The 56135-nt window shown below is 73.2% G+C and carries 57 protein-coding genes and 1 pseudogene (1 of these 58 running past the window's edge); 30 read left to right on the plus strand and 28 right to left on the minus strand.

Annotation, left to right across the window (positions count from 1 at the left end):
- Positions 1-63: 63 nt before the first annotated feature.
- The 4 genes from BGP03_RS27835 to BGP03_RS27850 all read right to left on the minus strand — a co-directional run bounded on the left by BGP03_RS27835 (position 64) and on the right by BGP03_RS27850 (position 3619).
- Positions 64-1248 (minus strand): acyl-CoA dehydrogenase family protein, encoded by a 1185-nt coding sequence (locus tag BGP03_RS27835; RefSeq protein ID WP_299738101.1) that lies wholly within the window; start codon positions 1246-1248, stop codon positions 64-66.
- Complete coding sequence (locus BGP03_RS27840) at positions 1245-1940, minus strand: enoyl-CoA hydratase-related protein (RefSeq protein WP_299738104.1); 696 nt, start codon at positions 1938-1940, stop codon at positions 1245-1247. The genes BGP03_RS27835 and BGP03_RS27840 overlap by 4 nt, the downstream gene beginning before the upstream one ends.
- Entirely contained in the window at positions 1837-2766 is a 930-nt protein-coding gene (locus BGP03_RS27845; protein WP_299738107.1) for a nuclear transport factor 2 family protein, read from the minus strand. Before BGP03_RS27845 ends, BGP03_RS27840 begins: the two co-directional genes overlap by 104 nt.
- Positions 2767-2827: 61 nt before the next feature.
- Positions 2828-3619 carry an SDR family NAD(P)-dependent oxidoreductase gene (locus BGP03_RS27850; RefSeq protein WP_296367996.1) on the minus strand — a complete coding sequence of 264 codons (792 nt, stop codon included), beginning with the start codon at positions 3617-3619 and terminating at the stop codon, positions 2828-2830.
- Between the two features lie 34 nt (positions 3620-3653).
- Between BGP03_RS27850 and BGP03_RS27855 the strand changes: the two genes are divergently transcribed.
- From BGP03_RS27855 to BGP03_RS27900, 10 genes are read left to right on the plus strand one after another with little or no spacing between them, the layout of a single operon-like run.
- Positions 3654-4889 (plus strand): aromatic ring-hydroxylating dioxygenase subunit alpha, encoded by a 1236-nt coding sequence (locus BGP03_RS27855; RefSeq protein WP_296367998.1) that lies wholly within the window; start codon positions 3654-3656, stop codon positions 4887-4889.
- Complete coding sequence (locus BGP03_RS27860) at positions 4886-5368, plus strand: aromatic-ring-hydroxylating dioxygenase subunit beta (RefSeq protein WP_296368000.1); 483 nt, start codon at positions 4886-4888, stop codon at positions 5366-5368. Before BGP03_RS27855 ends, BGP03_RS27860 begins: the two co-directional genes overlap by 4 nt.
- On the plus strand, positions 5368-5583 hold the full coding sequence (locus BGP03_RS27865) for a hypothetical protein (protein WP_296368002.1): 216 nt from the start codon (positions 5368-5370) through the stop codon (positions 5581-5583). Before BGP03_RS27860 ends, BGP03_RS27865 begins: the two co-directional genes overlap by 1 nt.
- On the plus strand, positions 5580-6338 hold the full coding sequence (locus BGP03_RS27870; protein ID WP_299738112.1) for an enoyl-CoA hydratase/isomerase family protein: 759 nt from the start codon (positions 5580-5582) through the stop codon (positions 6336-6338). The genes BGP03_RS27865 and BGP03_RS27870 overlap by 4 nt, the downstream gene beginning before the upstream one ends.
- Entirely contained in the window at positions 6335-7138 is an 804-nt protein-coding gene (locus BGP03_RS27875) for an enoyl-CoA hydratase-related protein (RefSeq protein WP_296368005.1), read from the plus strand. The genes BGP03_RS27870 and BGP03_RS27875 overlap by 4 nt, the downstream gene beginning before the upstream one ends.
- A gap of 7 nt (positions 7139-7145) precedes the next feature.
- Positions 7146-7376, plus strand: a complete 231-nt coding sequence (locus BGP03_RS27880; RefSeq protein WP_296368007.1) for a hypothetical protein — start codon at positions 7146-7148, stop codon at positions 7374-7376.
- On the plus strand, positions 7373-7726 hold the full coding sequence (locus BGP03_RS27885) for an SDR family NAD(P)-dependent oxidoreductase (protein WP_296368008.1): 354 nt from the start codon (positions 7373-7375) through the stop codon (positions 7724-7726). Before BGP03_RS27880 ends, BGP03_RS27885 begins: the two co-directional genes overlap by 4 nt.
- On the plus strand, positions 7723-7848 hold the full coding sequence (locus BGP03_RS27890) for a hypothetical protein (RefSeq protein WP_296368009.1): 126 nt from the start codon (positions 7723-7725) through the stop codon (positions 7846-7848). Before BGP03_RS27885 ends, BGP03_RS27890 begins: the two co-directional genes overlap by 4 nt.
- A gap of 5 nt (positions 7849-7853) precedes the next feature.
- Entirely contained in the window at positions 7854-9065 is a 1212-nt protein-coding gene (locus BGP03_RS27895; protein ID WP_298798995.1) for a CoA transferase, read from the plus strand.
- A complete protein-coding gene (locus tag BGP03_RS27900) occupies positions 9062-10006 on the plus strand; it encodes a zinc-binding dehydrogenase (RefSeq protein WP_296368013.1) in 945 nt (314 codons plus the stop codon). The genes BGP03_RS27895 and BGP03_RS27900 overlap by 4 nt, the downstream gene beginning before the upstream one ends.
- A 6-nt stretch (positions 10007-10012) precedes the next feature.
- Here the strand turns inward: BGP03_RS27900 and BGP03_RS27905 are convergent, their stop codons facing one another.
- From BGP03_RS27905 to BGP03_RS27940, 8 genes are all read right to left on the minus strand, one after another.
- Positions 10013-11176: an acyl-CoA dehydrogenase family protein gene (locus tag BGP03_RS27905; RefSeq protein WP_298798996.1), complete on the minus strand. Its 1164-nt coding sequence runs from the start codon at positions 11174-11176 to the stop codon at positions 10013-10015.
- A 39-nt stretch (positions 11177-11215) separates the two neighbouring features.
- Complete coding sequence (locus tag BGP03_RS27910) at positions 11216-12532, minus strand: NAD(P)/FAD-dependent oxidoreductase (protein ID WP_296368017.1); 1317 nt, start codon at positions 12530-12532, stop codon at positions 11216-11218.
- Positions 12533-12603: 71 nt separating this feature from the next.
- Positions 12604-13278, minus strand: a complete 675-nt coding sequence (locus tag BGP03_RS27915) for a PASTA domain-containing protein (RefSeq protein WP_296368019.1) — start codon at positions 13276-13278, stop codon at positions 12604-12606.
- Positions 13279-13287: 9 nt separating this feature from the next.
- Positions 13288-14034 carry an IclR family transcriptional regulator gene (locus tag BGP03_RS27920; protein ID WP_296368021.1) on the minus strand — a complete coding sequence of 249 codons (747 nt, stop codon included), beginning with the start codon at positions 14032-14034 and terminating at the stop codon, positions 13288-13290.
- Positions 14035-14052: 18 nt separating this feature from the next.
- The gene (locus BGP03_RS27925; RefSeq protein WP_298799001.1) at positions 14053-14979 is read right to left on the minus strand and encodes a PDR/VanB family oxidoreductase; all 927 of its coding nucleotides are present in this window, start codon (positions 14977-14979) and stop codon (positions 14053-14055) included.
- Positions 14976-15140, minus strand: a complete 165-nt coding sequence (locus tag BGP03_RS27930) for a hypothetical protein (RefSeq protein WP_296368024.1) — start codon at positions 15138-15140, stop codon at positions 14976-14978. The genes BGP03_RS27925 and BGP03_RS27930 overlap by 4 nt, the downstream gene beginning before the upstream one ends.
- 10 nt (positions 15141-15150) lie before the next feature.
- The gene (locus tag BGP03_RS27935; protein WP_296368026.1) at positions 15151-16197 is read right to left on the minus strand and encodes an aromatic ring-hydroxylating dioxygenase subunit alpha; all 1047 of its coding nucleotides are present in this window, start codon (positions 16195-16197) and stop codon (positions 15151-15153) included.
- A gap of 108 nt (positions 16198-16305) precedes the next feature.
- On the minus strand, positions 16306-17181 hold the full coding sequence (locus BGP03_RS27940) for a LysR family transcriptional regulator (RefSeq protein WP_296368028.1): 876 nt from the start codon (positions 17179-17181) through the stop codon (positions 16306-16308).
- A gap of 84 nt (positions 17182-17265) precedes the next feature.
- Between BGP03_RS27940 and BGP03_RS27945 the strand changes: the two genes are divergently transcribed.
- The 7 genes from BGP03_RS27945 to BGP03_RS27975 all read left to right on the plus strand — a co-directional run bounded on the left by BGP03_RS27945 (position 17266) and on the right by BGP03_RS27975 (position 25716).
- Positions 17266-19029 (plus strand): gamma-glutamyltransferase, encoded by a 1764-nt coding sequence (locus BGP03_RS27945; RefSeq protein WP_298799005.1) that lies wholly within the window; start codon positions 17266-17268, stop codon positions 19027-19029.
- Positions 19030-19288: 259 nt separating this feature from the next.
- Positions 19289-20323 (plus strand): LacI family DNA-binding transcriptional regulator, encoded by a 1035-nt coding sequence (locus BGP03_RS27950; RefSeq protein ID WP_298799007.1) that lies wholly within the window; start codon positions 19289-19291, stop codon positions 20321-20323.
- A gap of 331 nt (positions 20324-20654) precedes the next feature.
- On the plus strand, positions 20655-21950 hold the full coding sequence (locus BGP03_RS27955) for an extracellular solute-binding protein (protein WP_296368034.1): 1296 nt from the start codon (positions 20655-20657) through the stop codon (positions 21948-21950).
- 4 nt (positions 21951-21954) lie between these two features.
- Positions 21955-22920: a sugar ABC transporter permease gene (locus BGP03_RS27960; RefSeq protein WP_296368036.1), complete on the plus strand. Its 966-nt coding sequence runs from the start codon at positions 21955-21957 to the stop codon at positions 22918-22920.
- A complete protein-coding gene (locus BGP03_RS27965) occupies positions 22917-23777 on the plus strand; it encodes a carbohydrate ABC transporter permease (RefSeq protein WP_296368038.1) in 861 nt (286 codons plus the stop codon). The genes BGP03_RS27960 and BGP03_RS27965 overlap by 4 nt, the downstream gene beginning before the upstream one ends.
- Before the next feature lie 8 nt (positions 23778-23785).
- Positions 23786-25249 (plus strand): GH1 family beta-glucosidase, encoded by a 1464-nt coding sequence (locus BGP03_RS27970; RefSeq protein ID WP_296368041.1) that lies wholly within the window; start codon positions 23786-23788, stop codon positions 25247-25249.
- A complete protein-coding gene (locus BGP03_RS27975; protein ID WP_296368042.1) occupies positions 25246-25716 on the plus strand; it encodes an SRPBCC family protein in 471 nt (156 codons plus the stop codon). The genes BGP03_RS27970 and BGP03_RS27975 overlap by 4 nt, the downstream gene beginning before the upstream one ends.
- On the opposite strand, the gene BGP03_RS27980 is transcribed toward BGP03_RS27975, so the two are convergent.
- Entirely contained in the window at positions 25713-25901 is a 189-nt protein-coding gene (locus BGP03_RS27980) for a hypothetical protein (protein WP_296368044.1), read from the minus strand. The genes BGP03_RS27975 and BGP03_RS27980 overlap by 4 nt on opposite strands.
- 221 nt (positions 25902-26122) lie before the next feature.
- Here BGP03_RS27980 and BGP03_RS27985 point away from each other — a divergent pair, with 221 nt between their 5' ends.
- The gene (locus tag BGP03_RS27985) at positions 26123-26365 is read left to right on the plus strand and encodes a DUF397 domain-containing protein (RefSeq protein ID WP_296368046.1); all 243 of its coding nucleotides are present in this window, start codon (positions 26123-26125) and stop codon (positions 26363-26365) included.
- Positions 26366-26397: 32 nt separating this feature from the next.
- Positions 26398-27303, plus strand: a complete 906-nt coding sequence (locus BGP03_RS27990; protein WP_298799011.1) for a helix-turn-helix transcriptional regulator — start codon at positions 26398-26400, stop codon at positions 27301-27303.
- Between the two features lie 21 nt (positions 27304-27324).
- On the opposite strand, the gene BGP03_RS27995 is transcribed toward BGP03_RS27990, so the two are convergent.
- Positions 27325-28161 carry an SAM-dependent methyltransferase gene (locus BGP03_RS27995; RefSeq protein WP_296368050.1) on the minus strand — a complete coding sequence of 279 codons (837 nt, stop codon included), beginning with the start codon at positions 28159-28161 and terminating at the stop codon, positions 27325-27327.
- A 226-nt stretch (positions 28162-28387) separates the two neighbouring features.
- Between BGP03_RS27995 and BGP03_RS28000 the strand changes: the two genes are divergently transcribed.
- The 4 genes from BGP03_RS28000 to BGP03_RS28015 all read left to right on the plus strand — a co-directional run bounded on the left by BGP03_RS28000 (position 28388) and on the right by BGP03_RS28015 (position 35259).
- Positions 28388-29845 carry a hypothetical protein gene (locus BGP03_RS28000; RefSeq protein WP_298799013.1) on the plus strand — a complete coding sequence of 486 codons (1458 nt, stop codon included), beginning with the start codon at positions 28388-28390 and terminating at the stop codon, positions 29843-29845.
- Positions 29842-30540 carry a hypothetical protein gene (locus BGP03_RS28005; RefSeq protein WP_296368054.1) on the plus strand — a complete coding sequence of 233 codons (699 nt, stop codon included), beginning with the start codon at positions 29842-29844 and terminating at the stop codon, positions 30538-30540. Before BGP03_RS28000 ends, BGP03_RS28005 begins: the two co-directional genes overlap by 4 nt.
- Positions 30537-34907 carry a hypothetical protein gene (locus BGP03_RS28010; protein ID WP_298799015.1) on the plus strand — a complete coding sequence of 1457 codons (4371 nt, stop codon included), beginning with the start codon at positions 30537-30539 and terminating at the stop codon, positions 34905-34907. The genes BGP03_RS28005 and BGP03_RS28010 overlap by 4 nt, the downstream gene beginning before the upstream one ends.
- A 175-nt stretch (positions 34908-35082) precedes the next feature.
- On the plus strand, positions 35083-35259 hold the full coding sequence (locus BGP03_RS28015; protein ID WP_296368057.1) for a hypothetical protein: 177 nt from the start codon (positions 35083-35085) through the stop codon (positions 35257-35259).
- Between the two features lie 57 nt (positions 35260-35316).
- On the opposite strand, the gene BGP03_RS28020 is transcribed toward BGP03_RS28015, so the two are convergent.
- From BGP03_RS28020 to BGP03_RS28040, 5 genes are read right to left on the minus strand one after another with little or no spacing between them, the layout of a single operon-like run.
- The gene (locus BGP03_RS28020) at positions 35317-36561 is read right to left on the minus strand and encodes a PP2C family protein-serine/threonine phosphatase (protein ID WP_298799016.1); all 1245 of its coding nucleotides are present in this window, start codon (positions 36559-36561) and stop codon (positions 35317-35319) included.
- A 28-nt stretch (positions 36562-36589) separates the two neighbouring features.
- Complete coding sequence (locus tag BGP03_RS28025; RefSeq protein ID WP_296368061.1) at positions 36590-37687, minus strand: ABC transporter ATP-binding protein; 1098 nt, start codon at positions 37685-37687, stop codon at positions 36590-36592.
- A complete protein-coding gene (locus BGP03_RS28030) occupies positions 37684-38505 on the minus strand; it encodes an ABC transporter permease subunit (protein WP_298799017.1) in 822 nt (273 codons plus the stop codon). The genes BGP03_RS28025 and BGP03_RS28030 overlap by 4 nt, the downstream gene beginning before the upstream one ends.
- Entirely contained in the window at positions 38493-39350 is an 858-nt protein-coding gene (locus BGP03_RS28035; RefSeq protein WP_296368063.1) for an ABC transporter permease subunit, read from the minus strand. The genes BGP03_RS28030 and BGP03_RS28035 overlap by 13 nt, the downstream gene beginning before the upstream one ends.
- A gap of 2 nt (positions 39351-39352) precedes the next feature.
- The gene (locus BGP03_RS28040; RefSeq protein ID WP_298799018.1) at positions 39353-40486 is read right to left on the minus strand and encodes an ABC transporter substrate-binding protein; all 1134 of its coding nucleotides are present in this window, start codon (positions 40484-40486) and stop codon (positions 39353-39355) included.
- A 302-nt stretch (positions 40487-40788) separates the two neighbouring features.
- On the opposite strand from BGP03_RS28040, the gene BGP03_RS28045 reads away from it, so the two are divergent.
- A complete protein-coding gene (locus tag BGP03_RS28045) occupies positions 40789-41031 on the plus strand; it encodes a hypothetical protein (protein WP_296368067.1) in 243 nt (80 codons plus the stop codon).
- A 199-nt stretch (positions 41032-41230) separates the two neighbouring features.
- Here BGP03_RS28045 and treS read toward each other — a convergent pair whose 3' ends face one another.
- Both treS and BGP03_RS28055 read right to left on the minus strand, forming a co-directional pair.
- Positions 41231-43486: a maltose alpha-D-glucosyltransferase gene (gene treS / locus BGP03_RS28050; protein ID WP_298799019.1), complete on the minus strand. Its 2256-nt coding sequence runs from the start codon at positions 43484-43486 to the stop codon at positions 41231-41233.
- Positions 43487-43581: 95 nt separating this feature from the next.
- Entirely contained in the window at positions 43582-44289 is a 708-nt protein-coding gene (locus BGP03_RS28055; RefSeq protein ID WP_298799020.1) for a type 1 glutamine amidotransferase, read from the minus strand.
- Between the two features lie 54 nt (positions 44290-44343).
- On the opposite strand from BGP03_RS28055, the gene BGP03_RS28060 reads away from it, so the two are divergent.
- The gene (locus BGP03_RS28060; protein ID WP_296368074.1) at positions 44344-44553 is read left to right on the plus strand and encodes a dodecin; all 210 of its coding nucleotides are present in this window, start codon (positions 44344-44346) and stop codon (positions 44551-44553) included.
- A 71-nt stretch (positions 44554-44624) separates the two neighbouring features.
- Complete coding sequence (locus BGP03_RS28065; protein ID WP_296368076.1) at positions 44625-45032, plus strand: PaaI family thioesterase; 408 nt, start codon at positions 44625-44627, stop codon at positions 45030-45032.
- On the opposite strand, the gene BGP03_RS28070 is transcribed toward BGP03_RS28065, so the two are convergent.
- Entirely contained in the window at positions 45004-46218 is a 1215-nt protein-coding gene (locus tag BGP03_RS28070; RefSeq protein ID WP_298799021.1) for an MFS transporter, read from the minus strand. The two genes, BGP03_RS28065 and BGP03_RS28070, sit on opposite strands and share 29 nt — an antisense overlap.
- Before the next feature lie 96 nt (positions 46219-46314).
- Between BGP03_RS28070 and BGP03_RS28075 the strand changes: the two genes are divergently transcribed.
- The 4 genes and pseudogenes from BGP03_RS28075 (at position 46315) to BGP03_RS28090 (ending at position 49198) form a co-directional block, all read left to right on the plus strand.
- Entirely contained in the window at positions 46315-47139 is an 825-nt protein-coding gene (locus BGP03_RS28075; RefSeq protein WP_296368080.1) for an SDR family oxidoreductase, read from the plus strand.
- 14 nt (positions 47140-47153) lie between these two features.
- Positions 47154-47594 carry a universal stress protein gene (locus tag BGP03_RS28080; RefSeq protein WP_296368083.1) on the plus strand — a complete coding sequence of 147 codons (441 nt, stop codon included), beginning with the start codon at positions 47154-47156 and terminating at the stop codon, positions 47592-47594.
- A gap of 52 nt (positions 47595-47646) precedes the next feature.
- Positions 47647-48192: pseudogene (locus tag BGP03_RS28085) on the plus strand (cation:proton antiporter); the annotation flags it as partial.
- 82 nt (positions 48193-48274) lie between these two features.
- Entirely contained in the window at positions 48275-49198 is a 924-nt protein-coding gene (locus BGP03_RS28090) for a cation:proton antiporter (protein WP_298799022.1), read from the plus strand.
- 83 nt (positions 49199-49281) lie between these two features.
- Here the strand turns inward: BGP03_RS28090 and BGP03_RS28095 are convergent, their stop codons facing one another.
- The 6 genes from BGP03_RS28095 to BGP03_RS28120 form a co-directional block, all read right to left on the minus strand.
- Positions 49282-50859 carry a molybdopterin-dependent oxidoreductase gene (locus tag BGP03_RS28095; protein ID WP_296368087.1) on the minus strand — a complete coding sequence of 526 codons (1578 nt, stop codon included), beginning with the start codon at positions 50857-50859 and terminating at the stop codon, positions 49282-49284.
- 45 nt (positions 50860-50904) lie between these two features.
- Entirely contained in the window at positions 50905-51729 is an 825-nt protein-coding gene (locus BGP03_RS28100) for an LLM class F420-dependent oxidoreductase (protein WP_296368089.1), read from the minus strand.
- 14 nt (positions 51730-51743) lie between these two features.
- Positions 51744-53390, minus strand: a complete 1647-nt coding sequence (locus BGP03_RS28105) for an acetolactate synthase large subunit (protein ID WP_296368091.1) — start codon at positions 53388-53390, stop codon at positions 51744-51746.
- Between the two features lie 10 nt (positions 53391-53400).
- Positions 53401-53763: a hypothetical protein gene (locus BGP03_RS28110; RefSeq protein WP_298799023.1), complete on the minus strand. Its 363-nt coding sequence runs from the start codon at positions 53761-53763 to the stop codon at positions 53401-53403.
- 20 nt (positions 53764-53783) lie between these two features.
- Positions 53784-54929, minus strand: coding sequence for an imidazolonepropionase (hutI, locus tag BGP03_RS28115; protein WP_296368095.1), 1146 nt, complete (start codon positions 54927-54929; stop codon positions 53784-53786).
- A gap of 88 nt (positions 54930-55017) precedes the next feature.
- On the minus strand, positions 55018-56135 hold the 3' portion of the coding sequence (locus BGP03_RS28120) for a formimidoylglutamate deiminase (protein WP_296368097.1). 259 nt of this gene lie beyond the right edge of the window; the window shows 1118 of its 1377 coding nt (coding positions 260-1377); its start codon lies beyond the right edge, outside the window; it ends in the stop codon at positions 55018-55020.

The raw sequence follows: 56135 nt of genomic DNA on the forward strand, positions 1-56135 counted from the left end.
CAGACGGCCTTGAGGGACCCTGACCGTCCCCAAGACTGCATACAGCGCTAATTCAGGAGCCTCCTAGTACGAGCGCGGCAGGCCCAGGCTGGTCTGTGCCACGAAGTTGAGCACCATCTCACGGCTGACGGGAGCCGTTTTGAGCATCCGGGCCACGAACCACAGGTCGGCCAGCCCGTACTCCAGGGCGAGTCCGTTGCCGCCGTGGGTCTGCATGGCCTGGTCCAGGGCCTTCAACGACGCATCGGCGGCCGCGAACTTCGCGATGTTGGACGCCTCGGCCGCATCGGCGCCCGCGTCGAACAGCTCCGCGGCGCGGAAGGCCATCAGGCGGGAGAGCTGCACCCCGATGTAGGCCTCGGCGAGCGGGTGCGCCACGCCCTGGTGGGCGCCGATCGGGGTCTTCCAGACCTGCCGCTCGTTCGCGTAGCGGGTGGCCTTGTCCAGCGCGTAGCGGGCGATGCCGTTGCTGATGCAGGCCGCCGTGATGCGCTCGGGGTTGAGACCGGAGAACACCTGGCGCAGCCCCTTGCCCTCGTCACCGATGAGCGCCTCGGGGCCGACGGGCACGTCGTCGAAGAACACCGTGAACTGGTGCTCGGGCTGCTGCAGCGCCGCCTCGATGTGGGTGAACGACAGGCCCGGCGCGTCGGTGGGCACGACGAACAGCGAGAGCGGGTGGCGACGGTTCGGCTGGGCCGTGTCATCGCCCCGCCCACCCTGGCGGGTGACGACCAGGACCGCGTCGGCCTCGTCGATCCCGGACGTCCAGTACTTGGTGCCGCTGATCCGCCATCCCCCCTCGCCGTCCGGCCGGGCCGTCGTGGTGATCTCGTGGCTGTTGGAGCCCGCGTCGGGCTCGGTGATCGCGAAGGCCATCTTCAGCGAGCCGTCGGCGATGCCGGGCAGCCAGCGCTGCTTGAGCTCGTGGCTGCCGTGGAGGTCGATGATGGTGCCGCAGATGGCGGGGGAGATCACCATCATCAGCAGCGGGCAGCCCTGGGCCGAGACCTCCTCGACCACGACGGCCATGTCGGTCATGGTGCCGCCGCCCCCACCGTAGGACTCGGACAGGTGCACGCCCAGGAACCCGGCCGCGCCGAGGTCCTTCCAGAGCTCGGTGGGCTCCTCGTGGGCCTTGGCCTTGCGCATGAAGTAGTCGTGGCCGTAGCGGCCGACGAGCTTGGCGACGGACGCCCGCAGCGCGGCGCGCTCCTCGGTGTCGGCGACGATGAGCGAGGTGTTCACTTCTCTCCTCGGAAGCTGGGGCGGCGCTTCGCGGCGAACGCCGCGATGCCTTCGCGTGCGTCGGGTGTGGTGGACGCTGTGACGATCAGGTGCTTCTCGTCGGCGAGCTGGTCGCGCAGGCCGGACTCGAAGCTCTGCCGCAGCAGGGTGCGCATCCCGCCGAACGCCCGGGTGGGGCCGTTCGCGAGCCGTTCCGCGACGACGCGGGCCTCGGCGTCGACGTCCGCGCTCGGCACGGTGCGGTTGACCAGTCCCCAGTCCAGCGCCTCCGCCGCGGTGAGGCGGCGGTTCAGCAGGAACATCTCCTGTGTCCGCCGCATCCCGATCAGGCGCGGCAGGAACCAGGTGTTGCCGCCGTCGGCGGTGAGCCCGAGCGCCGCGTAGCCGACGGTGAAGACGGCGTCGTCCGCGGCGACGACGTAGTCCGCGGCGCCGACCAGGCCGAGGCCGCCGCCGGCCGCGGCCCCGCGCACCCCGACGACGAGCGGGGCGTCGAGCTCGGTCAGGCGTTCCAGCGCGAGGTGGTAGTCGTCGATCATGCGGCGCAGCACGTCCGGGAGCTGCTGCGCGCCGGCGAGCATCGGGACGTCACCGCCCGCGGTGAGCATCGGCCCGTTGCCGAGCAGCAGCACCACCCGCACCGACGGGTCCTCGGCCAGCCGGGTGGCCAGTTCGGACAGGTCGCGGGCCATCGCGACGTCGATGGCGTTGTGCTGGTCGGGACGGTCGAGGCGGACGGTGGCGATGCCGTCGGCGACGTCGAGGGTGAGGGTGGTGAAGGGCGCCGCGGAGTCGCTTGCGGGCTCGCGTATCGGTGCCGCGGAGTCGCTTGCGGGCTCGCGTATCGGCGCCGCGGAGTCGCTTGCGGGCTCGCGTATCGGCGCCGCGGAGTCGGACGTCACCGCCCGCGGTGAGCATCGGCCCGTTGCCGAGCAGCAGCACCACCCGCACCGACGGGTCCTCGGCCAGCCGGGTGGCCAGTTCGGACAGGTCGCGGGCCATCGCGACGTCGATGGCGTTGTGCTGGTCGGGACGGTCGAGGCGGACGGTGGCGATGCCGTCGGCGACGTCGAGGGTGAGGGTGGTGAAGGGCGCCGCGGAGTCGCTTGCGGACTCCGGTGTTGGCGCCGCGGCGTCGGTCCACCGCGCCGTGTCCGTGTACTGCTCGAGCGCGCGGATCCGCCCGTCCGTGACCGTGATCAGGTGGGCGAAGCCGGCGTCCAGCGGTGTGCCGCCGTGGCGCCCCGTCCCGGTGTAGCGGCCGGTGACCAGCAGCCTGCCGTCCGCCAGGGGGAGGAACCGCTCCGGCTCGGCGTGGGCGGCGAAGTGGCGGCCGATGGCGCCCCACCCGTTGCGGCGCATGGCATCGGGGCCGTCATGCTCCCCGCCGATCCCGAACGGCATGCCGTCGGCCAGCACGCCGCGGAAGTCGGGAGCCAGCAGCGCGTCGAGGGCGGGGCCGTCGCCGGTGGCGAGCGCCGTGTAGAGGTGCTGCGCGAGAACCGCGGCGGAGTCCATGCGGGGCCTGCCCTTCTTTTCTAACCAAGAATAGACAGATCTCCACCGGGGTCGCAACGGGTCAGGGCATCGCCGATCCGCCGCCGACCGCCACCACCTGTCCGGTGACCTGCCGCGCCGCCGTCTCCGAGGAGATCCACAGGACGGCGTGGGCCACGTCGTCGGGGGTGGTGGGGCGACGCAGGGGCTGGGTGCGCACGATCGCGTCGAGCTGCTCGGGGGTGAAGAGGTCCTCGCGGGCCCAGACGCTGCCCGCGCCGACCTCCTCTCCTCCGGGCGGGACGACGAGCCCGGGAGCCACCACGTTGGCGCGGATGCCGTGCCGCCCGTGCTCGCGCGCCACGGTGCGGGCCAGCGCGATGAGTCCGGCCTTCGTCGTGCCGTAGACGCCCTGGCGGACCGCGCCGAACGCGGCGTCGCTGGAGAGGAACACGACCGAGCCCCGCCCGGCGTCCCGCATCGGGCCCAGCACGGCCTGGGTGCAGTCGATGGCCGCGAAGAGGTTGACGTCGATCGTCTTCTGCCACAGCGAGCGGTCGGTCTGTTCGGCGAACCAGCCCGGCTCGCTCCAGCCGGCGTTGTTGACCAGCACGTCGATCCCGCCCCAGGCCTCCACGGCCGCGGCCGCCACGCGGGCGCCCGCGCCGTCGGCGGTGAGGTCGAGGACCAGCTCCCGCGCGTCCTGCGCGCCGGCGGCGAGCAGTTCGCGTCGCACCGCCTCCGCCTGCTCGCCGTCACGGTCGACGACGAGGACCCGGGCCCCCTCCCGGGCGAAGCCGCGCGCGATGCCGCGGCCGATGTTGGCCGCGCCGCCGGTGACGACGACGCGGGCGCCTGCGTGTCCCAGATCCATGCCACTCCCCGTTTTTTATGTCATATTAGACAACGTGTCCCCGAGCTACGACGAGCTGATCCGGTCCGACCGCGTGCACGGATCGCTCTACACCTCACCGGAGATCTTCGCCGACGAGCTGGCGAGGATCTGGTACTCGAGCTGGGTGTACGTCGGCCACGTCAGCGAGATCGCGAACCCCGGCGACTACGTGCGCAAGAACATCGGGCCGCAGGACGTGATCATGAGCCGCAGCGCCGACGGCGAGGTGCACCTGCTGCTCAACCGCTGCGCCCACCGCGGCAACCTCGTGTGCGAGGCCGACGCGGGCAACTCCAGCTCGTTCCGCTGCCCGTACCACGGCTGGACCTACCGCAACTCCGGCGAGCTGCTCGGCTACCCGTTCCCCGAGGGCTACGGCGGCCGCGGGAAGCTCGACCTCGGCCTGGGCCGGGTGCCGCGCATGGCCGTCCACCAGGGCTTCGTCTTCGGCAGCTTCGCCCCCGACGGCATCTCGCTGGCCGAACACCTCGGTGACGCCGCCGGGGAGATCGACCGGCTGGTGCACCTGTCGCCCGAGGGCGAGATCGAGATCAGTGCCGGCTGGCTCAAGCACCGCGCCCGGGCCAACTGGAAGCTCCTGGCCGAGAACGAGACCGACGGCTACCACCCCCAGTTCGTGCACGCGTCGATCTTCAGCGTGGCCGAGAGCGGCATCGGGGCGCTCTACAGCGAGAAGTCCGAGGCCGTGACTAGGGCGTTCGGCCACGGGCACAGCGAGAACGACCTGCGCCCGGAGTTCCGTCGGCTCGGGACACCGCTCGGCTGGTTCGGCACCACCGAGGAGCGGATGCCCGACTACGTGGCCGCCATGCGTGGCGCCTACGGGGAGGCGGCGCAGGAGATCCTCGTCGAGGGCGCCCCGCACGTGATGATCTTCCCGAACCTGTTCATCGCCGAGATCCAGATGTTCACGATCCAGCCGCTGGCCCACGACCTCACCGTCCAGCACGTCACGGCGGTGCAGCTCAAGGGCGCCCCGGAGATGAACCGGCGGATGCTGCAACAGTGCGTCGGGTCGGTCGGGCCCGCCGGGCTGCTGCTGGCCGACGACACCGAGATGTACGAGCGCAACCAGGTCGGCGTCGCCGAGCTGCGGCCCGAGTGGCTCGACGTCCGGCGCGGCGCGCACCGCGAGTACGTCGACGAGCGCGGGCTGACGGTGGGCGGGGCCACCGACGAGACGGCGATGCGCGGATTCTGGTCGCACTACCGGGACGTGATGGCGTGACCGCTCTGGAACTCGACATCCGCCAGATCGAACAGTTCCTCTACCGCGAGGCGCGCCTCGCCGACGAGCACCGCTACGACGACTGGGAGGCGCTCTGGACCGACGACGCCCTCTACTGGGTGCCCGCCGGCTCCGACGACGCCGACCCCATGACGCGCATGTCGGTCGTGCACGACAACCGCAACCGCATCGCCACCCGCGTCAAGCAGTTCAACACCGGCCGGCGCCACTCCCAGACGCCGACGTCGCGCCTGCGGCGGGTGGTGTCCAACGTCGAGATCATCGACGACGCAGGTGACGACCTCACCGTCGAGGCCAACTTCGTGCTCGTCGAGTCCCGGGAGCGGGGCAAGGAGATCTGGGCGGGGCGCTACACCTACCGTCTCCGTATGGTCGACGGAGATCTGAAGATGTCCTACAAGAAGGTCGCGCTGGTGGACAACGCGCGCGTCCTGCCCACGATGTCGTTCCTCATCTGATGCTGCCCAGAATCGGCATCGTCAGCAACGAGTTCGCGGCGGTCGCCGTCGACGTCGACGCCGCGGCCAACAGCCCGCGGCTGCGGCTGGAGGACCGGCGGACCGGTCGCGTCCGCTACCTCGACGCGCTGGAGCTGGAGACGCTGGTCTGGTTGCCCGAGGGCAACCTGAGGCAGCTGCTCGACCCCTCAGCGGACCGTTGGAGGGATGGATGATGTCGGAGGTGCTCACGCGCGTCGAGGGCAACGTCGCCCACGTGACGCTCAACCGGCCGCAGGCCCGCAACGCGATCACCGTCGGGCTGGCCTCGGCGCTGCGCAACGCGCTGTCCGACGCCGCCGTCTACGCCGACGTGATCGTCCTCCGGGGCGCGGGCGGACACTTCAGCGCCGGCGGCGACTTCCACGAGGTCGCCCGGCTCCGCGCCCAGGGGCCGGAGGCGTTGCGGCCGCTGTTCGAGACGTTCATCGGCGCGTGCGAGCTCATCGCGGAGCTGCCGATCCCCGTGGTGGCCGCGGTCGAGGGCGTCGCGATGGCGGGCGGGTTCGAGCTGATCCAGTCCGTCGACATCGCCATCGTCCGTGACGACGCCGTGCTCGCCGACAACCACGCGAACTTCGGGATGATCCCGGGCGGCGGCGGGTCGCAGCGGCTGCCTCGCATCGTCGGCCCGCAACGGGCGCTGGGCCACCTGCTCACCGGTGACCGGATCTCCGGCGCGGAGGCCGCGGCGTGGGGGCTCGTCTACCGCTCGGTGCCGCCGCCGGCGTTCGAGCAGGCCGTCGCGGCGCTGGTGGCGAACCTCGCGGGCAAGGACCGCGCCGCGCTGGGCCGCATCAAGCACCTCGTCCGCACGGGCCTGCGCGGCTCGCTGCGCGACGGGCTGGCGATGGAGACCGCGTCCACGCTGGAGCACCTCGCCGGTCATCGGGCCGGTGCCGGCATCGCACGATTTCGGGAGCGACCGTGAAGCTCATCGACGCAGGTCAGGTACTGCTCGACCTCGACGACGACGGGGTGGGCCACCTGCGCCTCAACCGCCCCGAGGCGTCCAACGGCATGGACGTGCCGTTCCTGCGCGCCCTCTACGACGCGATCATGCGGGCGCACGGCGAGCCGGACCTGCGCGTCCTGCTGCTCTCGGGCGAGGGCCGGCACTTCTGCGCGGGTGGCGACGTCACCACGTTCGCGAGCAAGGGCGACGGCCTGCCGGACTACCTGCGCGAGGCCACCTCCTGGCTGCAGATCTCGGTGCAGGGGCTGCTCGGGCTCCAGGCCCCGGTGATCGCGGCGGTGCACGGCTTCGCCGCTGGCGGGGGCGGGTTCGGGCTGGTCTGCGCGTCGGACATCGTGATCGCGGCCGAGTCGGCGAAGTTCATGTCCGGGGCCGTCCGGGTGGGCATGGCTCCGGACGCCGGCTCGTCGGTGACGCTCCCGCAGCTCGTCGGGGTGCGGAAGGCGATGGAGATCTTCCTGACCAACCCGACGCTCACCGCCGCCGACGCCCTCGACATCGGGCTGATCACGCGCGTGGTGCCCGACGACGTGCTGCACGACGAGGCCATGGCGCTGGCCCGCACGCTCGCGGCGGGTGCGCCGAAGGCGCTGGGCGCCACCAAGCGGCTGGTCTGGTCGGGGCTCGGCAGCCGCGTCGAGGCCCAGCTGCCGGAGGAGGCGCGCACGGTGGCGGAGCTGTCGGGCACCGCGGACTCCCTGGAGGGCCTCGCCGCCGTCATCGAGCGGCGGGCGCCGCACTTCACGGGAAAGTAGGGATCGCATGGCCGGGGTCGAGGGTCGCAGCATCGTCGTCACGGGGTCCGGCAACGGCCTGGGCCGCGAGTACGCGCTGGTGCTGGCGGCGGCGGGCGCGAAGGTCGTCGTCAACGACCTCGGCGGGGCGCGCGACGGCACCGTCGGGGAGGCCGTGGCCGGCTACGACAGCGTGGCTTCCGAGGAGGGCGGGCTCGCCATCGTCGCCACGGCGACCTCTACGGCGGCTACCACGTGATCCACGCGGCCTGGCCGCACTTCCGCGAGCAGGGCCACGGCCGCGTCGTGGTCGCCACGTCCACGTCGGGGATCTACGGCAACTTCGGCCAGGCCAACGACGGAGCGGCCGAGGGCGGGCTCATCGGCCTGATCAACACCCTCGCCACCGAGGGCCGGAAGTACGACATCCTGGCCAACGCGATCGCCCCGATGGCGGCCACGCGCATGACCGAGGACATCGCGCCGCCGGAGGTGCTGGCCGCGCTCCCGCCCGCCCACGTCGCGCCCGTGGTGGGCTACCTGCTCACCGACGAGTGCACCGAGACCGGCAGCATGCTCGTGCCGGCGGCGGCCAGGTGCACCGGGTGAAGCAGTTCCAGACCAGGGGCGTGGCGTTCACGTCCGTGCCCGGCATCGAGCAGGTCGGTGACCGGTGGAGCGAGATCGTCGACCTCGAGGGCGCCGTACCGGGGGCCGATCCGGCAGGGTGAGCGCTGTGACAACACCCCATGGGAGACCACTCGAAGGGCTGCACGTCGTCGAGTGCGCGAGCTTCGTCGCCGGACCCACCGGCGGCATGACGCTCGCGCAGCTCGGCGCCGACGTGATCCGGATCGACCCGGTCGGCGGCGGCAGCGACCACCTGCGCTGGCCGGTCGCGGCCGACGGCGAGAGCTTCTACTGGGCCTCGCTCAACAAGGGCAAGCGCTCGGTGGCCGTCGACATGCGCAGCGACGAGGGCAAGGAGCTGGTCACGGCCTTGATCACCGCGCCCGGCCCGGACCGCGGCGTGCTGATCGACAACGTCGTCGGGCGCCGCTGGATGGCCCACGACACCCTCGCCGCGCGGCGGGCGGACCTGATCCACGTGCGCGTCCAGGGCTACCCCGACGGGCGGCCCGCGGTGGACTACACCGTCAACGCCGAGGTCGGGCTGCCCGGCATCACGGGCACCGAGGAGGGCGGGGCGCCGGTCAACCACGTCCTGCCGGCGTGGGACCTCGTCACCGGGCTCAGCGTCTCCACGGCGGTCCTGGCCGCGCTGCGCGACCGGGACCGGAGCGGCGGCGGCGCGTTCGTCGAGATCGCGCTGTCGGACATCGCGCTGGCCGGGGTGGCCAACCTCGGCTGGCTGTCGGAGGCCGCCGAGCGCGGCGTCGAGCGGCCCCGGCACGGCAACCACGTCTACGGCAGCTTCGGCGTCGACTTCGCCTGCCGCGACGGCCACCGCGTCATGGTCGTGGCGCTCACCGAGGGCCAGTGGGCCGCGCTCTGCTCGGTGACCGGCACCGGCAAGGTGTTCGAGGCGCTGGAGGCGGCCATGGACGCCGACCTCACCCGCGAGGCCGACCGCTACCGCCTCCGCGAGACGATCGCCGCGATCCTGCGGCCGTGGTTCGCCGCCCGCGACCGGGCGCAGGTCTCCACCGAGCTCGACGGCGCGCGCGTGCTGTGGGGTTGCTACCAGGGCATGACCGACGTGGTGGCCGCGCACCGCGACGGCGCCCACCCGGTCCTGGCCGACCTGACGCTGCCGGGTTCGGCGGCGGCGATCACGGCCCGTTCGCCGCTGCGCTGGAACGGCGAGCACGGGGACGCCGGGGCGGCGCCGTCGCTGGGGCGGGACACCGGGGCGGTGCTGGCCGAGGTACTGGGACTGTCCGACGCGGAGATCGGCCGGCTGGCCGGGGCGGGAGTGGTGGGATGAGACGTGTGGTGTGCGCCGAGTTCGGTGGCCCGCTGTCGGTGGTGGAGGAGCCCACGCCGGAGCCCGGGCCCGGCGAGGTGCTGGTCGAGGTCGAGGCGGCGGGCGTCAGCTTCGTCGACGGCCTGATCGCCGCGGGCCGCTACCAGGTGCGCCCGCCGCTGCCGTTCACGCCGGGGTCGGCGGTGGCGGGCCGCGTGGTGGCCGGCCCGTCGACCGGTACCGCGGTGGTCGGGCTGATGATGGGCTTCGGCGGCTACGCGTCGCACGTCGTGCTGCCCGCGGCGTCCGTGGCGCCCCTGCCCGGCGGTGTCTCCCCGCAGATCGCGGTGGCGGCGGTCGAGAGCTACTCGACGCTCGTGTTCGCGGTGACGCAGCGCGTGACGATCGGGGTGGGGGAGTGGGTGGTGGTGCTCGGCGCCGGTGGCGGCATCGGCCTGGCCGCCGTGGACGTCGCCCGCAGCCTGGGCGGACGCGTGCTGGCCGTCGCGTCGTCGCGGGAGAAGCGCGACGCGGCGCTCGCGGCCGGTGCCGAGACCGCCATCGACTACACGGACCTCAAGGACGGCATCCGCGCGGCCACCGGCGGCGGCGCCGACGTCGTGATCGACCCGGTGGGTGGCCCCGCGGCCGAGTCGTCGCTGCGTGCGCTGAACGCGGGCGGCCGGTTCTGCGTGCTCGGGTTCGCCTCGGGGGAGATCCCGCGGCTGCCGGCCAACATCGTGCTGCTGCGCAACCGCGCGGTGGTCGGCGTCGACTGGGGCGACTGGGCCCGCGCCGACGCCGATGCCGCGGTCGCCCTGCTGGCCGACGTGCTGGGCCGGATCGGCTGCGGCGAGCTCCACCCCGCACAGCCCCGGACGTTCCCGCTGGCCGACGCGGAGAAGGTGCTGCAGCTCTTCGCGGACCGGGCGGTGACCGGCAAGATCGCGCTGCTCCCGTAGGACCGGTCAGCCGCGGGAGCGTTGGGCGATGTCGCGGCCGATCAGTTCCTTCATGATCTCCGTCGTGCCGCCGTAGATCGTCTGGATGCGGCCGTCCACGAACGCGCGCGCCACCGGGTACTCCATCATGTAGCCGTAGCCGCCGTGCAGCTGCACGCACTGGTCGGTGATGCGTTTCTGCAGCTCCGAGAGGTACCACTTGCCCTTGGCCGCGTCGGTCGCCGAGAGCTCGCCGGCGTTGAACGCCAGCACCTGGCGGTCGACGTAGGCCTCGGCGACGTCGAGCTCGGTCTCCATCTCCGCGAGCACGAAGCGGGAGTGCTGGAAGTCGCCGATCGGCTGGCCGAACGCCGTGCGCTCGAAGCAGTAGCGGGCCGTCAGCTCGTACACCGCCCGCGCCCCGCAGTAGGCCGAGGCCACGATGCCCAGGCGCTCCTGCGGCAGGTGGCTCATGAGGTGCTGCATCCCGCGGCCCTCGACGCCGATCAGGTTCTCGGCGGGGATGCGCGCGTTGTCGAAGTACAGCTCGCCGGTGTCCTGGGCGTGCAGGCCGACCTTGTCGAGCTTGCGGCCGCGGGTGAAGCCCGGCGTGTCCGCCTCGACGACGAGCAGGCTGAACCCGCGCGAGCCCGCGTCGGGATCGGTGCGCACGGCCACGATCACGACGTCGGCCGTGGTGGCGCTGCTGATGAACGTCTTGGCGCCGTTGAGGATCCAGTCACCTGCCTCGTCGCGGTGGGCGTTGGTGCGGATGCCCTGCAGATCGCTGCCGGTGCCGGGCTCGGTCATCGCGAGCGCGCCCAGCAGCTCGCCGCGCGTGAACGGCTCCAGCCAGCGCTTCTTCTGCTCGTCGGTGGTGAGGTCGAGCAGGTAGGACAGCACGAGGTCGTCCTGCAGGCCGAGCGTCATGGTGAACGAGGTGGCGCCGATGCGCGCGCACTCCTCGTTGACGACCATGCGGTAGCGGTAGTCGGTCTCGCCGGCGCCGCCGTACTCCTCGGGCACCGCGAGCGCGTAGACACCCTGCGCGGCGGCCGTGCGGAACACCCCCTTGTCGATGACGCGCTCCTGCTCCCACCGCAGGTAGTGCGGCTCCACCTCGCGGGCGAGGAACGCCCGGACGGTGTCGCGGTACCGCTCGTTGTCGTCGGTGTAGAGCGTGCGTCGCATGGCGTCAGACTCCCGCGCCGATGGGGTGGTGCACAGTGCTCATTTCGCCTCCGCCGGAACGCGTGCGTCGGCGAGGATCTGCTCGACCACGAGCTTCGCGGTCTCCGCGCACGCCGTCGTGCCGCCGTTGGCGTACTCCTTGACGCCGTCGCCGACGTTCCAGAGGTTCGGGATCGGCGTGGTGTGCGGCAGGTCGTGACCCGCGACGGCGCGCTGGGGCGGCCAGCCGTCGCGCATCACGGCCACCGAGAGCTCGCGCGCGCCGTCGAAACCGGGGATGTGCGCGCGCAGGTCAGCGCGCAGCAGCGCGATCTCGGCGGCCTCGTCGAAGTCCCCGACGGCGGGCTTCGGGACGGACGCGGCCACGTAGAGGTTCCAGCCCGGCGGGGCCATCTCGGGGCAGGTGTCGGTGAAGTTCGCGACGTAGCAGAGCCGCTCCGTGACCGAGAACAGCAGCATGCCCGGCACGTCGACGAGACGCTCCCGGCTGGCGAAGTTCAGGGCGAGCATCGAGCAGGGCCGGTCCTTGATCCGCACCTGCTCGCGGTAGTCCTCGGGCAGGTGCTCCGCGCCGACGAGCCCGACGGTGGCGGCGGGCCCGACGTCGGACACGGCCACGTCGCAGGTGACCCCGACGGTCTCGCCGTCGCGGGTGACGGTGGCCTCGGTGACCCGGCCGTCGGTGACGTGCAGGGCCTCCACCTGCGACGACAGCCAGATCTCGCCACCCCGCGCGGTGACGGTGGCCGCGAGGCTCTCCCAGACGCCGATGGTGCCGTCGGGGCAGAAGCCGAAGCGCTTGAACGCCGACTTGCGCGTGAAGTAGGTCAGGAACACCCGCGCGGGCAGCTCCTCGGAGCCCACCGCGAACACCGACGCGCACATGTTGCGGAACACGCCCTGCACCGCGGCGCTCCTCGAGTACCTCCCCACCCAGTCGGCCGTGGAGAGCTCCTCGCCGGGCAGCGCGTCGTCGTCCTTGCGGGCGGCGCCGATGCCGCTGACGAGCTTCGCGCCCTGGCGGGTGAGGGTCGAGAGGAGCATGCCCCAGCCGCCGCGGGTGACGTCGAGGTTCTTGTTCCCGACGCGGTAGAGCACCGGCACCGCGGGCGTGCGCACGTCGAACTGCGCACCGACCTCGGCGAACGTCTCCTCGGTGATGCCGCCGACCTCGATGACGATGGCGCCGTCGTTGACGCGGAAGCCGTCGATCTCGGTGGTGGAGGCGCGGCCGCCGACCTTGTCGAGGCGTTCGACGACGAGCGTGCGGTAGCCGGCGTGGGCGAGGCGGGCGGCGGTGAACAGGCCACCGGCGCCCGCCCCCACCACCAGGGCGTCGAACTGGGTTCCGGGCACCGTCGCTCCTCCGCCGTCCACCATTTATTGAAGGTAGATTAAACCGATGGGGTGGCGGCGCGCCAGTCCCGTCAGCCGACGGCCTCGGTGGGCTCGGGCAGCGGCTCGTGCTCGGTCAACGGGGTCGGGCGGGGGCGGCGCGGCTCGCGCACACCGGCCGAACCCCCGCCCCGGCCGATCCAGAGAGTCAGGACCGTTCCCGGCTCCACCATCGCTCCGGACTCCGGGCTCTGGTCGGTCACGAGATCGTTCGGATGCTCGTCCGCCGACACAGGTATCCCGTCGGGACCCACGCCCTCGGCGAAGAGTCCCTTCTCGTGCAGCACCGCGCGGGCCGTGGTCCACGACATCCCGACCACGTTCGGAACAGCGACCGTCTGCTGCCGGCGCGCGTGCCCGGCGGCCCGCCGGGTGAGCGCGCTCGCCGCGAGATCGAGCTCCGGGCCGAGGACGTCCCCGGCGGCCGGCTGCTCCCCGGCATGCTGCTGGGCCTCGTCCAGATCGCGCCACCGCTCCCACGCCGACTGCCGGGTCACGCCGAGACGCGTCGCGATCTCGGCCCACGACTTCTTCTGCGCACGGGCGGCCTTCACCGCTCCGAGCTCCGCCTGGTCGAGCAGGCGCCGGACCGTGCCGATGTCGTCCAGCGCGCGCAGGGCCTCCACGCCACTGCGCGCGGGGGAGCCGTCTCCCCAGCCGTCGAGCCGCTCCCAGGCCCGGCGACCGTCCTTCCACGTGTCACCCATAGCGTCAGGCTACCCTGACGGCCCGGCCAGAGCTCGCGAAATCGCGCGGGCACTCGTGCGCACCAGCGGCGCCAGGGCGTGGGGTGACGTGCTGCCGTGGCGCACCACCAGCGACACGGCGGCCACGACGATCCCGCGGGCGTCGTGCACCGGGGCGGCCACCGACAGCGAGTCGGCGGTCACCTGGCGGTCGCTGATGGAGAAGCCGCTGGTCCGGACGTCGGCGAGCATGCCGCGCAGTACCTTCGGGTCGGTGACGGTGTGGTCGGTGAACCGCTCGACGGGCGCGGCCAGCACGTCCTCCTGCAGGTCGGGCGGGGCGTGGGCGAGCAGCACGAGCCCGACGCCGGTGGCGGTGAGCGCGAACCGGCCGCCCACCCGCGTCAGCACGGGAACGGCGCCGCTGCCCGCGATCCGCTCGACGAACACCACCTCGGTGCCCTCGCGCACGGCGAGCTGGACGTTCTCCCGCGTCACCTGCGAGAGATCCTCCAGGAACGGCAGTGCGCGCTCGCGCAGGGCCATCCCGCGCGGGGCGAGCGACGCGATCTCCCACAGCCGCAGCCCGATGCGGTAGCAACCGTCGTCGTCGCGTTCGAGCGCGCCCCAGGCCACGAGCTCGCCCACCATCCGGTGCACGGTGGAGACGGGCATCCCGGCGCGGCGGGCGAGATCCGAGAGCGTCAGCGCCGGGTGCGCCGGGGAGAACGCGCCGAGGACGCGCAGGGCGCGGCCGATGACCGGCCCGGTCTCCACCACGGCACCTCCCGCCCGTTACAGCTCCAGCACCAGTCTCGGGCACGCCGCCCGCGACACGCAGACGAACATCGTGTCGTGCGCGGCGCGCTCGACGTCGGTCAGGAGGGCGTCGCGGTGGTCGATCTCGCCGGCGAGCACCCCCGTCTCGCAGGTGCCGCACGTGCCCTCCCGGCACGAGGACAGGATGTCGACGCCCGCCTGCTCCAGCACGTCGAGCACCGAGCGGTCCGCCGGCACGGTCAGGGTGCGGCCGGACTGCGCCAGCTCCACCTCGAACGACGCCGTCGGCCCGTCCTGCTCGCGGGCGGTGAACCGCTCCACCCGCAGCCGCTCGGCCGGGCAGCGGGCCAGTGCGGCGTCGATCAGCGGGCCGGGGCCGCAGCAGTAGACGAGCGCGCCGTCGGTGTCGGCCAGCACGGCGTCGAGGTCGAGCAGGCCGTGCTCGTCCTGCGGGCGCAGCTCCACCTGGCCGGCGGGGAGCTCGCCGGTGAAGGCCATCGACGCCGCGGTGCGGCCGCCGTAGACGAGCCGCCAGTCGGCCCCGGCCTGGTCGGCGGCGCGGAGCATCGGGAGGATCGGTGTGATCCCGATGCCCCCCGCGACGAAGACGTAGCGCGCGGCGGGCTCCAGCGCGAAGTGGTTGCGCGGGCCCCGGACCTGCACGGATGCGCCCATCTCGTCGTGGACGAACGCTGAGCCGCCGCGGCCGTCGGGCTCGCGCAGGACGGCGACGCGCCAGGTCGCCCGGTCGGCCGGGTCGCCGCAGAGCGAGTACTGGCGAACGAGATCCGGGCGCAGCAGGAGGTCGATGTGGGCTCCGGGTTCCCACGGAGGCAGCTCCCCGCCCGACGGGTCACGCAGCTCCAGCGCCACCACACCGTCGGCGACCTCGTGCCGTGCGGCCACGGTGAGAACGAGGTCGGTGTCCACGGGCGGCGTCATCGCGCACCCACCAGCTCGGGCGTCTGCGGGTGGTCGGCGGTCCCGTGCCCGACCGGGTGCGCGAGCAGCCACTCCCACACCTCGACCGGTTCCTCGGCCACGTGCTCGGCACCGCAGTGGCAGCGGCCCAGCAGCTGGTCACTGCCCGGCAGCCACACCACGCGCAGCACCTCAGCTCACCGCCGGCACGGGCTGGGTCAGGCGCGTGAGCATCCGGCGCGCGGCGAGCCCGCCGGTGTCGATGTTGATCGACAGCTCCTGGTAGCCGGGCGGCTCGATGGCGATCACGCGCTCCAGCACGTCGAGCGCCTCGACGTCCTGCAGGACGACGGTGCGGTTCTGCTCGGCGAGGAAGTCCGAGACGCTCTCGTCGTCGCGGGCGAAGTCGCGGGCCACGGCCCAGAAGTCGTGCGTCGAGGTGTCGGTCTCGGGGGTGATCGCGTAGACGACCTCGACGTGGAAGGCGTCCGGATCCGTCCCGTCGGGGTCGGGCACGCTGCCGACCGGCGCGATCCGGCTGTGCAGCAGGTAGAGACACGGCGGGGTGTACTCGATGTCCTGCCACCGGCTGATGCGCCCGGTCAGGCCCGTCGACCGTGAGTAGAACGGCGGGCACTCGGCGTCGGCCATGTGGCGCGCGACGCGCACGACGCCGGCCTCGTCGTCGACCTCGGTGGTGATCGGGGTGCCGGCCACCTCGGGGGTGCCGATGTAGCCGCCGTGCAGGTAGGTCTCGTGGGAGAGGTCGAGCAGGTTGTCCACGAGCAGGCCGAAGCGGGCCGCGAGCGGCTCCATCCCGGAGACCGTCGTCCAGTCCCGGGAGTCGAGCCACGGCGCGCGGGGGACCGGCGTCGCGTCGGCGCGGTCGGGGTCGCCGATGAAGACCCAGACGAACGAGTCCTGCTCGACGACGGGGTAGCTGCGCAGCCGGGCGGTGCGGGGCACGCGGGTCTGGCCCGGCACCGCGACGCACGCGCCGTCGGCGCCGTAGGTGAAGCCGTGGTACCCGCAGACCACCTGGTCGTCGACGAGCCGCGTCGGGGCCTGGGAGAGCGGGAAGCGCCGGTGCACGCAGCGGTCGGACATGGCGGTGACCTGTCCGGATGCGGTGCGCCAGAACAGGATCGACTCGTTGCAGATGGTGCGGGAGAACAGCTCCCGGCCGATCTCGCGGCCGTATGCCGCCACGTACCACTGGTCCTGGGGGATGGTCGACATCGAGCGCTCCCTTGCGTCGTCGGTGTTGCCATCGTGTGGGGGCACCCCCGGGTGGACGAAGGTGACTTCCGGATGCCGGAAACCAACCGCGCGACTCGCGGGCGGTGGTCAGTGGCCCAGCGTCGTGTCGATGAAGGCCCGTGCGGCCTCGGTGAGCCTCCCGCCGCGGTGGACCAGCCACTGGGGGAGCAGCTCGGGCGGGTCGAAGCCGTGGACGTCGGCGCCGGCCCGCCCGGCCAGGTCGGCCCAGCCGTCGGGCATCAGGCCGGCCCCGATGCCGCGCAGCACCATCGGCAGCACCATGCTCCGGTCGCCCACCTCGGCCACCACCGTCATGTCGCCGACCGTGCCGGCGAGCCGGTCGAACAGCGCCCGCACGGCCGTGGTCCGGGCGGGCACCACGAACCGCATGCCCCGCAGCTCGTCGCGGCGCACGGTGCGGCCCTTCCCGCCGAGCGCACCGGGCGGGACGACGAGCAGCAGTTCCTCGTCGCGCAGGTGGTGGGCCACCAGTCCCGGCGCCGCCGGGCGCTCGGCACTGCCGCACACCCCCGCCTCGCACCGGCCCTGGGCCACCATCGCGACGACCTCGGCCGCGGACAGCGCCGACGTCGTGCTGACGGTGACGCCCGGGTGTCGCTCGCGCAGCTCGGCGACGACGCGCGTGACCGGCTCCAGTCCCGACGACGACGTCGCCGCCACCTCCACCCGCCCGACCGCGCCCTCGCCGATCGCGTGGGCCGCGGAGCGCAGGGCGTCGAAGTCGCGCAGCACCAGCCGTGCGTGCCCGGCCAGGGCCTCGCCCGCGGCGCTGAGCAGCGCCGACCGTCCCACCCGGTGGAACAGCTCGACCCCCAGCTCGCGCTCCAGGTTGGCGACGGAGCGCGAGAGCGACGGCTGCGCCACGTGCAGCGCACGGGCGGCCGCGGTGAAGCCGCCGCGCTCCACGACGGCCACGAAGTACTCCAGCTGGCGGCGCTCCATGGCCGCTATTCATAGCCCACAACTATGACGCTGGTGTGCGACATGTCTTGGACGCCGCGGGCGATTCCGTGTGGACTTCCACCGATGTCCACGACGCGGCCGACCCTCCAGGGCACCTTCGGCATGGCCTCGTCCACGCACTGGCTCGCGTCGGGCTCCGCGATGGCGGTCCTGGAGGACGGCGGCAACGCCTTCGACGCCGCGGTGGCCGCCGGGTTCGTGCTGCAGGTCGTCGAGCCGCACCTCAACGGGCCGGGCGGTGACCTGCCGCTGATCCTGGCGCCGGCGGGCGGCCGGGTGCAGGTGCTGTGCGGGCAGGGCCCGGCGCCGGCCGGGGCGAGCGTGGCGTCCTACACCGGGCTCGGCCTGGACCTCGTGCCCGGCACCGGGCCGCTGGCCGCCGCGGTGCCCGGTGCGGTCGAGGCCTGGCTGGTGCTGCTGCGCGACCACGGCACGAAACGCCTGGCCGACGTCCTGAAGTACGCCATCGGCTACGCCGCCGACGGTCACCCCGCCGTCGAACGGATCGGCGGGGCGATCGCCGCGGTGCGCGAGCTGTTCGAGACCGAGTGGACGACCTCGGCCGATCTCTATCTGGACGGCGGTGCGCCCCCGAAGCCGGGTGCGCTACTGCGCAACCCCGCGTTGGCGGCCACCTGGCGGCGGCTGCTGGCCGGGTCGGCGGGGGGTACCCGCGAGGCCGAGATCGACGCCGCCCGGCGCGTGTGGCGCGAGGGCTTCGTGGCCGAGGCGCTGGTGGCCGCCGCCGCGCGGCCGACGATGGACACCTCCGGCGAGCGGCACACCGGCTTCCTCACCGCCGACGACGTCGCCGGCTTCGAGGCCGGATACGAAGAGGCCGCCACCTTCACCTGGAACGGCTGGACGGTCGCGAAGCCCGGCCTGTGGAGCCAGGGTCCGGTGTTCCTGCAGCAGCTCGCCCTGCTGCCCGACGAGCTGGACCCCACCTCCCCCGACCACATCCACACCCTCGTCGAGGGCACCAAGCTCGCGATGGCCGACCGCGAGGCCTGGTACGGCGACCGCGCCGACGTCACGCTCGACGCCCTGCTCGCCCCGGCCTACAGCACGGCCCGCCGCGATCTCGTCGGCGCCATCGCGTCGTTCGAGCTGCGCCCCGGCAGTCCCGACGGGCGGGCGCCGCGCCTGCCCGCCGCGCACGCCGGATCCGTGCCCGCGACGGCCGGGTCGGGCGAGCCCACCGTTGCCGTCGACGGCAGTACGCGCGGCGACACGTGCCACGTCGACGTCGTCGACCGATGGGGCAACATGATCTCCGCGACGCCCAGCGGCGGCTGGCTGCAGTCCAACCCCGTGGTGCCCGAGCTGGGCTTCCCGCTGGGCACGCGGCTGCAGATGGCCTGGCTGGAGGAGGGCCTGCCCAACTCGCTGACCCCGGGGAAGCGGCCCCGCACCACGCTGAGCCCGTCGCTGGCCCTGCGCGACGGTGAGCCCGTGCTGGCGTTCGGCACTCCCGGCGGCGACCAGCAGGACCAGTGGACGCTGAACTTCCTCGTCGGTCTCGCCCACCGGGAGCGGGTGCGCGGCGGCCTCGACCTGCAGGGTGCCATCGACGCCCCGAACTGGCACACCGACAGCTTCCCCAGCTCCTTCTACCCACGCGGCACCGCGCCCGGCAGCGTCGTCGTCGAGTCGCGGATCGGGGAGGAGACGATCGCCGAGCTGCGCCGCAGAGGCCACGACGTCACCGTCGCCCCGCCGTGGTCGGAGGGCCGGATCAGTGCCGTGGCGCGGGATCCGGAGTCCGGCGTCCTGTCCGCGGGCGCGAACCCCCGCGGCATGCAGGGGTACGCCGCCGGCCGTTGACCGGGCCCGCACGACCACCGGGAGTGCGTCGTATCCGGCACGTCCTGACGGCCCTCTCGGTGGCCGCGCTGCTCGCGGGCCGCGTGCCCGTTCAGCCGGTGGCCGCGCTCGTCCCGCACCTGGCCACGGGAGGTCCTGGGCGCACCCCGGGCGGACTCCACGCGGGCGCTGCTCGCCGCGGTGCCGGGAGGGCGGGTCGCGACATCCTCCTAGGTGATCAGGTCCGGGTGATGGCAGAGTCGCGGCGACAACACGTCCCGTGACGGAGGTACCCGTGGCCCGGCCCACCCGCAACGCGCCGACCCTGGAGTCGGTGGCCGCCCGTGCGGGCGTCTCGCGGGCGACGGCGGGCCGGGTGCTGGCCGGGTCGTCGAAGGTGGGGGAGCAGGCCCGGGAGGCGGTGCTGGCCGCCGCCGCGGAGCTGTCCTACGTCACCAACCGGGCGGCGCGTTCGCTCATGACGCGGCGCAGCGACTCCATCGCCTTCGTCGTGGCGGAGCCGGAGGACAAGTTCTTCTCCGACCCCTACTTCGCCTCGGTGCTGCGCGGCGCCCACGCCGCCGTGGCCACCCACGACGTGCAGCTGATGTTCGCCGTCCTCGCCGACGACGCCGAGCGCGAGCGGTTCGAGCGATTCGCCCGCGGCGGCCACCTCGACGGCGTGGTGTTCGTGTCGCTGCACGGCGACGACCCACTGCCCCAGCGCCTCCAGCAGGCCGGGGTGCCGGTGATCCTGTCCGGGCGGCCGTTCGCCAACGACCTGCCGCCCGTGAGCTACGTCGACGCCGACAACATCGGGGGCAGCCGGGCCGCCGTCCGGCTGCTGGTGGAGCGGGGCCGCACCTGCCTGGCGACGATCACCGGCCCGCTCGACATGACCGCGGCGCAGGACCGCCACGACGGGTTCGTCGCCGAGCTGGCCGACCACGGCCTGACGGTGGCGGGGGTGGAGCAGGCCGACTTCTCGGTCGAGGGCGGCCGGCGCGCGATGCTGGCCCTGCTCGACGCCACCCCGGGCGTCGACGGGGTGTTCGCGGCCAACGACCTGATGGCCCTCGGTGCGATGCAGGCCGCGGCGGAGCGGGGGCGGCGGGTACCGGAGGACCTGTCGGTCGTCGGGTTCGACGACATCCCCCTCGCCGCCGCGGGCTCCCCGCCCCTGACCACGGTGCGCCAGCCGATGATGGAGATGGGGCAGGCCCTGGCCGCCCGCCTGCTGGAGTTCGTGGACACCGGGGAGGCCCCGGAACCCCTCGTGGTGCCGACGGAGATCGTGCTGCGCGGCACGGTCTGAGCGCGGTTCGGCATCACCGGCGGGAGTGGGTCCGGACCCGTGTCCGGCGGGCTTTCATGATCACCGCCCGCCTGCTCCGCGCTCCACCGGAACCAGTGCGCGCCCGGTGCGGTGATCGCCTGGGTGGGGTGTGTGGCCGGCGCCCGTCCGCACCCGGTGATCACCGCGTACGCCGCGCCGTTGGGTGCCCCACGCCCGTGAGAGCGCTCTCTTGACATGATCGGGTGTCTGCGAGACCCTCATCACATCGTGAGAGCGCTCTCCCGTCGTCGACGGTGAGGTGCCCCACGCCCGGTCGACGACGCCCCGGCCCCGCCCGAAGGAGCCCCACATGTCCATCCCACGCACGACGTCAGCCGTGGTCGCCGTAGCGGCCTCGCTGGCCCTCGCACTCACCGCCTGCGGGTCGGGGTCGAGCACCCCCGCCGCGTCCGGTGGCCCCGTCAACCTGAAGGTCAGCCTCTTCGGCACCTTCGGCTACGACGAGGTCGGCCTGTTCAAGAAGTACGAGGCCGAGAACCCCGGCGTCACGATCACCTACGAGTCCACGCAGGGCGAGGACAAGTACTGGCCCGCGCTGCAGACGCGCCTGGCCTCGGGCAGCGGCGTCGCCGACGTGCAGGGCATCGAGGTCGCCCGCATTGCCGACGTCACCGCCAACCAGGCCGACAAGTGGACCGACCTGCGCGACACCCCCGCCAAGGACTCCATCGGCGGCTACGTCAGCTGGAAGGAGCCGGCCGCCACCACCAAGGACGGCGCGGTGCTGGGTCTCGGCACCGACATCGGCCCCACCGGCATCTGCTACCGCTCCGACCTGCTGGCCAAGGCCGGCCTGCCCACCGACCCGGCGGCGCTCTCGGCGCAGATGCCCGACTGGAACGCCTTCCTCGCGCTCGGCGAGAAGTACAAGGCCAACGCCCCCGCGGGCAGCGCCTGGCACGACTCGGCGGGCGGGCTCTACAACGCGATCATCTCCACGCAGAAGGAGATCTACTACGACGCGTCGGGCAAGCTCGTCTACAACACGAACCCGGCCGTGAAGTCGGCCTTCGACACCGCCGCCGGTGCGGCGCAGAAGGGGCTGACGGCCAAGCTGGAGCAGTTCGTCGACCCCGGCTGGGACCAGGGCTTCTCCTCCGGCTCGTTCGCCACCATCGCCTGCCCGTCGTGGATGATCGGCTACATCAAGGGCAAGGCCGGCACCGGTGGGGCCGACAAGTGGAACGTCACCACGCTGCCCGGCGGGGTCGGCGGCAACTGGGGCGGCGCCTACCTGGGCATCCCCGCCGTCAGCCAGCACAAGGCCGAGGCCGCGAAGCTCATCGCGTGGCTGACCGCCCCCGAGCAGCAGGCCGCCGTGTTCGAGAAGGTCGGCAACTTCCCCTCGACGACGGGCGCGATCGCCAAGGTCGCCGGGGCCACGGACCCGTACTTCAACAACGCGCCCATCGGGAAGATCTTCACGGCCTCGGCCGACGCGTCGCCGGTGCAGATCCTCGGTCCCGAGGACGGCGTCGTGAAGAGCGCGCTGGTGCAGGCGCTGCTGTCGGTGGAGACCAGCGGCACCAGCCCTGCCGACGCGTGGACGGCGGCCGGCACCAAGATCAGCAACCAGGTCGGATGACCGGGTGACCCTGCAACTGGACCGTCCCGTCCCCGGGGAGCGCACGCCCCCGGGGGCGGGGCCCACCATCCGCCTGTCCTGGCGCTCGCGGCTGCACCGCTTCGAGGGGCGCTCCGCGCCGTACGTCTACGTGGCGCCGTTCTTCCTCGTGTTCGCGGCGTTCGGGCTGTTCCCGCTGCTCTACACCGCGTACATCAGCCTGCACCGCTACAAGCTCGGCTCGTCCATGACGTGGATCGGCCTCGACAACTACACGTGGCTGTTCACCAACGACGCCTTCTACAACGCGCTGTGGAAGACCGTCACGATCGGCGTGCTGTCGACGGTGCCGCAGCTGCTGATCGCCCTCGGCCTGGCGCACCTGCTCAACTACCGGCTCCGCGGACGCACGTTCCTGCGCGTGGCGATGCTGATGCCCTACGCCACCTCGGTGGCCGCGGCCACGCTCGTGTTCGCGCTGATCTTCGGCCGCGACGCCGGGATCGTCAACGGGCTGCTGGGCCTGGTGGGCGTCGACCCGGTGGACTGGCGCAATGGCGACTGGACGGCCCAGATCGCCATCTCCGTGATCGTGATCTGGCGCTGGACCGGCTACAACGCGCTGATCTACCTGGCCGGTATGCAGTCGATCTCCAGTGACCTCTACGAGGCCGCCGCACTCGACGGGGCCAACCGCTGGCAGCAGTTCCGGCACGTCACGCTGCCGGGCCTGCGCCCGACGATCCTGTTCACGATCGTCGTCTCCACCATCGGCGCGAGCCAGCTGTTCGGCGAGCCGCTGCTGTTCGGCGGCGGCCAGGCCAACGGCGGGCCCGTCGGGCAGTACCAGACGCTGGGGCTGTTCATGTACCAGCAGGGCTGGCAGTTCGGGCAGCTCGGCCGGGCCGCCACCGTCGCGTGGGTGACCTTCCTGCTGATCATCGGCCTGGTGCTGCTGAACACCCGCCTGTCGAAGATGAGGAAGTCGTGACCGCCTCGGTCGCGGTCTTCCCGCGTTCCCGCAGCCGCCCCCAGGACCGCGCCGGCGTCCCGACCTACGTCGTCCTCGGCCTCGTCGCCGTCGCGTTCGTCGCACCGTTCTACTACATGCTGGTGGCCGCCAGCCGCCCGATGGCGGAGATGAACACCTTCCCGCCGCCGCTGCTGCCCGGTCCCGACCTGTGGAAGAACGTGGCCACGGCCGTGCGGTCGCAGAACATCGGCCTGGCCCTGGGCAACTCGCTCGTCGTCTCCGGGATCATCACGATCAGCACCGCGCTGTTCTGCACGCTGGCGGGCTACGCGTTCGCCAAGATGCGCTTCCGCGGACGCGACACGTTGTTCGCGATCACCCTGGGCACGATGATGATCCCGCCCAGCCTGAGCGTCGTGCCGCTCTACACGATCATGGCGGACCTCGGCCTGGCCGGATCGCTCAGCTCCGTGGTGCTGCCGTCGCTGGTGGCGGCGTTCGGGGTGTTCTTCATGCGCCAGTACCTGTCGCAGTCGCTGCCCGACGAGCTGCTCGAGGCCGCCCGCATGGACGGCGCCACCTCGCTGCGCACGTTCTGGAGCGTGGTGCTGCCGATCGCCCGGCCCGGCATGGCCGTGCTCGGGATGCTCACGTTCATGACGGCCTGGAACGACTTCTTCTGGCCGGTGATCACGCTCAACTCCACCAACCCCACCGTGCAGGTGGCGCTCAACAACCTCGGCAGCGGTTATGTCCCTGACACCGCCGTGATCATGGCCGGCACATTGGTGGGCACCCTGCCCGTGCTCGTCGTGTTCGTGCTGCTGGGCCGTCAGATCGTCGGCGGGATCATCGCCGGCGCCGTCAAGGGATAAGGACTCACGTGACCAGCGTTGCGCAGCAGCAGACCAGCGCCACACACCAGTTCCCGCAGGGATTCCTGTGGGGCGCGGCCACCGCGGCCTACCAGATCGAGGGGGCCGTCACGGCGGGCGGCCGCACGCCGTCGATCTGGGACACGTTCTCCCACACCCCGGGCCGGATCGCGGGCGGCGACCACGGTGACGTCGCCGACGACCACTACCACCGCTTCCGCGAGGACGTCGCGCTGATGGCCGAACTGGGCCTGACGTCCTACCGGTTCTCGATCTCGTGGCCGCGGATCACCCCGCAGGTCACCGCGCAGGAGCTCGGCCCGGTGAGCGCCGACGGGCTCGCGTTCTACTCCGGTCTCGTCGACGCGCTGCTCGCCGCGGGCATCGCGCCGTCGATCACGCTCTACCACTGGGACCTGCCGCAGGCGCTGGAGGACGGGGGTGGCTGGACCTCCCGTGCCACCGCCGAACGCTTCGGCGAGTACGCCGCGGTGGTGGCGGCGGCGCTGGGGGACCGGGTGCCGCAGTTCATCACGCTCAACGAGCCGTGGTGCAGCGCCTACCTCGGCTACGCCAGCGGCGTGCACGCGCCCGGCCGCACCGAGGATGCCGCCGCGCTGGCCGCCGTGCACCACCTCAACCTCGCCCACGGCCTCGGCGTGGCCGCGATCCGGCGGGCCGCCCCCGCGGCGAAGGTGGCGGTCACGCTCAACCTGGCCTGGGTGTGCCCGGAGACCGGCTCGGACCTCGACGCCGAGGCCGCCCGGCGCGTCGACGGCCTGCAGAACCGGGTGTTCCTCGACCCCATGCTGTCGGGTCGCTACCCCGACGACGTGCAGGCCGACACCGCCGGCGTCACGGACTGGGCGTTCGTCCGCCCCGGCGACCTGGAGGTGATCAGCGCCCCGATCGACGCGCTGGGCGTCAACTACTACAGCCCGACGGTCGTGCGGCACTGGACGCGCGAGCACCCCAAGGAGACCGCCGACGGCCACGGCGACGGCGCGGCCACGCCGTGGATCGCCTGCGACGACGTCGAGTTCCCCCGCCAGCACGGCCCCAAGACCGCGATGGGCTGGAGCATCGACGCCCGGGGCATGACCGGGCTGCTCACGCGGATGGCCCGGGAGCACCCCGGACTCGATCTCATGGTCACCGAGAACGGGGCCGCGTTCCCCGGTGACGAGGTGGTGGACGGCCGCGTGGCCGACCCGGACCGCGTCGACTACCTGCGCAGCCACCTCGCCGCCGTGCACGCGGCGATCGAGGCCGGTGCGCCGGTGGTCGGCTACTACGTGTGGTCGCTGCTCGACAACTTCGAGTGGGCGTGGGGGTACGAGAAGCGCTTCGGCGTGGTGCACGTCGACTACTCGACGCTCGTGCGCACCCCGAAGGACAGCGCGTGGTTCTACGCGGGAGTGGCGCGCGACAACGCGGTGCCGGTGGCGCCGGTGGCAAGATCGGAGCCATGACGACGGAACGGATGGAAGTCCAGCGCGTGATCCCGGCCGAGCCGGAGGCGATCTTCGTGGTGCTGTGCGACCCGCAGGGCCACGTGTCGATCGACGCGTCGGGGATGCTGATGGACGCCACCGGGGACCCGGTGGCGGCGGTGGGGGACCGGTTCGTGGTGCACATGGACCGGGAGGCCCTCGGCGATCTCCCCATGGGGCGCTACGACGTCACCGTGATCATCACCGTGTTCGAGCCCGGGAAGGAGATCGCCTGGACGATCGACGGCACGATCCAGCCGCCGATCCGGCACGTCTACGGGTACCGGCTGGAGCCGGCCGACGGCGGGACGCTGGTCACGTCGTACTACGACTGGTCCGACATCAGCCAGGAGTGGAAGGACACCGGGCGGTTCCCGATCATCGCCGAGACGTCCCTGAAGGCCACCCTGGGTATCCTGCAGCGCACCGTGGTGCGGGGACGCTAGCGCGCGGTGCGGCACATCTCCGTGCAGAGCGGGCAGGGTCGGCCGTCGGGCTCCACCATCGACGCGGCGGCGACCCGGTGCCCGCAGACGGCCTGGTAGTAGCCCTCGGTCTGCGCCATCTCCGCGGTCAACTCGATGTCGGGGACCCGGTGGGCCCAGCCGTCCGCGATGCAGGTGACCGACACCGTGGGTCGACCACGGTGCAGCGGTTCGACGCGCCCTCGATCTGCTCTGCCCACTGCTCCCCGCCTGTACTCGGTCACCGGTGGGGAGATCGGCGCTCTCGGTGATCGTCCCCCGACTCCCCCTCAGTTTGCCCACTGATCGTTGTATCCGCAAGACTGTCTGCAACGTCATCTGCAAGCACGTTTGGCACAACGTTCAACGTCACGTCAGGGGGGCCGACATGCAACAGCGTGATCCGGGGGCGAGTGTCGCGGCCGAGGCGCTGGGCCTGCTGAACTGGCGCAAGAGCCGCGCGAGCAACCCCAGCGGCGACTGCGTGGAGCTGGCCGGGCTCGACGACGGCGGGGTGGCGGTGCGCAACTCGCGCGACCCCCGCGGACCTGCCCTGATCTTCACCCGGGCCGAGATCGCCGCGTTCCTGCGCGGGGCCAAGGACCGGGAATTCGACGACCTCGTCCTCTGACGGGCCGGCCCGACGGGTCTATGGTGACGTGCGTGACGTCTGATTCGCCGAACCCCCGTCGCCAGGGCCCGGCCGACCCGAACGACACGGCCGGCGGGCCCACGGTGTCACGCATCCTGCTCGGCACGCAGCTGCGTCGCCTGCGGGAGGCCAGTGGCATCAGCCGGGAGGCGGCCGGTGCCCACATCCGGGCGTCGCACGCCAAGATCAGCCGACTGGAGCTGGGGCGCGTCGGCTTCAAGGAACGCGACATCGAGGACCTGCTCACCCTCTACGGCGTCACCGACGCGGGGGAGCGGGAGGGCCTGCTCGGCCTCGTCACGCAGGCCAACGTCCGCGGCTGGTGGTCGCAGGACAGCGACCTGCTGCCGGCCTGGTTCGAGATGTACCTGCGTCTGGAGCAGGAGGCGCGCGTCATCCGCACCTACCAGGTGCAGTTCGTGCCCGGCCTGCTGCAGAGCCCCGAGTACGCGCGGGAGGTGATCCTCGCCGGGCACCGCACCGAGCCCGAGCACGAGATCGACCGCCGGGTGCAGCTGCGGATCGACCGGCAGAAGATGCTCAGCGAGCCCGGGGCGCCCCAGTTCTGGGCCGTCATCGACGAGGCGGCGCTGAGCAGGCCGTTCGGGTCGCCCGCGATCATGCGCGGCCAGGTCGAGCACCTGCTCGAGATGAGCCTGATGCCCAACGTGTCCATCCAGGTGCTGCCGTTCCGGCTGGGCAGCCACGCCGCCGCGGGCGGGCCGTTCACGATCCTGCGCTTCGCCCAGCCCGACCTGCCCGACGTGGTCTACCTCGAGCAGCTCAACAGCGCGGTCTACCTGGAGAAGCGCACCGACGTGGAGCAGTACCTCGCCGTGATCGAGACGGTGAGCATGCAGGCGGAGACGCCGGTGCGTTCACGGACGCTGCTGAGGAACCTGCTCAAGCAGTTCTGAGCAGGTTCCCCGGCCGGTGGCTCAGGCCTTGCGGCCGATGCCCGCGGCGTAGAGCGTGTGGGTCGGGCTGCCGGTGAGCGTCTGCGCGTCGGGCCGCCAGTCGTTGGCGTAGACCAGACCGGGCTCCACCATCTCCAGGCCGTCGAACAGGCGCTGCTGCTCGTCCCACGTGCGGAACCGGCCGGTGCCCAGCCCGCCCTCGAGAAACGCCGTCTGCAGCTCCTTGGCCCGCGGCTCGTCGTCGTCGAGGAAGTTGCTGATCAGGAAGTAGCTGCCCGGGGACAGCCGCGCCTTGATCTTGTCGGCGAGGCCGTAGGGGTCCTCGTCGTCGGCGAGGTGGTGGAAGATGCTCGCCGCGATCACGGCGAACGGCTTGCTGGTGTCGATCAGCTCCCGCACGGCCTCGCTGTCGAAGATCGCGTCGGGGTCGCGGACGTCGGCGGTGATGACGGTGGTGGTGGTCTCGTTCTCCAGCAGCGCGCGCCCGTGGGCGAGCACGAGGGGGTCGATGTCGACGTAGACGACGTGCACGTCCGGGTTGATCGCGTGGGCGATCTCGTGCACATTGCCCTCGGTGGGCAGGCCGGAGCCCAGGTCGAGGATCTGCGTGATGCCGGCCTCGCCCACCAGGAAGGTGACGGCGCGGCGCAGGTGGTCGCGGTTGTCCTTGGCCAGCTGGCTCGTCTCCGGGACGGCGGCGAACAGGGCCGCGCTGACCTGCCGGTCGATCTCGAAGTGCTCCTTGCCGCCGAGCACGTAGTCGTACACGCGGGCGATGGAGGGCACGTTCAGGTTGACCTCCGGCGGCGCGGACGTGGCGTCCAGCCCCTCGTTGCCGGCCCCCTGCGGACGATCCATGGAACAGCCTCTTCCCTCGCGGTGCGCGTGACGGTCCCGAGCCTATCGGGCGCGGCCCGGCGGGGTCGGCCGTACTCGCCGACAGCCTCGTCCGGATCATCGCCCGGTCGGGGCATGCGCGTGGAGCCCGAGTCGGCCACGGCCGCCGCATTGCCCGCCGGGGTGGGCGGGGCGGGGGAGAACCGGGGCCGGGGGTTGTTCGCGTGCCCTGTCCTACGCTCTCCCGGTGGCAGGAGGGGGAGTGGTGTCGCCGGCGGCGGACGCCTCGGCGCGTTCGCGGTGGCGGGCCCTCGTCCTCACCGACCCCATCGCCCGGCTGGTGCGCAACGCCGCCCACGCCGGCATCGACGACGAGCACTACGACCTGCGGGCCCTCGCGCTGGCCGCGGTGGACATCGTCGTCGGGTCGATGGGGTTCTCCCGCGAGTCCGGCGTCGACGAGGTGCTCGACGCCCTGGTCGGGCTGGCCGCGCGCATGCAGCCCGACCGGCCCGCGCAGTGGCGCGATGTCGCGCAGGTGGTGCTCAAGGGCCTGCTCAACGACGCCCACGAGCAGCGCCGCTTCACCTACCGTTTCGCCGACCTGAGCCGGGAGGCCGTCGGGCGTGACGGGGGCTTCTGGGAGTCCTACGGGTTCCGGCTGCTGTCGTTGCGCGAGACGGAGTTCGGCGCCGTACTGGTGGCCAGCGACCAGGCCATCACGCTGTTCCTGCACGGCCTCGACGTCGACCTGGAGGACGCCGACCGCGCCCTGGCCCACGTGCTGCAGCGCCAGCTCGACGACCAGCGCTTCGACGCCGCCGCCCGCACCGCGGCGCAGGCCGAGCGCACCAGCGTCGGGCTCTCGGCCACGCTCACGGAGCTGCTCGACGCCACCCGCCGCGACGCCGGCGGCGTCGACTGGGCCACCGACCTCCCGGAGCGCCTCACCCGGGCGCGGCGGCACGTGGAGGAGCGCATCGCCGAGGACGACCGGTTCCTCGAGCACGTCCAGGGCGGCCTGGAGGTGGAGGCGTCGCCGGAGGTCCGGGCGGTGTCCGGGCAGATCATCGACCTCCTGCGCCGCGCGCGTCAGGTGCACCTGGACCTGGAACGACGCCTCGTCGGCGCCCGCGAGGTGTTCCTCACCGCCCACGTGCGGCAGCGGATCGCGCGGCGGCGCCGGCTGCGGATGTTCGCGCTCGGCGAGGACGTCCTCGCCCCGGTGCTGGCGCTGCCCGCCGCCGACGCGCAGGCGGTGACCGGGCGGTTCGCGAACCCGGCGCTGGGCGTCACGGTGCCCCGGCTGGTGCGCTTCGACGACCTGCTCGACGCGCTGTGGGCCGCCCCGCGCGCCCCCGAGCCGGGCGTGGCGCAGGTCGAGAAGGCCGACGAGCCGCTCGACGACGACGTGCAGGGCTACCGGCCCGAGGTGGTGGCCGCGGCCCGCGAGGTGCTGGAGCGCACGGCGGACGGGCCGGTGCGCCTGAGCGTGCTGCTGGACGGGACGGACGGGGACGAGGTGGCCGAGCTCGTGGTGCTGTCCGCGCTGTGGGCGTTCGCCCCGGACCCGGGTGACGCGCAGGAGGGGGAGACCGAGGTGGACCTGCTGGCCGGTGGTCTGGAGGCCCACGACGACGGCACGGTCCTGCGGCACGCCCGCGCCGGCGGCCGCGACCTGCTCGTCTCCCGGAGGGGCGCATGAGCGGCGTTCCCGCGGACCTGACCGATGTGCGCGCGGCCGCCGAGCTGATCAACTTCGGGCTGTCGCGGCGCAACCGGCCCGTCGAGGGCAGCGAGTACCGCACCCTGCTCGACCGCTACCGCGCCGAGCTGCGGTTCAAGGACGTCGTCGACACGATGGCCGAGGGGCTGGGCCTGGAGGTGCTCGGCACCCCGCGCGCCGGGATCGTGCTCGTGCCCGACCCCGGCGGCCCGTTCGCGACGCGGCTGGGCGACCTGCGCGCGATGACCGAGGACGAGCGGCTCGTGTTCGGGCTCGTCCTCGTCGCCATCGCGGCCTTCGCCTACCCCAACGACGTCGACTTCGACGACCCCGAGGCCAAGCTGATCGACATCCCGAAGATCGACGAGTTCCTGCGGGCGGCCATCGCCGCGGTGGAACTGCCCCACGGCGACCGGTCACGTGTCGCGGTGGAGATCTACGCCGACCTGCCCGCGTTCGTGCCCACCAACACCGGCCGCCGGGCGCGGGGCTGCACGCTGCGCGCCGTCGAGGAGGTGTGCGGCTGGCTCGTGGCCCAGGGCGCGGCCCGCGAGGCCACCGCGCTGGGGCCCGACACGTTCCGCCTGACCGACCACTTCCGCCTCCTGGTCGGCGACAGCGCCGGCAACGCGGCCCTGGAGGCCCTCCGCGAGGTCCGGGAGGCCACGGTATGAACGCCTCCGATGTCATGTGGACCATCAGCCGGATCCGGCTCGACCGGATCGGGCCCACCGCCGCCCGCTTCCTCGACGTCACGCTCGACCTGCGCGACGACGGCGGGCTGCCGCTGGACACGATCATCTGGCTGCGCAACGGCGGCGGGAAGTCGACGGTCCTGTCGCTGGTCTGCGCCCTGATCCGGCCCTACCGCCGCGACTTCCTCGCCACGGCCGCCACCGGCAAGCACCTCGAGGACTACGTGCTGGGCGCCGACACCGCGCACGTGATCGTCGAGTGGTCCGGGCCGCAGGGGCGCCGGCTCGTCACGGGTGCGGTGTACGAGTGGGCCGACCGCACCCAGCCCGCCGACCCCAACCGCGACCACGACCGCCTCAACGCGCGCTGGTACGTGTTCAGCCCCGCCGAGGGCCGCGCGGAGCTGGACCTGCTGCCGTTCGGGGAGGTCCAGAAGGACTTCGTCGCGGCCGTGCGGGACCTCGACGCGATCCCCGGCTGCGGCGCCGCGGTCACCGACCGGGCCGACCGCTGGCGGCGGCTGCTGGACGAGCACGGCCTCGACACCGAGATCTTCACCCCGATCCTGCAGATGAACGCCACCGAGGGCGGCATCGAGGGGCAGTTCCAGTTCCGGGGCGCCGACCAGTTCGTGCAGTACCTGCTGGAGCTGATCGTCGACCCGGAGGTGCCGGGACAGGTCGCGGAGATCCTCGAGAGTGTGCGGGCCGGGCTCGCCGACCGCCCGGAGCTGCTGGCCGACCTGACGTTCGCCGACGAGGCCGTCCCGCGGCTGCGCGCGCTGGCCGTCGCCCGCGACGAGCGCACCGCGGCGGCCGACGCGGTGGCCCGCCAGGAGGCCGCCGCCCGCGAGCTGGCCGGGGCGCTGGCCGCCGCGGCGGCGGACGCCGACCTCGAGCACCGGACCGGGGCCGAGCGGGCCCGCCGCCACACCGACGAGGCCGCCAGCCACGCCCGCGCCGCCGAGGCGGCCCACGCCACCGCGACCGCGTTGCGCCACCACGCCGCCGCGCTGCGGCTCGCCACCGCGGAGGCCGACGTCGCGCGCCTCGCGGAGCAGGAGCGCGCCGCCGGGGAGCAGGTGGCGGCCTGGCGCGCCACCCCCGCCGTGCATGCGCTGCGCGAGGCCGAGCAGCGGGCCGCCGCGCTGGCCGGGCAGCTCGCCGCGGCCACCGAGGAGGCCGAGCCGCTGCGGGAGCGCCGCGACCGGGCCGCCGCCGGGTACGCGGCTGCGCTGCGGCGCAGCATCGCCGCGGTCGACGACCAGGTGGCCGATCTCCGCGCGGGAGCCGAGGCCGACGCCGAGCAGGAGCGCGCCGCCCGCGTCCGCGGAGAGGAGGCCCGCGACGAGCGCGCGCGCCTGACCGCCGCGCTCTCGGCCGCGCAGGACGCCCTCGCGTCGCTCGACCGCGATCTCGCCGCCGCCGTCGCCGCCGGGCACCTGGAGACGGGGGAGACCGTGCCGGCCGCGGTCGAGCGCCACACCGCGGCCGACGCCGCCGCGGCCACCACCTCGGAGGAGGCCGACGCCGGACGCCGCGCGCTGGTCGAGGAGCGCCGTGGCCTGCAGGAACGCGCGAGTGCGCTGGCCGCCGCCCGCGCCGCGGCCGAGCAGGAGCACGACGCGGCGGCACAGCGGCGCCGCGAGCTGCAGGGCCGCGCCGACGACCTGGCGCGCGACGAGCGGCTGCGCTCCCTCGGCGGCGGGGAGGCGCTCGACCCCGTCGTCGAGGCGGGCGACCTGGGGGACGCGCTGGCCACCGCGATCGCGCGCACCGAGCGCCGGCGCGTCGAGCTGGCCGTCGACGGCGCCGAGGACGAGCGCGCGCTCGCCGCGCTGGCCGCCACCGGCCTCCTGCCCGGCGGGCTCGACCTCGTCCGCGCCCGTGACGCCCTGGAACGGGCCGGCATCGCCGCGGCCACCGGCTGGGGCTACCTCGCCGAGACGGTGCCCGCCGTCCGGCACGCGGCCGTGCTGCAGGCCGCACCCGCGCTGGCCTCGGGGCTGCTGGTGCACGACGAGCGCGACCTGCCCGCTGCGCGTGAGGCCGTTCTCGCGGCCGGGCTGCGGCCGACGTCGGCGGTGGTGATCGGGACGACCGCCGACCTGGCCGCGGTGTCGTCCGGGGCCGTCTCGGGCACGCACCCGTTCGTCGTCCCGCCCGCGCCCGCCCTGATCGACCGCGCCGCCGCCGGTGCGGAACTGACCGCCCGGGAACGCGCGCGGGCCGACCGCGCCGGTGCCGACGACGCCCTGGCCGCCGAGCTCGCCCGTGACACCGACCTGCGACGACGACTGCGCCGGCTGCGCGAGGACTGCTCGCCCGGCACCCTCGACGCGCTGGTCGCCGAGGAGGCCGCCGCCACGGCGCGGCTCACCGACCTGGCGGTGCAGGCGCGGCTCGTCGAGGAGGCCGCCGACGCGCTCGGCGAGCGCGAACGGGCCCTCGACGACGCCCGCACCGCCGCCGAGCGCACCCGCCGTGCCGCCGCCGCGGCGCTGGGCACGCTGGCCGGGCTGGCCCCGCGCGAGGAGGACGCCGCCGGGCTGCGCCGGCGGGTGGCCACGCTGCCCGCGGAGATCGCCGACTGCGCCCGCACCGTCACCGCCGAGAGCGACGCCGAGGCCGACCACCGTCGCCTTGCCGCCACCGCGCTCGACCACGCCGGGTCGCTGGCCCGCACCGCGGCCGCACAACGCGCCGACCTCGCGGCCCTGGGTGACGTCGGGACGGCCGACGGTCCCGAGACCTCCGTGAACGACGCACGCGCGACCTTCGACAGCGCCCGCGCCGCCTACGACCGTGAAGTGTCCGGCTCCGCGCTGGCCTCCTCGCTGGCCGAGGCCCGACGCGCCCTGGAGCGGGCCCGTGACCAGGTCGGCGAGCTCCCGGCCACCGTCCGCGCCGTCGCGCGCGATCTGCTCGACACCGCCGACGGCCACGACGCGAGTGCCCGGACCGCGGCCACCGCCCGCGCCGACGCGGCGCACGCGCACGCCCGCACCTCGCTCGCCGACGCCACCGCGGAGTCCCGCCTCGCCCGGTCCGAGGTGGACCGGCACCCGGCTGTCGACGACGTCGTGACCGGCTCGCACACGCCCCCTGTCCAGCCGGACCTGTCTGCCACGCGCGAGGGTGCGCTCGCGGCCGCGTCGGCCGCCGACGCCGAGGCCCAGGAGCACCGTCGCCGACGGGAGGAGTCGGCCGCGGCCGCGGCGGCCGTCGTCGCCGCCCAGGCCGGGGCCCGGGACCGCGCCACGGCGATGCGGCACCTGGGCGAGCTGCTGGCCGCGAAGCCCGAGCCGGACCGGGAGCCCTTCACCGGACCCGCCGAGGACGCCCGGGCCGCGGTCGACCGCGCCCGCGAGGCGCTCGACGCTGCCACCGCCGCCGCGGCCCGCAGCCGCCGGGCCGTGGACAAGCTCGGCCAGGAGACGGCGCTGTGGGCGGCCGAGGACCGGTTCGCCGGCGTCAAACCGCCCGTCCGCGACCGCTTCCGCGCGTCCGACGCCGCCGAGGACCTGCTCGCCGGCGCCGAACGCCTCGCCGACGACCTCGACCTGCTGGCGGTCAACCTGCGGGGCCGGCTCGACGAGCTGGAGGAGCACAAGGGCGTCGTCGTCACCGCGATGGTGGGCATGGTCCGCCAGGCGCTCAAGTCGCTGCAGCGCGCCCAGGCGCTCTCCGAGCTGCCCGAGAGCCTGGGGGAGTGGGCCGGCCAGCGGTTCCTCGACGTCGGGCCGCGCGCGTCGGTGGAGACCGCCGACGCCGTGCTGCGCGAGCGCTGCTCCCGGCTCGTCGACACGCTCACGGCGCGGGGCGTGCCCGTGCCGCGCGGGCACGAGCTGCTGTGGCAGGCCACCAGCGCCGTCGTCGGCGAGGGGAACTGGAAGGCGAAGGTGCTCAAGCCGTCCACGACGTTCGCACTCGAACGGGTGTCGGTGGAGCGGATGCGCAAGTGGTCGGGCGGGGAGAAGGTCACCATCTCGCTGCTGTTGTTCTGCATGGTCGCGAAGCTGCGCGCCACCGGCCGGGGCCGCGACCAGCCCGGCCTGGGCGCCCTGCCGCTGGACAACCCGCTCGGCAAGGCCAACTACGTGGTGTTCCTCAACCTGCAGCGCAAGGTCGCCGCGGCCAACGGCATCCAGCTGATCTTCCTCACCGGCGTCGGGGACATGAAGGCCGTCGGCCGCTTCCCCAACGTGATCCGGATGCGCAACACCCGCACCCGCAGCCGCGAGTACGTCTCGATCGCGGAGCGTGAGGTGGCCGGCACGGATCCGGCCGGCGTCGTCGACACCACGCGGATCTGGCGCGAGGATCCCACGCTCACCCTGCTCTGACGCCCGCTCGCCGATTCCTGCACGCCACGCCGGTCACCCTGTGGAGTGATCGGTGACCAAGCGTGTGATAGGTCTTGCCCGGACCCTCTCCGTCGGGTGATGATTCTCGTGCACCGTACGAGGCTCTCCGAACACGAAGAGTGAGTAGCGGTGGGTACGCGCAAGGGGGACGACGATGTCGGCAGAACACGAGGTTTCCGGCGACTACGGCTACGACATGGTCCAGGAGGTCAAGGCCTCCCTGCACATCCCGTCCCCCCGCAAGCGCACGCCCGTCAGCGGCATCCGCGTGCCGGGCCACCTGCTCGACGTGGACGGCGACTACGGTTACGACTGCGTCCACGATCAGTAGGGGTCCACGATCAGTAGGGGTCCACGATCAGTAGGGGTCCCCGAGCAACAGCCCGGCTCAGAACGGCCGGGCCACCGGGGTGCCGTCGGACCCGGTGACCGGCCCGCCGTTCCAGTCCAGGCACACCACCGTCGCGTCGTCGCGCAGGTTCTGTTCGGTGGCGTGCAGCACCGCCTCGCCGAGCACGTAGACCACCTCACGCGGGTGCAGGGCCGCGGTCCGCGCGAGGGTGGCCTCCACGTCAAGGTCCTCGGCGTTGCGCTCCAGCATCCCGTCGGTGACCAGCACGATCCGGTCGCCGGGTTCCAGGGTGATGCGCTGCACGGTGAAGGCCCGGCCCGGCTCGATGCCGAACGGCATCTCGATGGCCAGCTCGATCTCCTCGACGCGGCCGTTGCGCACCCGCAGCGGGAACGGGTGCCCGGCGTTGACGATCGCCATCTCGGCGGAGGCGAGGTCGACCCGCACGAGCTGGCCGGTCACGAAGTCACCCACGGGTGAGTGGGCGGCCAGCGCGTCGTTGGCGATGGCGGCCTGTTCGGCCAGGCCCACGTCGCTGCGGCGACTGTTGCGCAGGCTCCCGACGAGCACCGTGGCGAGCAGCGCGGCGTGCACGTCGTGGCCCACCGCGTCGGTGATCGAGACGTGCAGCTGGTCGCGGTCCAGGGCGTAGTCGAACGTGTCGCCGCCGACGGCGTTGGCCGGTTCCAGCCATCCCGCGACGGTGAAGCGGCCGGCCTCGCACGTGAACGCGCCCGGCAGCAGCCGGCGCTGGATCTCGGCGGCCAGGGAGAACGGCATGGACCGCTGGGCCCACTCGAACAGGTCGGTGTGCCGCCGGCAGGCGACCACCACGTAGGCCAACGTGCGGGCGGCGTCGGCGATCTCGCGGACGCTCTCGGCGTCGGGGTACCAGGGCAGCTCGAGCTCGAGCACGCCGATCGTGTCGCCGCGGTCGGTCACCGGCACGATCAGCCGGGCCCCGTCGCCGTTCCCACCATCGCCGCTCCCGTCGGCCCTGGGGCTGAGATCGGCCTCCTGGCTGCGCAGCACCTGCTCGTAGACCGTGCCCGGGAGCTCGACGGTCGGCACGTTCTCGGCGCCCTGCTCCCGCTCCCGCGCGGCGTTGGCGTCCGTGCCCCCGAACCGGGCGACGGCCCGACCGCTCAGGTCGGTGATCAGGAAGTACACCGCATCGGCCCCGAGCATCACGGCCAGCCGGTCGGCCATCACGTCGATGGCCTCGACCGGTGACGACCCTCCCACGAGGTCGAGCAGCGCGCGCAGGTCGATGTGGGACACGGGGGCACCTTGCCACGATCGTGCCGGACTATCCCGCCGTGGGGTCCACCAGCAGCAGGTTGGTCCCGGTCACCGCCACCTCGACGGCGTCGCCGACGCCCAGCTTCGCGGCCTCGCCACTGGGGCGGTCGGCCAGCACGGCGAGATCCCCGTCGAGCAGGACGGCGACCCGGGTGGTCCCGCCCAGGAACGTCTTGCCCGTGACGATCCCGGCCCCGTGCTCCGCGGCGGTGACCCCGATCAACTCGGGCCGGGCCAGGACGTCGACGCGGGCGTCCACGCCGCGCCCGCCCACGTCCACCGGGGTCACGTCCCGGCCGAGCACCCGCACCCCACCGCTCACGACGTGCGCGGGCAGCCGGTTCATGGTGCCGACGAACTCGGCGACGAACGCGGTGGCCGGGCGGTCGTAGAGCTCGTCGGGCGTGGCGATCTGTTCGAGCTGCCCACCGCGCATGACGCCGACCCGGTCGGCCATGGACAGTGCCTCCTCCTGGTCGTGGGTGACGAACAGGGTGGTGGTGCCGAGCTGGGTCTGCAGCAGCCGGATCTGCTCGCGCAGCTGCAGCCGCACCTTCGCGTCCAGCGCGGAGAGCGGCTCGTCGAGCAGGAGCACCCGCGGCTCGATGGCCAGCGCGCGGGCCAGCGCCACGCGCTGCTGCTGGCCGCCCGACATCTGGTGGGGGTACTTCGCGGCGTGGTCGGCGAGGCCGACCATGTCGAGCAGCTCGGTGGCGCGCTCGTTGCGCCCGCTGCGCCCCCGGACCCGCAGCCCGAACGCCACGTTGTCGCGCGCCGACAGGTTCGGGAACAGGCTGTAGCTCTGGAACACCATTCCCATGTCCCTCCGCCGCGTCGGCACGCCGGAGATGTCCTTGCCGTCCACCAGGATCTGGCCCGAGTCGACGGTCTCCATGCCGGCCAGCGCCCGCAGCGCCGTCGTCTTCCCGCACCCCGACGGCCCGAGCAGGGCCACGAGCTCACCCGGGGCGAGCGAGAGCGACAGGCCGTCCAGCGCCCGGGTGGTGCCGAACGTGCGGCGCAGGTCGAGCAGCTCGACGGCGGCGCCGCCCGTGACGGGTGTCGTGAGGGCCGCGGCCGTGGCGCGGACGTCGGTGCTGGTCATGGCTCTCCCGTGGTGGTGCGGCCGCGCCGCCGGTCGATGAGCGAGATGCCGAGCAACAGCAGCCACACGACCACCAGCGACAGCAGCGACACCGCGACGGACACGTGCGCGTCGTCCTGGCTGAACACGACCATCCACACCGGGAAGGTCTCGTACTGGTCGAGGCTGGCCATCGTGTACTCGCCGAGCACCAGTGCGATGGTCAGGATGGTGGCCGACAGCACCGCCGAGCGGAGGTTGGGCAGCAGCACGCGGAACAGCGTGGTGAACCAGCCGCCGCCCAACGACGTCGACGCCTCGACGAGGGTCTTGAGCGACAGCGCGCGCAGGCCCGAGTCGAGGGAGCGGTAGGCGAACGGCATGGCCAGCACCGCGTACTCCAACGCGAGCAGGTAGGGCGTCCCCTTGAGGGAGCCCGGCGCCACCTGCAGCACCCCGACGATCAGCACGACCGGCGGGATGACGATGGGCAGCAACGTGATCCCCTCGAACAGCCGCTGCACCCGCGGCAGCCGCAGGTGCACGTAGACCGCCGTGGGGATCATCAGCGCCAGGGTGATCACGATCGTGACGAGCGCGAGGTTCACCGACAGCCCGAACGCGTCGGCGAAGCCCTCCTGCGAGGGGATGCCGGCGAACACGTCGGCCGACACCCCGCCGTCGGGGGTCTCCATCGCGAACGCCGCCGCCGCGTAGAGCGGGATCAGGAAGTAGGCCCCGACGAGCAGGAGCACGATCCACCGGGTGAGCGATCCGGTGCTCGGCCCGCGCGGCACCCGGGGCCGGACGACGACCCCGACATCCGCTACCGCAACCACTTCGAGGCCCTCCGCTGCAGGACGCTGTAGAAGACCATCACCACGGCGATGATCACGATCATGCCGAGTCCCAGGGCCTTGCCCACGTTCTCCTGGCCCGAGAGCACGTTGCCGTTGAGGAAGCCGCCGATCTGGATCGGGGTGATCGCGAGGCTGCCACTCGTCAGCGCCTGGGTGGTGGCGTAGGCGGAGAACGCGCCGCCGAACAGCAGCAGCACCGACCCCAGGAACGACGGCACGAGCACCGGCCCGCCCACCATCCGCCAGTACTGCCAGCCGCTCGCGCCGAGGTTGTCGGCCGCCTCGCGCCACGCCGGCTTGAGTCCCTCCAGCGCCGGGGTGATCACGAGGATCATCAGCGGGATCTGGAAGTACATGTAGACGATCGCGATGCCGACGAAGGTGTAGAGGCTGAACCCGTGGTCGTAGGGGTCGAACCCCAGCGCCTTGAGCCAGCCCACCACCAGCCCGCTGCTGCCGAGCGAGGCGATGAACAGGAACGCCAGCTGCACGCCGCCGAAGTTCGCGAACACCCCGGACGCCGTCGACACGACCCGCCGCAGCGCGCTGCTGCCGCTGGTCTGCACCACGTGGGCCACGACGAGCCCGATGATGCCCGGCACGACCGCCGTGACGATCGACAGCTCGATGCTCGTGACGTAGCCCTGCAGGTAGATGCCGCTGGCGGCGACCTGGATGTTGCCGAGGGTGAACTCGCCCGTGGCCGGGTCGGTGAACGCCCCGACGACGATCGCGATCACCGGCAGGCCCAGGAACACGAACGCGTAGACGGCGAACGGCGCCAGCCCGCTGAACGCCTTCAGGCGGCCGAGTACCACCGCCACGCTCAGCCGCCCACGGCCGCGGCCCACTGCTGGGACACGATCGTCTTGGCGGCCGCCTGCTGGGCGTCGGTCGGGTACTTCACCTCACCGGCGGGCGCGGGCGGGAGCTTGGCGTTGGCGGCCGCGTCGACGGTGCCGTCCTTCACGAGGTCCGGCAGCAGGATCGGGCGTGCCGACCCGTTGAGCCACAGGTTCTGCCCCTCGACGGAGTACAGGAACTCCTCCCACAGCCGTGCGGCGGCCGGGTGCGGAGCGGTCGCGTTGATCGCCTGCGAGTAGTAGGCCGCGTAGCTCGCGTCGGAGGGGATGACGACCTTCCAGGACGGCAGCTGGCTGGCCACCGAGGACTCCTGCAGGTAGTCCCACCAGATCAGGATCGGGGTCTGCCCACTCTGGACGGTGGCCGGCGATCCGGTGACCGGCACGAAGTTGCCGGCGGCCTTGAGCTTCTTGAAGAAGTCGACGCCGGGCGCGATGTCGTCGAACGACCCGCCGTTGGCCAGCGCGGCGGCGTACACGGCGGCGAACGCGGCGCCGGCCTGCGTGGGGTTGCCGTTGATCGCGACCATGTTCTTGTACTCGGGCTTGAGCAGGTCGGCGAACGACGTGGGCGGGTTCGGGACCTTCGCCGGGTCGTAGCCGATGGAGACGTAGCCGCCGTAGTCGCTGGTCCAGGTGCCGCCGGCGTCCTTGGCCGCGGCGGGGATCTTGTCGAAGCTCGCGACCTTGTACGGCGCGAGGAGCCCGTCCTTCGAGGCCTGGATGGCGAAGGACTGGCCCAGGTCGAGCACGTCGGGCGCGCGGTCCTGGCCCCTCAGCTGCTTGACGGCGTTGATCTCGTCCTGGCTCGACCCGTCCGGGTTCGCGTTGTCGATCGTGATGCCGTACTTGGCCTCGAAGGTCTTGATGATGGTGCCGTAGTTGGCCCAGTTGGCGGGCAGCGTGATGGTGTTGAGCGTGCCCTCCTTCTTCGCCGCGGCGACCAGTGCGTCCATGCCACCGGCCTCGGTGACCGAGGTGGCCTTCGCGATGTCGGAGCCGGAGCCACCGCTCGCCGTGCCGGATCCCGAACCGCAGGCGGTCAACACCATCGCAGCGGCGGCCACGACCGCCATCCCGATCATCGTTCTACGCATGCCCAGACCTTCCGTGTGACCACCCGGGCGGGTGAGTGCGCGCAGAACTTGTCATTACGAGTTGGCCGAGATGGAGGTGGATCCTCACCACCGGGTGAACAGCTGCTGAACCGCGGGCGCCGGACCAGCCGGAGCGGAGTTCTGTCCGGTTCAGGCCCGGTACGCACTCGGCCGTTCGGACCAGCAGGTCGCGGACGCTCCGGTGGTCGGCGCGACGGGGGCGCGGCACGACCGGGCCCGGGAGCTGTTCGGCGTGCGGGACGTCCCTGCTGGCGGTGGTCCCGGGCTCGATCACCATCGGGGTGCTGACGGAGCTCCGGCTCGCGGTGCAGGCCATCGGGATCCGGGCGTGGCCCGGGACGACGGTGCCGGCCAACGGGCGGTCGGTCGAGAACACCGACGTCGTGCTCTGCTACGTCTTCGGCATCCACCATGTGCCCCGCGTCGAGGACTGGCCGGTGATGCCGTCCGACACCGTGTCGTTCCGGCTCAAGCCCGCGGGCTTCTTCGACGCCAACCCGTCCCTCGACGTGGCACCGTCGTGAGGTACGGCGCCCAGCTCGGGCCCGACATCACCTTCCTCGACGTGCCCCGCCGCCGCCGCTGCGGCGCGGGTGCCGGCAGCCGGTGCCGACCACGACGTGTCCGAGGTCCGCCAGGAGCTCCGGGCCCACACCGGCGTCCTCGGCGCGCTCCGCGAGCACCAGCTGTCGCTGCGCGCCGAGATGGGCGAGCTGCGCGCCGTCAGGCCGTAGGCAGCTCCACCAGGAACGAGTGGCCCTGATGGGGCTCCAGCTCCACCACGAAGCTGTTGAGGTCGTCCACCGTGCCCACCGGCTTGCTGGTGAACATGTCCGAGATCGCGCTCCCGGGCACCAGGTGCTCCGAGCGGACGGTGCCCGAGACGTGCTCGTCGGCGAAGTTGAGCACCGTGAGGTGCAGACGGTCGGCCTCGAGCCGGTGCACCAGCACGAGCATGCCGCGGTGGGAGACGGCCGGGATGTCGATCTGCTGGGCCACCGCCACGCCGTAGCGCTTGCGTACCGCGAGGATGGCCTGGAGCTGGCGCAGGAAGCTCGTCTCGTCGTCGAGCTGGGCGGGGATCGGGCCGTAGAGGCTGGTGCCGCGCGGCATCCCGGCCGACGAGCGGGTGGCGCCGGGGTTGACGCCCATCAGGTCGTGGGCGGCGCGGGAGATCCAGCGGGTGTCGCCCTGCTCCAGCAGCTCCGAGACGTCGTCGGGGGGCAGCGTGAGCATGCCGCACAGGTCCCAGCCCGAGAGCGCGAAGACGCCGGGCTGCAGGGCGTTGAACATCGCCAGCAGCAGGTGCACGCGCATGATCCGCGCGGTGTCGGCGTCCCCGATCGTGCTCAGGTTCGTGATCCCGAGCGTCGCCGCGATCACGGTGGCGGTGGTGCAGGCGATGCCGTTGGTGGTGAACACCAGGTTGTAGGGCGCGTTCGCGCCGGTCAGGTGCTCGCACAGGTCGCGGCGGACGCTCTCGGCCAGGTCGCCGCCGGTGATCTCCGCGCCCTTGTAGGTGTAGAGGTCGTCGCGGTGGCCGGTGGCCCAGTGCACGAGCTCGTAGGTCAGCTCGTCGTGGTTCTGCAGGGCGTGCACCAGCGACGCGGGGTCGACGCCCAGCTCGAGCGACGTGCGCAGCGTCAGGCGCAGGAACTCGGTGTCGGCGGTGGCCAGGGCGTGGTGGTAGGCGGGGCGGTTGACGAAGTCGTAGGACAGGTCCGCGCCGGCCTCGGCGGTGGTGCGGATGTCGTCGATCGTCAGGTTCAGCTCCTGGAAGGTGAACCCGCCGAGCTTGCGCACCATCGAGCCGATCAGGTGGTTGGCGGCGGCCGAGAGCGGGTGGCCCTCCGACCACGCAGGCATGCCCTCGGCGCTCTTCTCCACGCCGAGGAAGCCGTTGGCGTCCAGGCGCAGCGCGCCGGAGCCGAGGTCGGCGAGCGAGTGCAGGGCGTCGCCGATCACCAGGCGCATGCCCGCGAACGACGGGTCCAGCCAGTTGATCGAGGGCTGGCCGTCCTTGAAGTAGTGCAGGTAGACCCAGCGGCGCTCGACGCCGTCCACGCCCTCGACGGGTTTCGTCGCGCTCCAGTTGGTCTCCTTGACGCCCTCGGAGTAGAAGATCACCCGCTGCAGCCGACCGATGATGTAGCCGGCCTTGGCCAGCTGCTCCTCGGTGGCGGCGTCGATGTTGACCGAGTCCTGGCCCGGTGCGACGTCGGGGAGGATGTTCCAGTCCTCGGGATCGATCTCCACCATGTGGTAGATGCCCGGGTAGTCGCCGTACTTCATCTCGGCGAGCCGGAAGTCGGCACCCTTGCCGGTGTGGCCGGGCACGATGTCGTCGATGATCGTGCCGCCCGACCACGTGGCCATGCCGCACATCGCGCGGAACTCCGCCTCGGTGCCGAACGCCGGGTCGATCTCGGTGCTCATGCGGTCGAAGTGGCCGTCGACGCTCGGGGTGGTCTGCCAGCCCGACAGCCCGCCCGCGCGCTTGACCGGCCCGGTGTGCGCGGCCTCGATGCCGATGGTCGCGAACGCCTCCCAGAGGGCCTCGTCGGCCATCGCGCCGAGGAACGAGTCGCCGGGCCGGGTGATGAACGAGATCGGGTAGGCGGTGAACCACACCGACGCCGTCTCCACGGCCTGGCGCGGGCCGGGGTTCGCGAACGGGTTCTGCCACATCGTGCCCTGGCCGGAGAACTGGCGGCTGATCTCGTTGGCGTCGGCCAGCATCGACTGGGAGAGCAGCCACGACACGTAGGCGGGGTTCGTGCCGGTCGGCTTGCCGTCCTTGGCCACCGAGCGGCGGGCCACGGGCGACTTCACGCGGGCGCGATGGCGCAGGCTCTTCGGCCGGGCGGGGTGGAAGTGCTCCGCGTAGGTGATCTCGCTCGGTTCGTGCTCTCCCGCCGGGACGGCAGACGAGACCGACGACGTGTTCTCTCCCGCGGAGGCGGCAGACGATTCCGACAACGCAACTCTCCGTGCAATGTAGGTGAACGGTCAGTAGTGGGGCCACGTCCGACCGCGGCACCCGAACGGGGAACGACGGCGAGGGCGTCCGGCGGTCAGGATGCCGTAACGCCCGCGCGGGCGCAGAAGCGGCCGACGAGCCGGCGGCAGGCGGCCTCGGTGACGTCGGCACGCGCCGCGATGTCGGCCACCAGGGCGGGGATGTCGACCGCCGCCTCGAGCGCCGCGCGCTCCCCGGCCTCGTCCCACGCGTCCAGCCATGCGGCGAACGCGTCCGAGGTGATCTCGGGGTGGAACTGCACGGCCACGTGCGGCCCGCAGACGAACGCCTGCAGCCCGACCTCGTTGCGCGCCAGCTGCTGTGCGCCCGACGGGAGGGTGAACGCGTCGTCGTGGAACTGCATCCAGGTGCCGCGCTCCAGCACGTCCGGATCGGCCGAGCCGAGCGCGACGAACCCCCGTTCCGACCTCGGCGCGCGCGCGACGGTGCCGCCCAGTACGCGGGCCAGCGCCTGTGCGCCGAAGCAGATCCCCAGCACCGGTGTGCCGTGCCCGACGGCGCGCGCCAGCAGGTCCAGCTCCGCGCCCAGCCACGGGACGGTGTCGTCGTAGGCGGCGTCCGCCGAGCCCATCACGACGATGACGTCGACGTCGCCCGGGTCGGGCACGGGCGGGGCGCCGGGCTGGAACGCGGTGACCAGGACGTCGAAGCCCAGCTCGGCGAGAGCGGGGCCGACGGTGCCGACCTCCCGCTCACCCCGGCCGGGGACGGCGTCGTGCACGAGGACGAGAGCGGAGGGCACGGCGCCAGTCTTCCAACGGTGTTGAGCATGGCGGGAAACGGGTAGTCCGGGCGCATGTCGAGCAACGTGTACCGCAAGACCGAGGTCGTCGGATCGTCACCGGACAGCGTCGAGGAGGCCATCAGGAACGGGGTGGAGCGGGCGTCGCGCACCGTGCGGAACGTCGAGTGGTTCGAGGTGGACGAGATCCGCGGGCACGTGGTGGACGGATCCGTCGAGTACTTCCAGGTCGGGATGAAGATCGGCTTCAAGCTCGACGACTGACGCTCCGGACCGCGTCGAGGTCGATCGGGACGCGATGCGGGCGGCCCCGTCCGGCTGGCACCCTCGGGGGCGTGACCACCCTCGCCGACCGTGCGGCCGCCGCCCTCGCCCTGCCCATGCACGAGGCGCTGCGCGCGCGGCTGGTCGATCCGGACGACCCCGCGGGCGGCGTCACGTTCCCGGTGGTCGGTCTGGCCGTGAACCCCGGCGGGACCCTGCACGGCGGTGCGGTCGGCGTGATCCTGGAGATCACCGGCTTCCTCGCGCTGCTGCCCGAGCTGGCCGACACCGAGCACGCCGTCACCCACCACATCTCCACCCAGATGCTCAGCCCCGGCCGCCAGGGGGAGGACGTGCTGGTCAAGGCGGTACTGGAGCGGCGCACGCGGCGGCTCGGGTTCGTCACGGCCACGGCGACGATCGGCGACCGGCTGGTGGCGCGCTCGCAGATCACGAAGTCCGTGATCGACCTCCGGTAGCGGCGACCGTGGCGCCGATCGTCAGGGTGGCCACCGCCGCGATCACCACGAGCAGCGGGCCCGTCCAGCTGCCGGTGGCGTCGTGGACGGCGCCGACGACGGTCGGGCCGGCCGCGGCGACGAGATAGCCGCCGCCCTGCACCAGCGCGGACATCCGGCGGCTCTCGGCGGGGTTCCGCGCCCGCCGCACGACGAGCGAGAAGATCACCGTGAACCCACCGCCCTGCGCGGCGCCGCCGAGCGCGCACCACAGCGCCCAGTACTGCGGGGCCAGCAGCAGCCCCAGCGGCAGCGCCGCCCACGCCGCGCACACCACGAGCAGGGCCGGCCGCGGGGACGCGAACACCCGCAGCAGCACCGGCACGCCGAACGCGCCGACGACCGCGGCGATCTGGAACACCGACGAGCTCAGCCCCGCCGCGCCGGCGTCCATGCCCAGCTCGTCCCGCAGCAGCAGCGGCAGCCAGGCCGTCACGCCGTAGTAGGAGAACGCCTGGCCCGCGAAGGCGACGGTCAGCGCCCAGACCACCGGGCGGCGCCACCACGCGGGGCCGACGGGCTCGTCGTCCACCGGTCCCGCGGCCGCCGCCCGGGCCCGGGTGCGGCGCGTCCCGGCCCACCAGACCCCCGCCGCGACCACGGCCAGTGCGCCCCAGGCCAGCAGCGCGGAGCGCCACCCCACCGCCGCGGCGATCGGGACGGTCAGCGACAGCGTGACCATCGAGCCCACGTTGAGCATCGCGGTGTAGGCGCCCAGCACCAGGCCGGCGCGGGCGGGGGCGACGTCGCGCCCGATCACCACGGGCATCGCCACGTTCCCGACGGTGATCGCGATGCCGATGACGACCGTGCCGACGACGGCCCAGGTCAGCCCGTCCACCGAGCGGAGGACCGTGCCCAGAAGCAGCCCCCCGAGCGCCACCAGCACACCGCGTTCGAGCCCGGCGCGCGCCAGCAACCACGACGCGAAGGGCGTGGCGAGGCTGAAGCACAGCACCGGGAGGCTGGTGAGCAGGCCCGCGGTGCCGGCGCCGATGCCGAGGTCGGCGCGGATCGTGTCGAGCACGGGGGAGACGGCGACGATGGGGCCCCGCAGGTTGAGCGCGACGGCCAGGACGGCCAGGAGCAGCAGTGCCGAGGTGGCGCGGGCGGTGCGCGGTGGAGCAGTGGTCGTAGCGGCGGTCACTGACTCCATGCTCGACCCCTCGTCACGCGATCGCAGCCCGCGGTGAGCAGACACACGCTCCGGAATGTTCGGGCCGCGAAGATCGCTGAGGAGGGCATGACTTCGAAGACCTGGTTCATCACCGGTGCCTCGCGCGGCTTCGGCCGCGAGTGGGCCATCGCCGCCCTCGAGCGCGGGGACTCGGTCGCCGCCACCGCTCGCGACACCTCCACGCTCGACGACCTCGTCGCCACGTACGGCGACCGGCTCCTGCCGCTGCAGCTCGACGTCACCGACCGCGCCGCCGACTTCGCCGCCGTCGCGCAGGCGCACGAGCACTTCGGCCGCCTCGACGTGGTGGTCAACAACGCCGGCTATGGCCAGTTCGGGCTCGTCGAGGAGCTGTCGGAGGCCGACGCCCGCGACCAGATCGAGACCAACCTGTTCGGCGCACTGTGGGTCACCCAGGCCGCGCTGCCGTTCCTGCGCGCGCAGGGATCGGGCCACATCCTGCAGGTCAGCTCCATCGGCGGGATCAGCGCGTTCCCGTACGTCGGGATCTACCACGCGTCCAAGTGGGCGCTGGAGGGCATCAGCCAGTCCCTGTCCCAGGAGGTGGCCGACTTCGGCATCAAGGTCACCCTCATCGAGCCGGGCGGGTTCTCCACCGACTGGTCGGGCTCCTCGTCGCGCACGGCCGAGCCGCTGGCCGACTACGACGAGTTCCGCGAGAAGATGTTCGCGGCCCGCAAGGCGCGCAACGCCACCCCCGGTGACCCGCAGGCGAGCGCATCGGCCGTGCTGAAGATCGTGGACGCGGAGAACCCGCCGCTGCGCGTGTTCTTCGGCGACGGTCCGCTGAAGATCGCCACCGCCGACTACGAGTCCCGCCTCGCCACCTGGCGCGAGTGGGAGCCGGTGTCGGTCGAAGCGCAGGGCTGATCCACGATGAGGGCGTGACGTTCGAGCTCGGCACCGACGGCCCCTCCGTGATCGTCGTCGGTGTCGACGGCTCACCCACCTCCACCCACGCCGGCGCGTACGCGGTGGGCCTGGCGCGGCGACAGAACTCGCGCATCGTCGTGGTCTACGTCGTGTCGGCCCCGGCGATCGCGGGCCTCGCCCCGTCGGCGTCGGGAGCCATCGAGGAGAGCCTGGTGGAGGCCGTCCGCGAGCTGGCCGAGCAGGTCGAGGAGGGCGCCCGGCACCACGGGGTGGCCGCGGAGTTCCGCGCCGTGCGCGGCGACCCCTACACCGAGCTCACCCGCGTCGCCGACGAGGTGCGCGCCGACGCCCTCGTCGTCGGCGCGTCGACGCAGGCCGGACACCGCTTCGTCGGCTCGCTGGCGGTCCGGCTGGTGAAGGCCGGGCGGTGGCCCGTCACGGTGGTGCCGTAACGGGTTGTGATTCTGTTTCCCGGTGCAGATTCTGCTGCTTCTGGTCGGGCTCATGCTGGCTGCCGTGCTGCTGGTGGGGGTCGGGGACCGGCTGCGGCTGCCGTGGCCCGCGCTGATGGTGGTGCTCGGGCTGGCGGTGGCGTTCGTGCCGGGGCTGCCCGACCGGTTCGAGCTCGAACCCGACCTGATCCTGCCGCTGTTCCTGCCGCCGCTGCTGTTCGCCTCCGCCCAGCGCACGTCGTGGGTGCTGTTCCGGGCCCGGTGGCGCAGCATCGCGCTGCTGGCGGTGGCGCTGGTGGCCGTGACGATCATGGTGGTGGCCGGCACCGTCGCGGCGCTGGTCCCGGGGCTGGGCCTCACCGCGGCCGTCGTGCTCGGGGCGATGGTGGCGCCGCCCGACCCGGTGGCGGTCGAGGCCGTCGCGGGGCCCGTCCGCATGCCGCGACGGCTGCTGACGGTGCTGCAGAGCGAGGGCCTGTTCAACGACGCGACGGCGCTGGTCGTGTTCCAGGCCGCCGTGCTCGCCACCGTCCAGGGCGGGGACCTGAGCCTGCCGGTGCTGGGACTGCAGTTCGTCCTCGGTGCGGCGGGCGCGGTCGCGATCGGCTGGGTCATCGCCCGCGTCGCGCGGTTCGTCATGAACCGGGTCACCGACCACCGGCCGCAGCGCACTGACGCTCGTGCTGCCGTTCGCGGTCTACCTCGCGGCCGAGGAGGTGCACGCGTCCGGCGTGATCGCGGTGGTGGTGGTCGCGCTGGAGCTGCGCAGCGAGGGCGACGCCGACGAGGCCGCGGAGCGCATCGTGCAGCGCTCGTTCTGGGACGTGGTGGAGCTGCTGGTCACCGGGGTGGCGTTCGGACTGATCGGGCTGGACCTGCGGCAGGTCGTCGTCGCCGCGGGCGCGGACCTGTGGCGCATGCTGGGGCACGCCGCCGTGGTGTGCGCCGTGGTGGTCGGAGTGCGGGCGGTCTGGATGACGGCGGCGTGGCTGCTGGTGCGCCGCTCGTCCGACGCCGCCCGGGCGCCGCGCACCGGTCGTGAGGCGGTGGTGCTGGGCTGGTGCGGCATGCGCGGGCTCGCCACGCTCGCGCTCGCCCTGTCGTTGCCGCTCACCACGACGGCGGGCGCGCCGTTCCCCGCCCGCGACGAGCTGCTCGTCATCGCGTGTTCGGTCCTCGTGGTGACGCTCCTGCTGCCCGGGTTCACGCTCCCGATGCTGGTGCGGCTGCTCGGCGTGGCCGAGGACGCCGACGCCGAGCACGCCGCCGAGCGGTCGATCGCGAAGCGCGCCCAGAAGGCGGCGTGGAAGCGGCTCGTCGAGGAGGAGCGGCGCGTAAACCTGCCCGACGAGGTCGAGACCGCGTTGCGGGAGCGGCTCTCGCGCCTGGAGGGGCTGCTGCGCGGCGAGCCGGCGTCGGAGGAGGAGCGCGACCGCGCGGAGGCCTGGCGCAAGGGCCGCGTCCTGGCGCAGAAGGTCCAGAGCGTCGCGCTGGCCGCGGCCCGCGAGGAGGTGCTCGTGGCCCGGCGCGAACCGGGGGTCGACCCCGAGGCCGCCGACCGGGTGCTGCGCCGCCTGGACCTGCGCACGGTGCTGCTCGACTGACGCGCCGGACCCGCCACGTGGTCAGCTGCGGCTGTTCGAGGGCCGCAGTCGACAGCCACACGTGACGACGTGGGGGTCCGGGGCTAGGTGACGGTGACGACGATCCCGGGCCAGCCCGTCGCGCCGTCCGGGACGGGATCGGCGGCGTTCTCGGTCTGGGTCGTGCCGTCGGCGTTGGTGGCGCGGGCGCGGATCGAGTGCCGCCCGGCCGGCAGGTCCACGACCGTGCGCCACATCCGCCACGTGTCGCCGCTGACCTCGGTGGCCAGCTCGGTGGTCTGCCACGCGCCGCCGTCCACCTGGATCTCGACCTTGGATATGCCGTCGGGTTGCGACCACGCGATGCCCGCGACCGGCACCTTCCCGGCCTTCGGGCCGGCGTCGGCGCGCGGGGTGTCGATGCGGCACTCGGTCTTGATCGGCCCCTCCGACGACCAGCCGCGGTCCACCCAGTACGCGCTGCGCGCCTCGAACGTCGTGAGCTCCAGGTCGGTGACCCACTTGGTGGCCGAGACGTAGCCGTACAGGCCCGGCACCACCATGCGCACGGGGAAGCCGTGCTCGGGCGGCAGCGCCTCCCCGTTCATCCCGACGGCCAGCAGCGCGCCCCGGTCCTTCTCCATGATCACGTCGACGGGGGTGCCGGCGGTCCAGGAGTCGCTGCTGGTGGACAGCACCTGGGTGGCGTCGGGCCGCACGCCCGCCTCCAGCAGGATCGAGCGCAGGTCGACGCCGACGAAGTTCGTGGTGGAGATGAGGTCGCCGCCCACCTCGTCGGAGACGCACAGCATCGTGACCGTGCGCTCGACGAGCGGGCGGGCCATCAGGTCGTCGAAGGTCAGGCGGATCTCGGTGTCGACCATGCCGTGGATGCGCAGCGACCAGTTCGCCGCGGTGAGGTTCGGGATCCGCAACGCCGTGTCGATGCGGTAGAAGTCGGCGTTCGCGGTGAGGAAGGTCGGCGTGCCCAGGTCGGGGAACGCGGCCGAGGCCGGGATCGCCGGGGCCCGTTCGGCGAGCGTGGCCGAGGCCAGCCGGCTGGTGACGGCGGCGCGGGAGCCGCCGGCGTCGCCGCCGAGCCACTGCCCGATGCCACCGGTGGCGAGCGCGCCGAACCCGACGGCGGCCGACGAGCCCGCGAGCATCGTGCGCCGCGAGAGCTCGCCGCGGGCCGGGCGCCGGGGCGGTACCGCCGCGTCGAGGGCCAGCGCGTGCAGCCGGCGCAGCACGGTGACGCCGGTGGCGAGCGCCGCGGCGGGTGCGAGCAGGTCGAGGGGGGAGAACGTCGGCGAGATCATCACGGCGGCGATCCCGAGCAGGCCCAGCACCACCACGACCACGACGGCGGGCCGTGGCTGCGACCGGGACGCGAGCCCCGCCGCCACGGCCACCAGCAGCAGCACGACGCCGACGCCCGCGAGCAGCACCGGCTTGTCGGCCGTGCCGAACGTGGTCTTCGCGAACTCGACGAGCCACGCGGGCGCGAACCGGATCACGGTGTTGCCGACGGCGAGGTAGGGCGACGAGGGCGGGGAGACGACCCCGGCCACCAGGTGGCCCACCCCGAGCGCGGCCCCGACGGCCAGCACGCCGAGCGTGGCGGCGTAGCGGCGCGAGAGCGACGGGGCGCGGGTCGGCGTGGGGGTGCTGGTCGTGCTCACCGTTCCAGTCTGGCCCGGCCTGCGACGGCGTGCGGCCGGGACTTCTTACGGAGTCGCGACGGCCGCCAGCTCGTCGAGGCGGCGCAACGTGGCGTCCTCGTCCAGGGTGGGCAGCGCCAGCGTCACCTCGTCGACGCCCGCCTCCGCGTACCCGGCCAGCACGGCCGGGTCGGGCGGGGCCGAGAACACCGTGAACGGCACCTTCTCCCGGCCCTGGTCGGCGAGCCAGCCCCGCACCCGGACGATCTCCTCGGGCGACGTCCGGGCCCGGGGAAGCCAGGCGTCGCCGTACTCGACGAGCCGCCGCAGGGCCGCCGGGCTCTCGCCGCCCAGGTAGATCGGCGGGTGCGGTCGCTGCACCGGCTTCGGCCAGGAGAAGATCGGGTCGAAGTCGATCTGCGTGCCGTGGAACTCGGCCTCGTCGTCGGCCCAGATGGCCTTCAGCGCGGCGAGCTGCTCATCCATCCGCTTCCCGCGGGTGGTGGGGTCGACGCCGTGGTTGGCCATCTCCTCGCGGTTCCACCCGGCTCCGACGCCGAACGCGACGCGGCCGTCGGAGATGACGTCCAGGCTCGCCACCTCCTTCGCGGTGTGGATCACGTCGCGCTGGGGGAGCAGCGCGATCCCGGTGCCCAGCGTCAGGGTCGAGGTGGCCGCGGCCACCGCCGCCAGCGCGACGAACGGGTCGAGCGTGCGGTAGTAGATCCGCGGCAGCTCCCCGCCGCCCGGGTAGGGCGACTCGCGGCGGACGGGGATGTGGGAGTGCTCCGCGAGGAACAGCGAGCCGAACCCGCGTTCCTCCAGCGCACGGCCGAGCGCGGCCGGGCGGATGCCCTCGTCGGTGATGAACGTGGCGATACCGAACCTCATGGTCACTTCGTACCTCAGAACGGCCCGGTCAGCTCGCCCAGCCGCGTGGTGAGCCGGATGTTCTCGGCGTAGTCGACGGGGCACGCGATCACGGAGACGCCGTCGTCGGCGAGCGCGGCCCGCAGGGTGGGCAGCAGCTCGTCGGCGGCGCCGATCCGGTAGCCCGTCGCCCCGAAGCTCTCGGCGTAGGCCACGAAGTCGGGGTTCTGGAACCGCACCGAGGAGTGCCGGCCCAGCTCCAGGTCCATCTTCCACTCGATGAGGCCGTAGGCGTCGTCCTGCCAGATCAGCACGGTCAGCGGGATGCGCTCGCGGATCGCCGTCTCGATCTCCTGGCTGTGCATGAGGAACGAGCCGTCGCCCACCGCGGCCAGCGTGCGGACCTCCGGCTTCGCCAGCGCGGTGGCGATCGCGCCGGGCAGCGCGAACCCCATCGTCGACAGGCCGTTGGACAGCAGGCACGTGTTGGCCGCGTAGGTCGGGTAGAGCCGGGCCATCCACATCTTCACCGCCCCGGTGTCGGCCAGCACGATGTCGTCGCGGTCCAGGGCCTCGCGGGTGTCGACGACCACGCGCTGCGGGCTCAGCGGGAAGCGGTCGTCGGCCGCGCCGCGCTCCAGCTCCTCGGCCAGCAGCGCCCGGATCCTGGCGGTGCCGGGCCCGACGCCCGGCTGCCGGGTGACCGCGGTGCGCAGCGCGTCGAGCGAGCGGGAGATGTCGCCCTCGATGCCGACGGCCACCGGGTAGTGCACGTCCACCTCGGCGGCGAACCGGTGCACGTGCACGATCTGCTTGTCGCTCAAGGGATTGATCTTGACGGGGTCGAACTCCTGGAGCTCGTAGCCGACCGCGACGATCACGTCGGCCTCGGCGAACTCGAAGTTGACGTAGTCGTCGCGCATGAACCCGATGGCGCCCAGGGCCAGCTCGTGGTCGTCGGGGAACACACCCTTGCCGTGGAACGTGGTGGCCACCGGCACCTGCCAGGCCTCGGCCAGCGCGAGCAGGGCGGCCCCGGCGTCGTCACGGGCCGCGCCGTGCCCGGCGAGCAGCACGGGGCGGCGGGCGGCGTCGAGGATCTGCCGCGCCCGCTCGACCTGGCCGGGGGAGGGCTCCTCGGCACGCACCCGCGCGACCGGCAGCGGGGCGGCGCCGTCCGGCACCGGTGCGGCCTCGACGTCCTGCGGCACGGCGAGGTAGGTGGCGCCGGGCCGTTCGCTCTGGGCGGTCTTGAACGCGCGGCGCACCATCTCCGGCACCGCGGCGGGCCCGGGCACGAGGTCGGACCACTTGGTGATCGGGCGGAACATCGCCACGAGGTCGACGGCCTGGTGCGACTCCTTGTAGATCCGGTCCAGCCCCACCTGCGCCGACAGCGCCACCAGCGGCGTCGAGTTGGTCTGGGCGTCGGCCACGCCGAGCTGGAGGTTGATGGCACCCGGCCCGAGCGTGGCGCTGCAGACCCCGGCCTTCCCGGTCAGCCGCCCGTACATCTCGGCCATGAACGACGCGGCCTGCTCGTGGCGGGTGAGGACGTAGCGGATCCCGGAGCGTTCCAGGGCGTCGACGAAGTGGATGTTCTCCTCGCCGGGGATGCCGAAGACGAACTCGACGCCCTCGGCCTCCAGGCACGCGACGATCAGTTCAGCTGTAGTGGGCACACCGCGGACACTAGTTCTCCAGCCAGCCGTACACCGTCTGCGGCGAGACGCCCAGTGCCCGCGCCATCGCCCGCACCTCGGCACCCGCCGCCTTGCCGGCGCGGGCGAGCTCGCGCTGGCGGGCCTGCAGCTCGTCGATCCGGGTCGTGACCTCGGCCATGTCGTCGAGCAGGCCCAGCACCTCGGGGCTCGCCGCCGACCGGGACCGGCCGGCTCCGGGGCGGGGGAAGTCCCGGACGGCGTCGGGATCCCAGCGCTTCTGCGGCCCCGGCAGCGGCGGCGGTGCCTGACCGCGCGAGACGTAGCCGAGCCACGTCGGTGTCTTCACGCCCCACGCCTCGGCGCACTGCTGGCTGGTCCACGTCTCCGGCACGGGAGGCAGTCTTGCTTCCGTCACGCGCCGGAGCATTCCAGGGCGCGCGCGATCGGGACACCCGGTCGGTAGGCCAGGTGCAGGTGGCTCGGGGCGTCGAGGACGGTGAGGTCGGCGTGCATGCCGGGCGCGATCACGCCGATGTCGCTGCGCCGCAGCGCCCGCGCGGCCCCTGCGGTGGCCGCCCACAACGCCTCGGCCGGCGTCATCCCCATCTCGCGCACGGCCAGGGCGATCATCAGCGGCATCGACGAGGAGAAGCACGTGCCCGGGTTGCAGTCGGTGGCCAGCGCCACCGTGGCCCCGGCGTCCAGCAGCCGGCGCGCGTCCGGGTAGGGCGACCGGGTGGAGAACTCGACGCCCGGCAGCAGCGTGGCCACGGTGTCGCCGACGGCCAGCGCGTCGACGTCGGCGTCGGACAGGTGGGTGCAGTGGTCGACGCTCGCCGCGCCCAGTTCCACGGCCAGCCCCACGCCGGGCCCGGCCGCGAGCTGGTTGCCGTGCACCCGCAGTCCCAGCCCGGCGGCGCGCCCGGCCTCCAGCACCGTGCGGGCCTCGTCGGCGTCGAAGGCGTGCGGGCTGGCGGGCTCGCAGAACACGTCGATCCAGCGGGCGTACGGCGCGCACGCCGCCAGCATCTCCCCGGCGACCAGGCGGACGTACGCGTCGCGGGCCGCCCCGGCCGGGACGACGTGGGCGCCGAGGAACGTGGTCTCGGAGGTGACCTCGCCGGCCAGCCGCAGCGCGCGGCGCTCGTCGTCGACGGTGAGGCCGTAGCCGCTCTTGATCTCCACGGTGGTGGTGCCCTGCGCGCGCATCTCCGCGACGCGGGCTGCCAGCAGCGCGCGCAGGTCGTCGTCGGACGCGGCGCGGGTGGCGGCCACGGTGGAGGCGATTCCGCCACCGTCGTAGGCCTGGCCGGCCATGCGGGCGGCGAACTCGGCGGAGCGGTCACCGGCGAAGACGAGGTGGGCGTGGGAGTCGACGAACCCCGGGACCACGGCGCGGCCACCGAGGTCGACGCGGGTGTCGGCCGGGGGCGCGTCGGCGGCCCGGCCCACCCACCGGACGAGGCCGTCGGCGTGCACGAGGGCGGCGTCGGTCAGCGAGCCGAGCTCCGGGTGGTGCGTGACGAGCTCGCTGATCCCGGTGACGAGAGTGCTCACGGTTCCATCCTGGCGACGTGGGGCGCGCGTTCCGTACGCCACGCGCGCGGCGGGACGCGAGCGTCGGGCCGGAACGCGCGCGCGGGGCTCATCGGTCCACCCACAGCGGGGTGATCGCGGCGTGGAGGGCGCCGCCGACGTCGCCCAGGCGGTGGTGGCCGCCGTCGACGACCACCTCGCCGTCCACCAGCACCGTGTCGACGTCGGCGGCGGTCGCGGCGAACAGGATCTGCGCCGGGTCGGTGCCCGCGGTGCGGACGGTGTCGGTGCGCATGGCCACCAGGTCGGCCGGCGCGCCCACCTCGAGCCGCCCCGCGTCCGGGCGGCCGAGAGCCGCGTGCGCGGTGAGGGCGGCCAGCAGGTCGGCGGGGGTGAACCGGCCACGCTCCCCGGTGGCCAGCCGCTCGTGCATCTCCATTGCGCGGGCCTCCTCGACCAGGTCCGTGACGGCCTGCTGGTCGCTGCCCAGCGACAGCGTCACGCCGGCGTCACGCAGGGCGCGCGCGGGGCCGATGCCGTCGGCGAGGTCGCGCTCGGTTGTGGGGCAGAAGCACGCGCCGGTGCCGGTGGCGCCGAGCAGGGCGATGTCGCCGCCGGTCAGGTGGGTGGCGTGCACCGCCGTCGTCGCGGGGGAGAGCACGCCCTCGGCGGCCAGCAGCCCGGTCGGGGTGAGGCCGTGGCGGGCGAGGCAGGCGGCGTTCTCGGCGGGCTGCTCGGAGAGGTGCACGTGCAGCGGGCGGCCCGCCGCGGCGGCTGCGACCTCCTTGAGCGCTTCTCGGGGCACGGCACGCACCGAGTGCACGGCCACGCCGTCCGCGTCGGCCGCGCGAACGGCCCAGGCGTCGACGTCGCGGTCGGCGAACCGCACCTGGACCTCGTCGAGCGGCGCGTCGAAGCCGCCGGTCAGGTAGCAGGTGTCGAGCAGCGTCAGCCGGATGCCGGCGTCGACCGCGGCCTGGCGCAGGGCGTGGTCCATGGCGGCGGGGTCGGCGTAGGGGCGCCCGCCCGGGGCGTGGTGCAGGTAGTGGAACTCCGCCACCGCCGTGACCCCGCCCAGCGCCATCTCCGCGTAGGTGGCGCGGGCGAGGGCCAGGTAGGAGTCGGGGTCGAGCCGTGTGGCCACGGCGTACATCCGCTCCCGCCACGTCCAGAACGTGCCGCCCCGGTCGTGGGTGCGCCCGCGCAAGGCCCGGTGGAACGCGTGGC

The sequence above is a fragment of the Pseudonocardia sp. 73-21 genome (assembly GCF_001899645.1).
GTDB lineage: Bacteria > Actinomycetota > Actinomycetes > Mycobacteriales > Pseudonocardiaceae > Pseudonocardia.

What these genes read in the sequence shown, in the direction of transcription:
- BGP03_RS27845 (WP_299738107.1), bottom strand. Translation starts at nt 2,766, where the DNA reads ATGGACTCCGCCGCGGTTCTCGCGCAGCACCTCTACACGGCGCTCGCC.
- BGP03_RS27945 (WP_298799005.1), top strand. Translation starts at nt 17,266, where the DNA reads ATGTCCACGACGCGGCCGACCCTCCAGGGCACCTTCGGCATGGCCTCG.
- BGP03_RS27880 (WP_296368007.1), top strand. Translation starts at nt 7,146, where the DNA reads ATGGCCGGGGTCGAGGGTCGCAGCATCGTCGTCACGGGGTCCGGCAAC.
- BGP03_RS27850 (WP_296367996.1), bottom strand. Translation starts at nt 3,619, where the DNA reads ATGGATCTGGGACACGCAGGCGCCCGCGTCGTCGTCACCGGCGGCGCG.
- BGP03_RS28060 (WP_296368074.1), top strand. Translation starts at nt 44,344, where the DNA reads ATGTCGAGCAACGTGTACCGCAAGACCGAGGTCGTCGGATCGTCACCG.
- BGP03_RS27975 (WP_296368042.1), top strand. Translation starts at nt 25,246, where the DNA reads ATGACGACGGAACGGATGGAAGTCCAGCGCGTGATCCCGGCCGAGCCG.
- BGP03_RS28025 (WP_296368061.1), bottom strand. Translation starts at nt 37,687, where the DNA reads ATGACCAGCACCGACGTCCGCGCCACGGCCGCGGCCCTCACGACACCC.
- BGP03_RS28015 (WP_296368057.1), top strand. Translation starts at nt 35,083, where the DNA reads ATGTCGGCAGAACACGAGGTTTCCGGCGACTACGGCTACGACATGGTC.
- BGP03_RS27985 (WP_296368046.1), top strand. Translation starts at nt 26,123, where the DNA reads ATGCAACAGCGTGATCCGGGGGCGAGTGTCGCGGCCGAGGCGCTGGGC.
- BGP03_RS27870 (WP_299738112.1), top strand. Translation starts at nt 5,580, where the DNA reads ATGATGTCGGAGGTGCTCACGCGCGTCGAGGGCAACGTCGCCCACGTG.
- BGP03_RS27935 (WP_296368026.1), bottom strand. Translation starts at nt 16,197, where the DNA reads ATGTCGACCATCCCCCAGGACCAGTGGTACGTGGCGGCATACGGCCGC.
- BGP03_RS27995 (WP_296368050.1), bottom strand. Translation starts at nt 28,161, where the DNA reads ATGGATCGTCCGCAGGGGGCCGGCAACGAGGGGCTGGACGCCACGTCC.
- BGP03_RS27900 (WP_296368013.1), top strand. Translation starts at nt 9,062, where the DNA reads ATGAGACGTGTGGTGTGCGCCGAGTTCGGTGGCCCGCTGTCGGTGGTG.
- BGP03_RS27915 (WP_296368019.1), bottom strand. Translation starts at nt 13,278, where the DNA reads ATGGGTGACACGTGGAAGGACGGTCGCCGGGCCTGGGAGCGGCTCGAC.
- BGP03_RS27840 (WP_299738104.1), bottom strand. Translation starts at nt 1,940, where the DNA reads ATGGCCCGCGACCTGTCCGAACTGGCCACCCGGCTGGCCGAGGACCCG.
- BGP03_RS28040 (WP_298799018.1), bottom strand. Translation starts at nt 40,486, where the DNA reads ATGCGTAGAACGATGATCGGGATGGCGGTCGTGGCCGCCGCTGCGATG.
- BGP03_RS27905 (WP_298798996.1), bottom strand. Translation starts at nt 11,176, where the DNA reads ATGCGACGCACGCTCTACACCGACGACAACGAGCGGTACCGCGACACC.
- BGP03_RS27865 (WP_296368002.1), top strand. Translation starts at nt 5,368, where the DNA reads ATGCTGCCCAGAATCGGCATCGTCAGCAACGAGTTCGCGGCGGTCGCC.
- BGP03_RS28100 (WP_296368089.1), bottom strand. Translation starts at nt 51,729, where the DNA reads ATGAGGTTCGGTATCGCCACGTTCATCACCGACGAGGGCATCCGCCCG.
- BGP03_RS27955 (WP_296368034.1), top strand. Translation starts at nt 20,655, where the DNA reads ATGTCCATCCCACGCACGACGTCAGCCGTGGTCGCCGTAGCGGCCTCG.
- BGP03_RS27925 (WP_298799001.1), bottom strand. Translation starts at nt 14,979, where the DNA reads ATGACGCCGCCCGTGGACACCGACCTCGTTCTCACCGTGGCCGCACGG.
- BGP03_RS28010 (WP_298799015.1), top strand. Translation starts at nt 30,537, where the DNA reads ATGAACGCCTCCGATGTCATGTGGACCATCAGCCGGATCCGGCTCGAC.
- BGP03_RS28005 (WP_296368054.1), top strand. Translation starts at nt 29,842, where the DNA reads ATGAGCGGCGTTCCCGCGGACCTGACCGATGTGCGCGCGGCCGCCGAG.
- BGP03_RS27940 (WP_296368028.1), bottom strand. Translation starts at nt 17,181, where the DNA reads ATGGAGCGCCGCCAGCTGGAGTACTTCGTGGCCGTCGTGGAGCGCGGC.
- BGP03_RS28075 (WP_296368080.1), top strand. Translation starts at nt 46,315, where the DNA reads ATGACTTCGAAGACCTGGTTCATCACCGGTGCCTCGCGCGGCTTCGGC.